General features: G+C 60.8%; 48 protein-coding genes and 3 pseudogenes. 19 read left to right on the plus strand and 32 right to left on the minus strand.

Annotation, left to right across the window (positions count from 1 at the left end):
- From ACTZWY_RS15205 to ACTZWY_RS15240, 8 genes are all read right to left on the minus strand, one after another.
- Positions 1–211: Mu-like prophage major head subunit gpT family protein (locus ACTZWY_RS15205; RefSeq protein ID WP_444791557.1), on the minus strand; the 211-nt coding region annotated here is incomplete at its 3' end.
- Between the two features lie 3 nt (positions 212–214).
- The gene (locus tag ACTZWY_RS15210; RefSeq protein WP_444791558.1) at positions 215–661 is read right to left on the minus strand and encodes a helix-turn-helix domain-containing protein; all 447 of its coding nucleotides are present in this window, start codon (positions 659–661) and stop codon (positions 215–217) included.
- Between the two features lie 316 nt (positions 662–977).
- Positions 978–1,388, minus strand: coding sequence for a regulatory protein GemA (locus ACTZWY_RS15215; protein ID WP_444791559.1), 411 nt, complete (start codon positions 1,386–1,388; stop codon positions 978–980).
- Position 1,389: 1 nt separating this feature from the next.
- Positions 1,390–1,776, minus strand: coding sequence for a hypothetical protein (locus ACTZWY_RS15220; protein WP_444791560.1), 387 nt, complete (start codon positions 1,774–1,776; stop codon positions 1,390–1,392).
- A complete protein-coding gene (locus ACTZWY_RS15225) occupies positions 1,773–2,081 on the minus strand; it encodes a hypothetical protein (RefSeq protein WP_444791561.1) in 309 nt (102 codons plus the stop codon). The genes ACTZWY_RS15220 and ACTZWY_RS15225 overlap by 4 nt, the downstream gene beginning before the upstream one ends.
- Positions 2,081–2,971, minus strand: coding sequence for an AAA family ATPase (locus tag ACTZWY_RS15230; RefSeq protein ID WP_444791562.1), 891 nt, complete (start codon positions 2,969–2,971; stop codon positions 2,081–2,083). Before ACTZWY_RS15230 ends, ACTZWY_RS15225 begins: the two co-directional genes overlap by 1 nt.
- Positions 2,919–4,736 carry a hypothetical protein gene (locus tag ACTZWY_RS15235; protein ID WP_444791563.1) on the minus strand — a complete coding sequence of 606 codons (1,818 nt, stop codon included), beginning with the start codon at positions 4,734–4,736 and terminating at the stop codon, positions 2,919–2,921. The genes ACTZWY_RS15230 and ACTZWY_RS15235 overlap by 53 nt, the downstream gene beginning before the upstream one ends.
- 212 nt (positions 4,737–4,948) lie before the next feature.
- Positions 4,949–5,137, minus strand: coding sequence for a hypothetical protein (locus tag ACTZWY_RS15240; RefSeq protein ID WP_444791564.1), 189 nt, complete (start codon positions 5,135–5,137; stop codon positions 4,949–4,951).
- Positions 5,138–5,202: 65 nt separating this feature from the next.
- Here ACTZWY_RS15240 and ACTZWY_RS15245 point away from each other — a divergent pair, with 65 nt between their 5' ends.
- The 3 genes from ACTZWY_RS15245 (at position 5,203) to ACTZWY_RS15255 (ending at position 6,592) form a co-directional block, all read left to right on the plus strand.
- Positions 5,203–5,748 carry a helix-turn-helix domain-containing protein gene (locus ACTZWY_RS15245; RefSeq protein WP_444791565.1) on the plus strand — a complete coding sequence of 182 codons (546 nt, stop codon included), beginning with the start codon at positions 5,203–5,205 and terminating at the stop codon, positions 5,746–5,748.
- A gap of 266 nt (positions 5,749–6,014) precedes the next feature.
- Entirely contained in the window at positions 6,015–6,119 is a 105-nt protein-coding gene (locus ACTZWY_RS15250; RefSeq protein WP_444791566.1) for a DUF2474 domain-containing protein, read from the plus strand.
- 38 nt (positions 6,120–6,157) lie between these two features.
- Complete coding sequence (locus ACTZWY_RS15255) at positions 6,158–6,592, plus strand: hypothetical protein (protein WP_444791567.1); 435 nt, start codon at positions 6,158–6,160, stop codon at positions 6,590–6,592.
- Positions 6,593–6,861: 269 nt separating this feature from the next.
- Here the strand turns inward: ACTZWY_RS15255 and ACTZWY_RS15260 are convergent, their stop codons facing one another.
- Complete coding sequence (locus tag ACTZWY_RS15260) at positions 6,862–7,365, minus strand: hypothetical protein (protein ID WP_444791568.1); 504 nt, start codon at positions 7,363–7,365, stop codon at positions 6,862–6,864.
- Between the two features lie 20 nt (positions 7,366–7,385).
- Positions 7,386–8,000 carry a DUF6404 family protein gene (locus ACTZWY_RS15265; RefSeq protein ID WP_444791569.1) on the minus strand — a complete coding sequence of 205 codons (615 nt, stop codon included), beginning with the start codon at positions 7,998–8,000 and terminating at the stop codon, positions 7,386–7,388.
- Between the two features lie 103 nt (positions 8,001–8,103).
- Here ACTZWY_RS15265 and ACTZWY_RS15270 point away from each other — a divergent pair, with 103 nt between their 5' ends.
- From ACTZWY_RS15270 to ACTZWY_RS15290, 5 genes are read left to right on the plus strand one after another with little or no spacing between them, the layout of a single operon-like run.
- Positions 8,104–8,631 (plus strand): DUF2975 domain-containing protein, encoded by a 528-nt coding sequence (locus ACTZWY_RS15270; protein WP_444791570.1) that lies wholly within the window; start codon positions 8,104–8,106, stop codon positions 8,629–8,631.
- Entirely contained in the window at positions 8,631–8,840 is a 210-nt protein-coding gene (locus tag ACTZWY_RS15275; RefSeq protein WP_444791571.1) for a helix-turn-helix domain-containing protein, read from the plus strand. The genes ACTZWY_RS15270 and ACTZWY_RS15275 overlap by 1 nt, the downstream gene beginning before the upstream one ends.
- Positions 8,841–8,891: 51 nt before the next feature.
- Complete coding sequence (locus tag ACTZWY_RS15280; RefSeq protein ID WP_444791572.1) at positions 8,892–10,163, plus strand: insulinase family protein; 1,272 nt, start codon at positions 8,892–8,894, stop codon at positions 10,161–10,163.
- Complete coding sequence (locus ACTZWY_RS15285; protein ID WP_444791573.1) at positions 10,160–11,518, plus strand: M16 family metallopeptidase; 1,359 nt, start codon at positions 10,160–10,162, stop codon at positions 11,516–11,518. Before ACTZWY_RS15280 ends, ACTZWY_RS15285 begins: the two co-directional genes overlap by 4 nt.
- Before the next feature lies 1 nt (position 11,519).
- On the plus strand, positions 11,520–12,359 hold the full coding sequence (locus ACTZWY_RS15290; RefSeq protein WP_444791574.1) for a hypothetical protein: 840 nt from the start codon (positions 11,520–11,522) through the stop codon (positions 12,357–12,359).
- Between the two features lie 225 nt (positions 12,360–12,584).
- Here ACTZWY_RS15290 and ACTZWY_RS15295 read toward each other — a convergent pair whose 3' ends face one another.
- Positions 12,585–12,983 (minus strand): hypothetical protein, encoded by a 399-nt coding sequence (locus ACTZWY_RS15295; RefSeq protein ID WP_444791575.1) that lies wholly within the window; start codon positions 12,981–12,983, stop codon positions 12,585–12,587.
- Positions 12,984–13,132: 149 nt separating this feature from the next.
- Positions 13,133–13,353 (minus strand): annotated as a pseudogene (locus ACTZWY_RS15300) (transposase zinc-binding domain-containing protein); the annotation flags it as partial.
- Positions 13,354–13,610: 257 nt separating this feature from the next.
- Here ACTZWY_RS15300 and ACTZWY_RS15305 point away from each other — a divergent pair.
- Positions 13,611–14,037: pseudogene (locus ACTZWY_RS15305) on the plus strand (DDE-type integrase/transposase/recombinase); the annotation flags it as partial.
- Between the two features lie 56 nt (positions 14,038–14,093).
- On the opposite strand, the gene ACTZWY_RS15310 reads toward ACTZWY_RS15305, so the two are convergent.
- The 3 genes from ACTZWY_RS15310 to ACTZWY_RS15320 all read right to left on the minus strand — a co-directional run bounded on the left by ACTZWY_RS15310 (position 14,094) and on the right by ACTZWY_RS15320 (position 19,759).
- Positions 14,094–16,397: a DUF3604 domain-containing protein gene (locus ACTZWY_RS15310; protein ID WP_444791576.1), complete on the minus strand. Its 2,304-nt coding sequence runs from the start codon at positions 16,395–16,397 to the stop codon at positions 14,094–14,096.
- A gap of 42 nt (positions 16,398–16,439) precedes the next feature.
- Positions 16,440–18,134: a CocE/NonD family hydrolase gene (locus tag ACTZWY_RS15315; protein WP_444791577.1), complete on the minus strand. Its 1,695-nt coding sequence runs from the start codon at positions 18,132–18,134 to the stop codon at positions 16,440–16,442.
- Positions 18,135–18,235: 101 nt separating this feature from the next.
- Positions 18,236–19,759 (minus strand): ABC transporter substrate-binding protein, encoded by a 1,524-nt coding sequence (locus tag ACTZWY_RS15320; protein WP_444791578.1) that lies wholly within the window; start codon positions 19,757–19,759, stop codon positions 18,236–18,238.
- A gap of 167 nt (positions 19,760–19,926) precedes the next feature.
- Here ACTZWY_RS15320 and ACTZWY_RS15325 point away from each other — a divergent pair, with 167 nt between their 5' ends.
- Positions 19,927–20,811, plus strand: a complete 885-nt coding sequence (locus ACTZWY_RS15325) for a LysR family transcriptional regulator (protein ID WP_444791579.1) — start codon at positions 19,927–19,929, stop codon at positions 20,809–20,811.
- 16 nt (positions 20,812–20,827) lie between these two features.
- On the opposite strand, the gene ACTZWY_RS15330 is transcribed toward ACTZWY_RS15325, so the two are convergent.
- From ACTZWY_RS15330 to ACTZWY_RS15375, 10 genes are all read right to left on the minus strand, one after another.
- Positions 20,828–21,826, minus strand: coding sequence for an ABC transporter ATP-binding protein (locus ACTZWY_RS15330; RefSeq protein ID WP_444791580.1), 999 nt, complete (start codon positions 21,824–21,826; stop codon positions 20,828–20,830).
- Positions 21,823–22,818, minus strand: coding sequence for an ABC transporter ATP-binding protein (locus tag ACTZWY_RS15335; RefSeq protein WP_444791581.1), 996 nt, complete (start codon positions 22,816–22,818; stop codon positions 21,823–21,825). The genes ACTZWY_RS15330 and ACTZWY_RS15335 overlap by 4 nt, the downstream gene beginning before the upstream one ends.
- Before the next feature lie 3 nt (positions 22,819–22,821).
- Positions 22,822–23,721, minus strand: a complete 900-nt coding sequence (locus ACTZWY_RS15340) for an ABC transporter permease (RefSeq protein ID WP_444791582.1) — start codon at positions 23,719–23,721, stop codon at positions 22,822–22,824.
- A gap of 1 nt (position 23,722) precedes the next feature.
- On the minus strand, positions 23,723–24,640 hold the full coding sequence (locus tag ACTZWY_RS15345) for an ABC transporter permease (protein WP_444791583.1): 918 nt from the start codon (positions 24,638–24,640) through the stop codon (positions 23,723–23,725).
- Positions 24,641–24,898: 258 nt separating this feature from the next.
- Positions 24,899–26,389: an aldehyde dehydrogenase family protein gene (locus ACTZWY_RS15350; RefSeq protein WP_444791584.1), complete on the minus strand. Its 1,491-nt coding sequence runs from the start codon at positions 26,387–26,389 to the stop codon at positions 24,899–24,901.
- Between the two features lie 18 nt (positions 26,390–26,407).
- Complete coding sequence (locus tag ACTZWY_RS15355) at positions 26,408–28,021, minus strand: GMC family oxidoreductase (RefSeq protein ID WP_444791585.1); 1,614 nt, start codon at positions 28,019–28,021, stop codon at positions 26,408–26,410.
- An 8-nt stretch (positions 28,022–28,029) separates the two neighbouring features.
- Entirely contained in the window at positions 28,030–29,349 is a 1,320-nt protein-coding gene (locus ACTZWY_RS15360) for a TRAP transporter large permease (RefSeq protein ID WP_444791586.1), read from the minus strand.
- On the minus strand, positions 29,346–29,852 hold the full coding sequence (locus tag ACTZWY_RS15365) for a TRAP transporter small permease (protein WP_444791587.1): 507 nt from the start codon (positions 29,850–29,852) through the stop codon (positions 29,346–29,348). The genes ACTZWY_RS15360 and ACTZWY_RS15365 overlap by 4 nt, the downstream gene beginning before the upstream one ends.
- A 21-nt stretch (positions 29,853–29,873) precedes the next feature.
- Positions 29,874–30,995: a C4-dicarboxylate ABC transporter substrate-binding protein gene (locus ACTZWY_RS15370; protein WP_444791588.1), complete on the minus strand. Its 1,122-nt coding sequence runs from the start codon at positions 30,993–30,995 to the stop codon at positions 29,874–29,876.
- Positions 30,996–31,049: 54 nt separating this feature from the next.
- The gene (locus tag ACTZWY_RS15375; protein WP_444791589.1) at positions 31,050–32,243 is read right to left on the minus strand and encodes a cytochrome P450; all 1,194 of its coding nucleotides are present in this window, start codon (positions 32,241–32,243) and stop codon (positions 31,050–31,052) included.
- A gap of 154 nt (positions 32,244–32,397) precedes the next feature.
- On the opposite strand from ACTZWY_RS15375, the gene ACTZWY_RS15380 reads away from it, so the two are divergent.
- The 6 genes from ACTZWY_RS15380 to ACTZWY_RS15405 all read left to right on the plus strand — a co-directional run bounded on the left by ACTZWY_RS15380 (position 32,398) and on the right by ACTZWY_RS15405 (position 39,193).
- Positions 32,398–33,306: a LysR family transcriptional regulator gene (locus tag ACTZWY_RS15380; protein WP_444791590.1), complete on the plus strand. Its 909-nt coding sequence runs from the start codon at positions 32,398–32,400 to the stop codon at positions 33,304–33,306.
- A 121-nt stretch (positions 33,307–33,427) separates the two neighbouring features.
- Complete coding sequence (locus ACTZWY_RS15385; RefSeq protein WP_444791591.1) at positions 33,428–34,474, plus strand: ABC transporter substrate-binding protein; 1,047 nt, start codon at positions 33,428–33,430, stop codon at positions 34,472–34,474.
- Between the two features lie 18 nt (positions 34,475–34,492).
- Complete coding sequence (locus ACTZWY_RS15390; protein WP_444791592.1) at positions 34,493–35,266, plus strand: ABC transporter ATP-binding protein; 774 nt, start codon at positions 34,493–34,495, stop codon at positions 35,264–35,266.
- Positions 35,259–36,107: an ABC transporter permease gene (locus ACTZWY_RS15395; protein WP_444791593.1), complete on the plus strand. Its 849-nt coding sequence runs from the start codon at positions 35,259–35,261 to the stop codon at positions 36,105–36,107. Before ACTZWY_RS15390 ends, ACTZWY_RS15395 begins: the two co-directional genes overlap by 8 nt.
- Before the next feature lie 21 nt (positions 36,108–36,128).
- The gene (locus ACTZWY_RS15400) at positions 36,129–37,502 is read left to right on the plus strand and encodes an FAD-dependent oxidoreductase (RefSeq protein WP_444791594.1); all 1,374 of its coding nucleotides are present in this window, start codon (positions 36,129–36,131) and stop codon (positions 37,500–37,502) included.
- Positions 37,499–39,193 carry a dihydroxy-acid dehydratase domain-containing protein gene (locus tag ACTZWY_RS15405; RefSeq protein WP_444791595.1) on the plus strand — a complete coding sequence of 565 codons (1,695 nt, stop codon included), beginning with the start codon at positions 37,499–37,501 and terminating at the stop codon, positions 39,191–39,193. The genes ACTZWY_RS15400 and ACTZWY_RS15405 overlap by 4 nt, the downstream gene beginning before the upstream one ends.
- Before the next feature lie 49 nt (positions 39,194–39,242).
- Here ACTZWY_RS15405 and ACTZWY_RS15410 read toward each other — a convergent pair whose 3' ends face one another.
- Complete coding sequence (locus tag ACTZWY_RS15410) at positions 39,243–39,719, minus strand: GFA family protein (protein WP_444791596.1); 477 nt, start codon at positions 39,717–39,719, stop codon at positions 39,243–39,245.
- A 131-nt stretch (positions 39,720–39,850) separates the two neighbouring features.
- Between ACTZWY_RS15410 and ACTZWY_RS15415 the strand changes: the two genes are divergently transcribed.
- The 3 genes from ACTZWY_RS15415 to ACTZWY_RS15425 are packed head-to-tail and all read left to right on the plus strand — an operon-like array spanning position 39,851 to position 42,461.
- Entirely contained in the window at positions 39,851–40,921 is a 1,071-nt protein-coding gene (locus ACTZWY_RS15415) for an amidohydrolase family protein (protein WP_444791597.1), read from the plus strand.
- On the plus strand, positions 40,921–42,051 hold the full coding sequence (locus tag ACTZWY_RS15420; protein ID WP_444791598.1) for an amidohydrolase family protein: 1,131 nt from the start codon (positions 40,921–40,923) through the stop codon (positions 42,049–42,051). The genes ACTZWY_RS15415 and ACTZWY_RS15420 overlap by 1 nt, the downstream gene beginning before the upstream one ends.
- Positions 42,048–42,461, plus strand: a complete 414-nt coding sequence (locus tag ACTZWY_RS15425) for a Rieske (2Fe-2S) protein (RefSeq protein ID WP_444791599.1) — start codon at positions 42,048–42,050, stop codon at positions 42,459–42,461. The genes ACTZWY_RS15420 and ACTZWY_RS15425 overlap by 4 nt, the downstream gene beginning before the upstream one ends.
- Positions 42,462–42,833: 372 nt before the next feature.
- Here ACTZWY_RS15425 and ACTZWY_RS15430 read toward each other — a convergent pair whose 3' ends face one another.
- The 6 genes and pseudogenes from ACTZWY_RS15430 to ACTZWY_RS15455 form a co-directional block, all read right to left on the minus strand.
- Positions 42,834–45,086: a molybdopterin cofactor-binding domain-containing protein gene (locus ACTZWY_RS15430; protein ID WP_444791600.1), complete on the minus strand. Its 2,253-nt coding sequence runs from the start codon at positions 45,084–45,086 to the stop codon at positions 42,834–42,836.
- Position 45,087: 1 nt separating this feature from the next.
- A complete protein-coding gene (locus ACTZWY_RS15435; protein WP_444791601.1) occupies positions 45,088–45,546 on the minus strand; it encodes a (2Fe-2S)-binding protein in 459 nt (152 codons plus the stop codon).
- Between the two features lie 137 nt (positions 45,547–45,683).
- Positions 45,684–46,406 carry a PA1136 family autoinducer-binding transcriptional regulator gene (locus tag ACTZWY_RS15440; RefSeq protein WP_444791602.1) on the minus strand — a complete coding sequence of 241 codons (723 nt, stop codon included), beginning with the start codon at positions 46,404–46,406 and terminating at the stop codon, positions 45,684–45,686.
- Positions 46,403–47,269, minus strand: coding sequence for a glyoxalase III HchA (gene hchA, locus ACTZWY_RS15445; protein WP_444791603.1), 867 nt, complete (start codon positions 47,267–47,269; stop codon positions 46,403–46,405). The genes ACTZWY_RS15440 and hchA overlap by 4 nt, the downstream gene beginning before the upstream one ends.
- 214 nt (positions 47,270–47,483) lie before the next feature.
- A pseudogene (locus ACTZWY_RS15450) lies at positions 47,484–48,199 on the minus strand (DUF938 domain-containing protein).
- On the minus strand, positions 48,132–49,562 hold the full coding sequence (locus tag ACTZWY_RS15455) for a DUF6880 family protein (RefSeq protein WP_444791604.1): 1,431 nt from the start codon (positions 49,560–49,562) through the stop codon (positions 48,132–48,134). Before ACTZWY_RS15455 ends, ACTZWY_RS15450 begins: the two are co-directional and overlap by 68 nt.
- Positions 49,563–50,537: the final 975 nt, after the last annotated feature.

The following is a 50,537-nucleotide window of genomic DNA, read 5'->3' on the forward strand; positions in this document are numbered from 1 at the left end:
ACGCTTGAAGCTGCCGGACCACACGTTCATCGCCAATCCATTCGCGCATCTGGGGAAACTGGCCAAGCCAGTTATAGGTTTCGTCGCGCGCGGCGCTGGTCACGGTCATGGACACTTCAGCGGCCTGCGACGGGGCTTGCAGAACCGCCGTTGTGCAGAGGGTCTTGAAGCCTTTGAACATGGCGTCAAGGGTGGCTGCGTTGATAATCATCGGTCAGGTTCTCCGGGTGTTGGAAGGGGCAGGCGCGGGAAGCGCGCCCATATCTTGCAGGCGTTTTCTGTGGCGGCTGATTGTGCGGGTGTGGGTGTTGGTCGCGGCTGCGATTTCGGCCAGTGACGCGCCGTCACGCAGCATGATGTAAATCAGCCATGCAACACGGTTCTTGCGGGCCAGCGGGCCAAGGTGGATCATCATTTTCCCAGGACCGAACCGGGCCAGAAGCCAAGCCTGCGCGCGATCAAGCGGGGCGGTTGCGGTTTCGGGTTGGCGGTGCAAGACGTGCATTTCCCGCCCGCCATGCGCCATGATCAGGGCTTTCAGCACGAGAAAGCCAAGATCGTCATCAAGATCATATTGCCATTCCGGACCGGCATAAATGCCGATGCCCGCGCATTGAGCGCAGGTCGGATAGGGCAGGTCTGAAGGGTGCGCACTGGTCATGGACTGACCATAGTCAACCTTGACGCTTGTCCAACCTAGACACCTGTCAGGGGCGGGGAACCTGCCCCGAAACCCTGCACTCTGACACGCTATCAGAAAGCCATTTCGCGGCGCAAGCTGTGAATGCGGGTTGCCCCTTGGCTGCAATCGCGCCGTTAAACACCCATTAAAGGGGGCAGGACGCGCCACAGGCGGTTTGCGCGGGGGGCAGTGGCGGAAATGCCCGCCTCTGGCGTTCCTGCGTCGTTTTTGCGGCTCACCAAAAGTAAGGGGCGCGGCCAGCGCCGCGCCCCGGTTTCATGCCATGCGCCCCGGATCAGGCCGCGCGGGTTTTCATGGCCTTCAGTGCCGTGATGACCTTGGGGGCCGTGGCCTTGCCCAGAAACCGCAGGCTGGTCAGTTTGAAACAGCGTTCAAGCCATTTGTTCAACTCACTCTCGCCTGCGCGGCCCTGACTGTATTCAGTCCAAAGCGCCCGGATCAGTTCAAGCTGCGCATAGCTGGCCATGCCGGGGCGCGGGCCATAGTTCGCGCCGTTGCGGGTCATAGGCCGAAAGCCCTGGTATTCGAAGAACCCCATCAGCAGTTCGAACCCCGCCTGATCAAGTTCGGTCGAACTGGTCACGCCGCACAGGTTGGCCAGAATGGACCGATAAAGGCCGTCTTCGATCCCGAGCTTGGTCTTTGCCACATGGATCAGGCGGATTTGCTTCTTGCTCAAAGGCATGTCAGGCTCCTTCCCCTTGGACTGCATCGCGCAGCTTGGTTTCCAGCTTGAACAGGCTTTCCAGTTCCTGCGCTTCTGCCGCTTGGCAGGCACGCGCGAACAGCCGCAGGACCGGGGCGAGGTCAGATGCAACGTCGTCCGCAAGCCCGGAACCGCCCAGATATTCGCAGGCGCGCGCCAAGTCGCTGACCAGATCGAAGGTTTGCGGCAAAGCCTGCATGATGCCCGTCAGGTCGCTTTCCGACAGGTGCAGCGTGACCGGCTTGGGCGCGGCCTTGCGCTCTTGCTCTGCCGCGATCTGTTCATCGGTCTTGCCCGGAACATAGATTGCACGCCCTTCAGCCGCCATGCGCGTCTTGAACTCGTGATCTGTCTCGATCTGGCTCATGCGTCAAACTCCCCGTTCGGCTTGGGACCGAATGCGCGCAGCAAGCCCGCGTTCGCCCGTTCGGTGTTCTTGCGCCGTTGCTCTTCAGGGCTATCGGGGTTGGGCGGCTCGTAGCTGACCGGGCGACCACGGGCGATCATTTCACCGATAGCCTGAAACGCGGCCAAGGCGCGCGCATCCCCCTGCGTTTCAAGGATAGCTTCCAGATCGGCCATGGCCCTCGTAAGTTCCGAGAATTCAACCGTGGTTCCCTCGATCACCAGAACCGCTTCGCCTTCCGAAATGTTCACATAAACCGTCTTCATTATTTGCCCCCTCCCATCATGCGGATTACGAATGCCAAGTGATCCGCGTTCACGTCCTGCCCCTTCTGGCCGGCGCGAATGTATGCTTGCCGTGCGGCCTTGTGCGCCGCGCGCAAGCTCCCCTGGTCTTCGCCGAAAGCTTGAACCATGGCGCGCATCTTGTCCGCGTCAACGGCTGGAAAGAGCGCGCGAGCGAACGCCGCGTGTTCTTCCTTACTAGGGCGCGGCAACCGGATGTTGTGCGTCATGCGGTCCCACAAGGGCTTCAAGTTCACCCGGTCCTGCCGGGTGCCGTTGCCAAGGAACTGGTCGTTCCCGACCATGACAAGTCCGAAGGCAGGGCACCATGGGTCGCCAAGCCGGGCCAGTTCGCCGCGACCCCAAAGCCCGCGAAGCTGGGCGATGATCGGCGCGGCAAGGTCTTGAGCTTCGTCCACAATCAACGCCGCACGCGGGCCATAGGACCGGAACGGATAGCCCGCCAGCATGTCGAACGCCAGTTCGAGACCTTCGGCGCTGGACAAACCTTCGCGCCCGTGCAACGCGCGCAAGAACTCGGCAATCTTGCCCTGCACCGCACCCGTTGCGGCAAGGTATATGACCTTCGCGCCGTCCTCTTCAAATTCGCCGATGACCTTGCGCAGGGCATAGCTCTTGCCGATGCCAACCGGCCCGCGCATGACGGCAAGCCCCGCGCCGTCGAGCACGTCACCGATGACGCCGCGCATAGTTGCGCACACGGCAGTTTCGATGGTAGGGATATGTGGTAGCTCTGCCATTTCTAATCCTCTGACAGGGTTGCAATTTGAAGGGCCGGTGGACGTTGATTGCATGTCCTCACCCATCGGCCCTTCGCTCAACTTCGGTGCCATAGCCCCGAAGTATTTCATTGATTTCTGCACGCCGCGCCGCGTCTTCGTCCGCCTCGATTTCGGCGACGGTCGCGCGGTCGCGGGTCTTGTCGATGCCGGTTGTCCAGGACTGCGGCGGGTTCGCGTCCGGCACGGTGCGGCGCACTGCCGCCTTCTGGTTTTCGAAGGTGGACACGTTCGGATCGATGGTCGCGGCAATCCGGTCCACCGCGTCGTTTCGCCCCTTCTCAAGCTGCGCCTGGTAGCGTGCGCCGTCGCGGTCCCCGTGCTGGAAAACCCGCATGGGTTCGGCCCAGCCAAGATCCGTCTTGCCCCGCCGCACGAAGATACGATCGGCACCCTTGCGCAAGGGAACGCGGATTTCGACTTCCTCGCTGATCGGCAGATCATCAAGCGCGGGCGTGTGCCACTGCCGCTTGTCATAGGTTATGGCGTTCTGGCGGATGGTGCGCCGCTCAGACCGGCTGAAAATCAGGTCGAAGGCTTCTTCGCTGGGCACGCGGGCTTCGAACCCGGTTTCCGCGATCTTGCGGCTCATCATTTCGAGCGGCGACAGACCGTTGAGCCGCCCGCTCTGCGCGCGGTCATTGTAGATCATGACCGCCGATGCGATATCGGCTTCGAGCGCCGCAATGCCCTTGGAGTAGGGCTGCACCACCTTTCCCTTGTTCTCGGACTTCTTGTTCGTCCGGTCCCCGCCGATCCAGCCAGGAAGCCCCTTGAATATGCCTTCAAGGATGTTGAAAAAGCCTTCGATGTCCCCTTTCGAGGTGGGCGAATAGGGCTTCGCCAGAACCATGCCGAATTCCATGTCCGCAAGGTTGGCAAGCTGCGTCATGCTATCCGGCAGGGCAGAATATTCCGACCCATTGTCCAGGTAGAATTCGTTCGGGATACCCCCGTGCGGGCAAAGCGCGACCTGTGCAAGGGACTCGGCCACATTCGCTTGCGTGATGCCCTGACCCTTCGCCAAGAACACCGGCGTTACCCATGCAAACAGGCTTGCCGCGTCCATCCATGCGATCAACCGCACTCGAATTGTTTCGCGGCCTGCACTCATTGCCGCCGCGCCCGCGCACATCAGGTCGGACCGGCCCGAGTGCATGGCTTCCGTCACCAGCATGTCCACATAGTGAACATCACCGATCAGAAGGCCCATGGGTTGATGGTGCAGCGCGCGCCGGACGCGGTTGACGCATTTGTCCTGCCACGCCTTGTGATCGTTCTTGCGCAGATATTCCAGCCGCGCTTGGTCGGTATCGATCCCGGCGCACCACTTGGCATTCAGCTTGCAGACCGACGCTAGGTCACGGGGGCGCAGCTTCGATCCCCGCGCAAGGCATTCTTTTTGCAACCGGACTTCGCTAAGGCGGATGATCTCGCGATCTGACGATCCATCGTTCGCCGCCATGCTTCGCCCGAGCGTGGCGATCAAGTCGGCAATGTCGCGCTTCTGGTCATCGTCCAGATCGATCCCGCGATCCCATGCCCGCGTGACCAGCACGCGGCGCTTGCCGGGGTTGCCGTTGGGCTTGGGTAGCAAACCCGCAAGCCCCTTGTTGTCAAAGTCCAGAAGCCAGCGTTGCAGCGTCTTGAACGCCACCCCGCGCGCCGCCGCGATGTCCCGCAGAACTTTCCCCCGCTCCCTTGTTTTCGGCGCGGTGCCCATGGCGGGGCGCAAGATGTTGCGCCGCCGGTGCTGTTCCTTGACCCGCCACGGTTCCAGAACGCCAACCGGCACACGCGGCGCGGGCGCGACGGCATCGTCCCGCAGTGCCCTCAATTTCGGATACTTGGCCAAAAAATCAGGCGAACACTGCGATAAATCAAGTGCATAGGCGCAACCCGCAGCCCCGCCGCGCTGGCCTTCAAGAGGCACAACGGGCAGTGCTTCGCCATGCCACAGCTTACCCTGTGCGGCATTCGAATATGCACGTCTCACCGTTCTTTCAGGAACGGATGTAGCATGTGTAAATTCGGATGCCGAAAGAAGCTTCATTGCGCAGCTTCCTTGAGACCAAGGTCTACGGCAATTTTGTGCACCTGCCCGTAATACCCCTTGTTGTGACCCGAGAGGACCGCGCGAACAGACCGCTCCGGATATCCGTTCCGTTTAGCCCACTCCTTGATGGTAAGACCTTTGCGGCGCAGCTCATCGCGAGCATTGTCAAACTTCGTTGGCACAACCGACCCCCCTGTGTTACGCTACACAAGCGACACGTTATGCACATAATACACGCGATACACAAATGACACAAGAAGAAGATGCAAAGGCAGTCGGCAGGCGCATACGTGCGCTTCGTGGGGATCGAACACAGGCCGATTTTGCTGAACTCGTGGGGGTCACTCGTTCGGCGCTTGCGAACTATGAAACAGGGCGCACTGTCCCCAACCGCTTCGTGGTCATGAAGATGGCCAGTGCTCTTGGCGTAGCGCCGTCTGCAATTTCGACGGGACAGACCGACTCATTCGAAGAGCTTGCGCTAATGCTTGGAGCAAAAAGCGCGATAAGTGGCATGAATGACTTAACCGGAGACGAAAAGGCAATCGTTAGAGGTCTGCGCGCATGTGAAAGTGAGATTGCCGCAAGAGTTGCGACAGAAATTCTAAAGGCTTTCGAAGAGAAGAAATTTGAGAATTCGCTTGTTGATGCTTTGACGTTTCCGGATGACTATATCGCGATAAACGCGGTCGCGAATGGATCAAGGAATTTTGAAAGGGGCATCACTGCAAAGTCGCTTCAATCCATGATGGAGCGCCTTGGACAGGCGGCAGGCATCACCGACGACGATTAAGCTTGTGAGCTTCGCCAATGGCCGCAAAAGTGGCCGCAATCCCCGATCACCACACCCGCACCGGCGAGAAGTGGTGAAAAATCAACGACTTGCGCGCACCAACGCGAAACCCCCGATTGCGGACCCTCCCGCTCCCGCCACTTTCCCCGACATTACAACACCTTAGCCGCAATCTGCGGCGCGTCCGGTATCAAACCATAGGTAAAATCGGGCCGCGTCCGGTATCAAACGATAAGTCGCGCGTCACCGGCCGGAGGGTATCACTGATGTCCGGCGGTCTGCGCAAGGCGTTCTGGTTCGCGGCACTCTGGCTGGGCGGAGTGACCACGCTGTTCATCGTCGCGATGATCATTCGCGCGATGATCTTTTGAAACCCCAGCTTCACAATCAATCAACCCACGGAGATACCATGAAAAAATTCCTTACGGCCTCGCTTCTGTCCTTGGCGGCTGCACTGCCTGCCGCAGCCGATGACCAGCGCAATCTGGTCACCATCCTGACCGCCCCGGAACCGCAGACTCAGCTTATGGCCATGGTGCTGACGCTGAATGCGGTTCAGCAAGGTGCGACGGCCCAGATTCTGCTGTGCGGACCGGCAGGTGACATCGCGCTTAAGGATGCCCCTGCAACCGCCACCACCGGCCAGCCGCCCCGCGACGCCAGCCCGCAGGGCCTGATGCGCATGATGCTGGATCAGCATAACGTGAAGGTCGAAGTCTGCGCGATCTATCTGCCCGGTCGCGGTGCCGACGCGTCTGTCTTGCTCGACGGGGTAACCCCTGCCGCACCGGATGCCGCCGCGCGTGCCATCGTCGCGCATAACAGCGTCGTCATGAGCTTCTGAGGCCAAAGGATGCCCCTCATGCAACCGCTTGGGGGGCATTCTTCAAGTGCTTGACTGCTATGAGCCGGACTGCAGACCATGCTTTCGCCGATCACGGTTCCGGATCGATGGCAAGAATCGCACACGGCATGATCGGACACGGCGTGAAATTTTCCAGTTTGGGACCAATTGCGTAGTTCGACCAACGTCGGGCTACTAAATTCTCGTCAGTCTTTCCACCGACGCAAACACAGATCATGCTTAAGCAAAAAAGGTCCGGGATGTCCACATCACTGATATTGAACCGCCGCGGGTTTACCGGAGGGTAACACTCTTGGAGAATTGCCCGTTATGGAACAGAATCGAAAGAAGTCCTCAAAGCCGTGGAGTGCGTTGCGCACGCGCCTTTGCGCGACGATCACCGGTAGGTGGTGCCAAAGCCACGCTGCGGTGAGCAGTGCAAGAATACTGAAGCCTGGCCACCACAGATGCAGATACTCCAACAGCGGCAGCCCATTTGGCGGGATCATCGCAAGGTTGTTTGCCAGCAAGGCCAGAATGAGCATCGCATGGCGGCGTATGATGCGCGGGCCTTTGCTTGCGGCGGGGTTCGTGTGCTGCTGCAAGACAAGCGGCATGAACACGACATAGGCCAGCGCCATCGCAAACGCCTGATGCCGCCATTCGGGGACAATACCCCAATGCCAATAGGCCAGCGCTGCAGCCAGCGCCATGAGCACAGGAAAGCCCAAGATGATGGCCAAAGCGATTGTAGCGCCGCGATCTGTGGTCATGGGGTGCTTTCTGGCAGGGGTCAAAAGCGGCGCATACAGGTGGGCGGCTTGTCGTTGTTTTTGCGCGCATGGACGAAGATCATCGCCCCGATCCCCGCTCCGATCAGCAAGGTCAGGTTTGCCAGTGCGCTCGTACCGTGTCTTCGCGCAAGCGCCATGGGGAAAGTCACATTTCCCAACAGGCCGATCATGAACATCCAGACCCAGATCATTTCAGCCACAGACCAGCCGTTCATGGCCCCGAAACATGCAGCAAGGGCAAGCGGTGCCGCGATCAGCATGCTGATCTCTTTGAATAACACACGGCGCATGCGCGGGTTTTTCCGAATACTGGGAAGGTAACGCCACAGCCACACAGCCCCGCCAACCAGCGCACCAATGCTGACGCCCAGAATACTGCGCGCGCCTTCGTGGGGCATCAGCAGCATCAGAATACCCCACCCTATGGCAAAACACCGACCCATCCCAAACATATACGGCAGAAACGACCGATAATGCGGTGGCCGCAACCGCAGGCCCAGTCTGCGCAAGGCACGATCCATGTGGGGGTCAAAATTGGCGCGCCACATGCCGGTTGCCCGTAGCTCTGCCAGTGCGGCGGCCAGTTTGCGGTCGAATTCCGCGCTTTCTGTCATCGAAATACCCGAACGATCCTCGACACGCGCAATATGACTTGCATATCAAACATCATGCAATCATAAATTCATGCATAACATGAATTTATTCTTGGGATGGCAGATGAATCGCATTCAACTGATGGCGACAGCGCTTTTGCCCGTGATGGGCGTGTTTTGTCTGTTTTACGTTATCTTCACCGGGCATGATGCGCTTGATCTGGCCATCCTGACGCCCGAGCGCTGGCTTGAAAGCCGATATGCCCATCCGCAAGCGCAAATCCCGCAAAGCACGCGGATCATCGCGGCCTTTGCCATGCTTAGCCCGGTCATCGCGGGCCTCGTGGCTGTGTTCATGGCGATCTATGTGCTTAACCTTGTGCGCCAAGGCGTGCTGTTTGATGAACGCATCGCGCGCGGCTTTCGCGTGGCGGGGGTGGCGACGGCCGTTTCGGGCATTCTGGGCATGGCGATATCATGGCTCCGGCCCACCATTCTGTCTTGGCACAACCAAGGCGGCGCGCGCGCGCCCGATCTGTTCTTCCACTCTGACACGGCGGGGCTGATCGTCTGCGGGGCCATGTTCTGGCTGGTGGGCTGGATCATGCGCGAGGCAAAACGCATTGCAGATGACAATGAGGGCTTTGTCTGATGCAAATCATCGTCCGGCTGGATGTGATGCTGGCCAAACGCAAGATGAAATCCAAGGATCTGGCCGAGGTCATCGGCATCAGCACCCAAAACCTCAGCCTGCTGAAAACCGGTCAGGTGCGGGGCATAAGGTTTGAAACATTGGCGAAGATTTGCGCCGCGCTCGACTGCCAACCGGGCGATCTGTTGGAAGCCGTGCCAGACGATTAACCAAAAACTTTCATCGGTTTTATAATGACTTTTTCCAGCAAACTGATTTTCATGGCTTTGCTCCTGTGCCTTGTGGCGGCGGGGGCGTGGCACGTCACGCAGCCCATCAGGTCTATAGATTACCACATCACCCCCACCGACACGGCCAGCCGCGCCGAAGTGATCTTGCGTATTGCGCGCCCCCATGACCCCGATGAACAGGTGGGGCTGGCCCATTATGCCGAGCATCTCGCGTGGTATAGTGCTATTGGCGAGGAGGCGCGCGGCCCGGATCGGCATTCGGGCGCATGGACCAGCCCCCGTGCGGTTTTCTACAGCCTGAGCGGCAAGCCCGAAGACCTGCCTCAACTCACCGCAACACTGGCGCGGGTGTTTGACCCGATCACGCTTGCCCCACGTTTTGCACAAGAAGAGCGCGAGATCATCCAGCGCGAATATCAGATGTTTTGGGGGCAAAATGTTGGGGCGCGCGCGGATGAAGCGCTGTCGGAAATCCTGCACGCGGGCACGCTGCTTGGCCCCTCGATCATCGGCACGCCTGAGCAGATCAGCGCGCTGGATTATGACGCTGCGCGCGCGTGGCACAGCGCCACACACCTGCCGGAAAACGCCGCGTTCATCTTTCGCGGCGATGTCGGACGGTTGCAGGTCTGGCGCGCCTTGATGGGGTTGCAGCTTGATCTGACGGGCGATGCGCGCACACCGCCCGCCTATGACATGGGGCAGAACCTGGTGCATCTGGCCGAATTCCCCGACCCGAGCGCTGCCCCACGCATGATCTGGCGGCGGGTGGTGGCGCTGGACACGCCTGTGCCCTTCGACCTGCTGGAGGCGCAGCTTGCTCACCTGCGTGCGATGCTGGACACCAATCTGCCCGGCGGTTTGGCGGGGCCATTGCGGTTTGATGCACGGTTTGCGCGCGAGTTCCGGCTTGATTTGAGCGCGATTGATGAGCGCCATATTGAACTGCGCTTTCAGGCCAGCCCCGATGCAGATATTTCCCTACCAGAGCTGCGCGCCGCGTTTGAGGCCGCACTGGCCGATATTGCCGCCAGCGGCATTCCCGCGCCGACCTATACGCGCGTCATGGGGCGGATGGACCGCTATTGGCCCGATTGGGGCGACCGCGACAAAACCCGCCGCTGGATGGCCGATTACACCACCGACCGGGTGCTGGCGCTGCGCGCGCCGACCTCCAAGCGCGTGCTGCAAGAGATCCCGCCACACATCACCCGCGAAAGCGTGAACACCCTTCTTGCCGCGCTGTCGCAAACCGGCCGCACGGCCATTGCCTTCATTGCCCCAAAGGAGTTTTTTGAATGATCCGTTTTGCCCTTGCCCTGCCGCTTGTCCTTGGCCTTTCCTTTTGCGAGGGCGACAAGACACCGACTGCGTCCGACCAGACCAGCCCGAATGGCACGCCCTATCGGCTGATCCAGATGCCCGGCAATGAGTATGCCGCGATTCTGGCCGCCTGGCCCAATGACTGGGTCTGGGCTGAAGGGCGCAACCCGACCGCATCCTATATCGGGGCGCAGCTCATCCTTGCAGGGGGTGCTCAGGGCTATCTGGCGGGCGAGGTGGTCGAGCGATTTGCCGATATGGATGCCAATGGCGATTTGCCCGTCAGTGCCGACCACCTTTACGGGATGCTTGCCGCCAAGAAAGGCGATTGGTTAGAAGCGATTGCAATCGCCAATGCCCATCTGACACAGCCAAGTTTTGACCCAGACTGGTTTGACCGTATTCGCACAGGTTTCGCCCAGAACATCGCAGAGGCGCGCTCTCAGGCGATGAATCAGGGCTTTGATGCGTTGCGTTGGGCGATCCTGGGGGATCACCCGCTGCGCGCCATGTTGTCACTTGATGACGCGGACGCATTCGCAAGCCTGTCGCTGGAGGATCTGCGCGCATGGCACAGTGCCACCGTTACGGCGCAGCCAGAGGCTGTTGTCATCACCGGCGACATCACGCCCGAGCAGGCGGGCGCAGGGCTTGATGCGCTTCTGGCGGGGCTGCCGGAAGGGGGGGCACAGGCGCGCGAGGTTGTGTTGGACTATCGCCCGCGCCAGATCCTGTTGCACCTGCCGGATGTGACCGAGGCACATCTGACCTTCGTCGCCCTCCTGCCTGCCACGCGCCTCGGGGGGGATATGGAAGACCTGATCCTTGCCACGGCGCTTGGGGGCGCTGAAGATAGCGTCCTATTTGCCTCCGTGCGCGATGGGCTGCGCGCCAGCTACAGCTTCAACGCGGGGCTTGCCAATTACACGCGCGAAAACCGCTTTCTGGTCATGACCGGTGCGCTTGAATCCGCGAAACTGGCTGACGCCGTTGACGTGGTGCGCGATGCTTATGCGGGCTTTCGCACCGCAGGCCCTGCCGGGGACATCAATGACCACATTGCGCCCCTGCGGGCGTCATTCGAGCAAACGCGCAACTACGTCATGAATCAGGGCCGTATGGAGCTGGAAACGACTTTGGACGGTTTCGCCACTGGCCATTCTCTGACCATGCTGGAGATGCTCAATAGCCTGACCATGAGTGACCTGCGCAATCGCCTGCAAGGCCACTGGCCGCGGGCGCAGGATTTCGTGATCATGGCCGTTTCGCCTGATGCAGATGCCTTGCCGGGTGCTTGTGTGATTACACGGGCGCAAGACGCGAAGGATTGCTGACATGGGGCAGGCAAAAACCGGCGCTTTCATATTCATCTGTGCCCTGGGGCTGGTCTGGCAGTATCGCGGCTTCGCGCTGCGGGTCTGCCTGCCGATCTATCTGCTGGCCTTCGCCATCGACACATGGTTACGCCTGCAGGTCATGGGGGAAATCACGCGCGGCCCTCTGCAATGGCATGTGAATGATCCCTATGTCGGCGCGCCTGAAAAAGGCGCGTCGCTGTCACAGATCCTGACCATCTGGGCCGTCTGGCTGTCAAGCCTGATCGCAATCGCGATTGTGTGGCACCGTCATGTGCTGGGCGCGCATGGCGTGGGGCCAATCGCACCGCTGCGCCCGAGTCTGCCCCTGCTTTATCTTGCAAAACTGCTGGGCGCGTGGAGCCTTGCCATCATCCCGTTCAGCCTGTTTTTCGGCATCTTTTTTGCGATGATCAGCCCGTCCGCCTTCCTCGATCCGGAGAGCGCTCATAACCCGCCGCTTATGGGGCTTATCATGTTCAGCCTGCCTGGGGTTGTCATGGGTTGGGGGATCATGCGCCTGAGCCTTGCGCTACCAGAAGCGGCAATCGGACAAAACGGATCCATCTTCAACAGCTGGCGCATAACCCGCGCGGTGGCGGGCGCCTTATGGGTGACAGCGGTGCTCGAGACGGCTCTGTTTGCCGCCATTTCTTATCTGGGCGACGGTGTGGCGGCATTTGATATCCGTATGGCCTATCTGGTCGAAAACCTGACTTGGTTCGTTCCTGCGATGGCAGGCGTGGCCATATTGACCCTGCTTTATGAGGATCTTTATCACAGATGTCCTGTGAGCGATGATGGAGCATCATCTGACTAGGTCGTCACCCGCCAGACCCAGAACCGCCTTTGCAACTGTCATGTGGCGCATGTCGGGCCTTTTCATCTATGTCCCGCGATACGGAAATCATGGATGACCCCGTCAGGCATGCGCGCCAGCGTTGCAGTGGCCTCCGCGACCGGCCCCGCGTCACAGTGCGCGACCGCATCGGGGGCAGGCCCGGCGTCCCTGTTGCGAAAGTGATGCATCAGGCCGTGGTCGAGGCTACGCATTGTGGTTGGCCTTGGTCCAGCGGCGCAGCAGTTGCAGTGCGTCCCAATGGGCCAGCCCCTCGTCACTATCGGCGGGAATCCACGCGTTCTGCTTCAGCGTCGCGCGCAAAAGCGCCTTGCGGAAGCGCTCGGCCAGCTGCATGCCCGCCTTGTGCGGCAAAGCGCGAAACGTCTCACATGAAAGCGATGTGGCAATGAGTGCGCAACCATAAAACAAACAAAAAAGAAGTCGACCAAAGCATGAAATCCCATTTGCGAAGGTCTGGGCAAGCAAGCCGTTTTTTTCATAATCGCCGTGGCATTGCTTCCAACGATACCTGGTGTCCTGAATGTCGCTGAATACATGCCCATTCTGAGTGACGGGTTCGGGGAAGCTGCACCGCAGTATCATGGTAGTCGCGAACGTCCGCTTTGGAAAACCTCCCAAGGAGGAAGCCGCAGGGGTCTTGCATCGTCCTATGTGTTCGGGACGCTGGACACAGAGCAAGGCGCGGATCGTTCTGATGTTGGCCTTGCGGGTTGAACTGGCCAGCAGACCGTAATGCCGGATTTGTTCCAGAACGCGATCTGCGCAATCGCGGCTGGCATCGTGAAGACGACGTGGAAATAACCCGCCGGCAACAGATCCTTGGGCCACGCGCTGCCATCCAGTTGCGCGCTGCTGGTCCCTGGCACTTCGGCCAGCGCCGGTTCTTGCAGGAATTGTCGGCGATGTGGTGGTGGCCGCATTTGGCGCAACCCGCCACATGCCCACCGAGCGCGTTCTTTGCTACAAACGATCCCCCGGGGGCCTGTTTTCCCGACGAAGCACGCGCGTGCGGTCCGGATGGTGTTCGAGCATCAGGGCTCTTATGAGGCGCAGGCGGGCGCGATCGTGGCCATTGCACCCAAGACTGGCTGTATCCCCCAGACGCTGCGCGAATGGGTCAAGCAGGCCAAGAAAGACAGCGCCCAATATGGCACATTGCGATGCCGGAAGCGGGCGCCATCCACTTCATCAATGGCGAACAAGGTCTCGCTCATCGACACATTCGCTGATCGCATTGTCGGTTGGCGGGTGTCGCGGTCAGCCAAAACTGACTGTGTTCTCGATGTTCTTGAACAGGCCCTGCATGATCGACGACCCGACCAAAAGAGCGGATTGGTCCACCACTCGGATCGTGGCGGGCAATATTTGTCCATTCGATACTCCGAGCGTTTGACTGCCGCGTGACAAATATAGGAGCATCAACGCCCTCGCGGAAACCATAAACGGCCTCTACAAAACCGAGCGGGTTCACCGCCAGGGACCGTGGCGCAATATGCAGGATCTGGAAATGGCCACCCTCGGCTGGGTGGATTGGTTCAACAACTGGCGCCTGCTTGGGCCCATCGGAAACATCCCGCCACCAGAGGCCGAAGAGAACGTCTATGGACAGCGCGACATGCTCGATACGGTCGCGTGAAATGACGCTATAGGTCTCCGACGAAACCGGGGTGATTCACTTCTGCTTCGGCGGGATCAGTCCTTTTGCGCAAAATGACTTGACGGGGACAGACCCGTTCCCGAAGGCCCGTTGCCGAAGTCTGGGGCCTGGCCATTCTGAATGTAGACCGGGCTTGTCCACGCCATATGACCATCCTCAAAAATAATCCTGGCATAAATGCGCGCCTCGTCCGATGCCGGCAGGGGGATCTGCCGGGACAGATCGATGTTGGTGGGCAAGGACGCATTCGGCAGGCGCTGGATACGCACACGCTTTCCCAGACCGCCGCAGTCGACGACATACTCGTCGCCCTCGATCAATGACAGGTCCAGATCAAAGCGCGCGTGCGTGCTGTCGAAACCCAGCCGAGCCTGATTCAGATCATCCAGCCACAGATCGACGGCATGGGTGCCGCCTGTGGTCACATTCGACCATGTTACCAGCTCCCCATCGCAGACCGGGCGGCGATCTGGGTTCCAGAAATTGATGGCCGCAATATCCCTGACCTTTGTGCCGGTGATGCGAGCCGTAACATCCCATGTGACGAGGCGGCCGCGCCCCTTGTATTCGGCGCCTTCGCACTGGATGCGTAGCCGGTTGCCGGTCAGCCGAGCTTCGGGTTGCGGCGTGTGCAGGCTCTCGCGGGTTAGCCCGTCCCACAATTCGATCCGTTCGATTCCGCAATGGCCAGCGACATGCAATGCCAGTTCGGCGGTCTGGCCGTTTGCCAAAATGATGTCGCCAATCTCGGCCGTTTCGGTCGTTTCCTCGCCATAGGGCATACGGCGGATGCCGCCGCCGAAGCCGGACAGTTTCAGGTCCACATAGGCCCGGCACCCGGTCGTTGCATAATGACGGCGCTGCCGGAAGGCGGCGAACAGCGCGTCGCGGGTCAGTTCCGGCAACAGGTGGCAGGTCAACCCACCATAAGAGCCGAATTTCGACGCGCCGGGATAGCTGGCGCCGGGGCGCCCCTTGTGGCCGTCGGACCCGGCGACGATGCCGATGCGATATCCCTCGGACAAAGCGTCGGTGACGATCCATTCGAATGTGCCCCAAGCTGAATGCACCTCGACTGAAGGTTCCAGCCGCGCGTCATGGGCATAGCGCACATCGGCATAGCGCCCGCCGACATGGGCGACCACCAGCGCGTCCTCGTCTTGCAGGCGCGCGAACAGCGCATGTGCATCCAGACAATCGTCATCGGGGTTGCTGTCGGTTGGCACCAGCGCGCGATGGGACCGGTAGACTGGCCGCCCCTCGGTGCGGTACCAGACATTGTGATCCCCGCCCACCGAGGTGTTGCCCGACCATTCATACCCCGGAATCGCCAGAAACCGCCCCGGTTCGTCGAATTCGCGGGTCAGGTCGTTGAGGTCGCGCCAGAAAGTATCGGTGATCTGGAAGTCGTTGCCCTGATGGCCGCAGATATCGACCATCCCCTTGTCGCGGGCGAATGCGAAGTAGTCGCGCGCCGAGTTGGTGCCGACGGTTTCCTCGCTTTGACCGTGCATGTCCGACCAATAGTGCCTATATGCCCCCCCGGCCTGCAGGATCAACGGATTGGAGCGCGCAATCTCCGCGCCAGTGTCGTCGTGGAGCGCGATAACGAGGTGCCCGGGTTCCTTGACGCATAGACCGTCGATGCGCACAGCGCCGCCCGACTTTCCCAGATCTACCATTTCGGGCAGGCCCGCAACCGGGCGCGAGGGGCGCAGATACACGACCCCGGCATCGCGCGCGGTCGGATTGCCCCAGCGATCCTCGGCCTTCAGGCCCAGGCTGAAGGGTTCGCCCGCATCGCGCAGGGTCGGCAGCAGCGCGACATGGCGCGTTGCCGCCCCGGCGACCAGTGACAGGACCGGCTGGCGGTCCTGCGGCAGGGGCACATAATCATAGGTCGCAAAGGCATCGACATAGACACGATACTCGAACGTATGTTCGACAAAGGTCTGCGCCCGAAACCCCGGACCGCCCGCGCTGCGGTCGCCGATCCGCACGGTGATCGTGTCGCCTTCGGCCAGGAAGCGGTTGCACTGGATATACAGCGTGTGGTGCCAGGGCCGGATGTTGCGATTGCTGTCGAACCAGGTCTTTACCGCCGCACCATTCGATGTGGCGACCGAGACATAGCCCGCCGCCGTCGGATCGCTCAGTTGCAGCCGGGTCTGGTCGGTGGCCGAGCGGAAACAGATCTTGATGCTGCCGCTGTCGTCGATCCCGAAATGCCCGGCGGTATAGACCAGTTCGACACTGGCCCAGTCACCACAGGTGATCGGGCTTGCGATATCGATTTGGGCATACCCCATCAGGTCGGGCCGAAAGGTGCTGTGCGGCATGTGGCCTCCGTATTCTCGCTAAAAAATGGTGATTGCGCTGGGTCATCCGGCGGTGTTGTCGATAACCGGCAGAACCAGCCGCGATGCGCGCTTATGATCGTGAAACACGCTCTGCCGGGCCGGGCGCAGTTCGGCGTCCGACCAGAAATCGCGCCCGGTGTTGTGATTGCGGTCAAAATTTGGGAAATCGCTGCTGGACACATCCAACCGGATCCGGTGGCCTGCGCCGAAGACGATCGCCGTGGGGTTCAGTTCGATCCTGATCCGGTAGCTCCGGTCAGGACGCAACGGCGCGGCGTCGGCGGCGTATCCGTCGCGGTAGCGGCAGCGCAGGATGCCATAGCTGACATTGACCGCTGAGCCGTCGGGGCGGACATCGACCAGCTTGACGGTGAAATCGGTATCCGGCGCATCGCTGCCGATCCACAGTTCCACCGAAACACGGCCGATCACGCGCAGGGGCCGGTCCAACGGCGCGGTCTGATAGACCAGAATATCCTGCCGGTCGTCGTTCGGCGCCTGCAGACGCGGCTCCATCTGAATGTCGCGGCCCATCAGGCTCATGACCGGGTCGCGCGGGTCATAGGTGAACTGGTCTGCGGGGTCGTCCTGCGGCGGGGCCAGTTCCAGCCGCCCGTCGCCCGCGACGCTGTTGGCTTGGCCCTGCGAGCGCAGGAAGAAATCCGTGTGCCTTGTGCCCGCCAGCGGCCACTGCTGCGCGCTGTGCCAGCGGTTTTCGCCCATGACGAACAGGCGCACGGGGGCGGGATCGACAGGTGTGCGCCCCTTCAGCTTTTCGTCGCACCACTCCAGCAGCAGGTCCTCATAAAGCGCGGCCGCATCGGGCCCGAAATCCATCGGGCCGACATGCTGGTTCAGCGCGGCCATGCCATGCCCCCAGGGGCCGACGATCAACCGGTGCTGACCGCGCAGGTCGGCGGGGCCGTTGGCCTCCATCCCCTCGTAGTGTTCGATGGCGCCTATGATGCGGTCATACCAGCCGGTCAGGGCGCAGGTGGGCACCGTGACATCGGGGTGAACGTCGTCAAAGCCCCATGTTTCGACCGTTTGCTTGCGCATGTAGTCCTTCAACTGGTCCGTCAGGCCGGGAAAGGCGCTGTCGGGGATATCGCCCAGCGGCAGGAACCAGACCCATTTGAAGCGTTCGACATCATACCAGCGCGCGTCGATCTCGGCCTTTGTCAGGGCGGGGCCGCCCGCGCGGCGCCGCATGTCGGCGGCCTGCTGATACATCCAGTGCAGCCGGCGCCCGGTCTCGAAGATGCCGCGGGTGTTGTCGAGGATCCGCGCCGCCATGCCGCTGCCGAACAGCGCCTTCAGGCTGGGCGGGCGGGCCCCGGCGGCGACCCATGCCGACCACGACGAATAGGAATGTCCCCAGACGCAGACCTGCCCGTCCGAACAGGGCAACGCGGCGGCCCATTCGACGGTGTCATAGCCGTCCTCGGCATCGCGCGTATCCTGCCGGCCGTTTCGGGCCAGGTAATAGGTGCCGTCGGATGCATGGGTGCCGCGAATGTCCTGCAGGATGCAGACATACCCGTTGTTCGCCATATGGGCCGCAATCCGGCGATAGGCGGTGCGGGTCTTATCATAGGGCGTGCGCGAGACCAGGACTGGGTACTGCCCCGGCGCGTCAGGCCGAAAGATGTCACAGCGCAGTATCGTGCCATCGCGCATGGCAGTGCTTATGTTTTCTTCAAAAATATGGGTCACGGCCATATATGTCCTTGGCGTATTTGGTGTGGTGCGCCAAATGCGTTCCATCGGAACCCGAAGCCAGTTCTCTGGCTTCGGGAGTTTCTGAGGCGTGCGGATTAGTCCCAGCGTGCCCGATAGAAATGCGGCATGCCGGTACTATCGATCGGAACACTCAGCCCGCGAGTGACCGCAAAGTTGGTATTGTCCGAAAATAGAGGCAGCGCATAGGCTTGCTCGGCGATGCGCGCAATCGCCATCTGGCTGAAGTTGCGTCGCACCTCCTCGTCAGTGGAGGCATTGCCTAGCTTTAGCCACTCCGCCACCTGTTCGTCGCGTGCCAGATCACGGGCGGTCAGGCCAAAGAATGTCGGGACAAAATTGCCAACATCACTAAGCTGCGAGCCGATGGAGCCGTAAACAATTGGCAGCGTGCCCGCTTCCCATTGTTCGCGTAGGGGCGCCAGGTTCGAGTAGTTCAATTCGGTCTGTATGCCGACTTCACCCAGAAAACCCATCAAGGCTTCGACAATCGGGCGGTCGCGCCAGGCCGAAATTGTGGTGTTGAAGCCGTTGGGATAGCCTGCCTCGGCCAACAGGGTGCGCGCTTTGTCTGGGTCATAGTCATAGGTTACGACATCGGACGGACAGCCGAAGTTGTCAGGATAGCAAAACGCGTCCAGCGCCTGCGCCCCTCCCTGCACCAGCACCGAAACGAGGGTTTCACGGTCAATCGCGTGCGAAACAGCCTGACGAACCAGAGTATTGGCGAAGGGGGAATCCGGCCCTGTACGCCCAGCCGCATCCATCACCATGTACATCATCCGAGAGGTTGCGACCCCACCCACCTCTATATCGGGAAAGCGGCCCAGATCCTCGACCTGATCGGCGCCGAAGGCATAGATCCAGTCGATCCCGCCGCTGATCAGTTCGGCCAGCTGGGTGCTGGGTTCGGGAATGATGCGGACGATCAGGTTTTCGATCTGCGCCGCGCCTTTCGGGCTGTCGGCATAATGATCCTCGAACCGCTGCAACATATATTCACGCCCAGGCTGAACGGATGTGACTTGAAACGGGCCGGTGCCGACAGGGTTGGTGTTCATCGCCGCATCGCCCAAGGTGTCATAGGTTCCGGCGGGATAGATCGGGAATACGCTCAGAAACCGCAGCGCCAGGGCTGTGGTCGAGGCCATGGTGATCCGAACGCGATAGTCGTCGATCCGCTCGACCTCGGAAATAAACCGGGGCGAGGTGATGGTGCGCACCCCGTTGTCAGAGTTGCGAATCCAATTCAATGTATAGACCACATCGTCGGCCGTCAGTTCGGTGCCGTCGTGAAAGCGCACGCCGCGGCGAAGTTCGATTTCCAGCGTAGTGTCGTCGATATATGTATGGCTGGCAGCCAGCGCGTGTTTCAATTCGCTGGTGTCGGGTTCGATGTAGAACAGCGCGTCCCAGATCTGGCGGCTCATCAGCGTGGCGGAGCCTGCGGTGTCATAATAGTTGTCCAAGTTCGCGATTTCGATGGTGAGCGCGGCGCGAACGGTATTGTCTACGCCGCTTGCTAGCGCGACAGGGGCCGTCATCATACCGGTTAGGGCCATAGTGAGCCCGAAGTGCCAGTGTCTGGTGAACATGGTCATCGCAGTCTCCAATATACAGATACCTGACCACTCTAGGGGCCAAAGATAATTGACAAAACAAGAATTATTAGATTACTTCTTCGAAATATTAGAAGTTTTTTGTGCCCCTGCAGATCGTATTTGATAGCAGGTGACCCGGTGATAACCCTAATCGCAACGGTATATGCATGAACATCAGATCCCTGCAGATCTTCGTAAAGGTCATCGAGGAAGGCACCTTGGCGCAGGCGTCTGAAAAGATGAACCTGTCGCAATCGGCCGCCAGCAGGCTGATCCAGATTCTGGAAGACGAATATCAGACCAAGCTGTTTCTGCGCGAAAGAAAGCGCCTGATCCCGACCCGCGCGGGGGAACTTTTCTACCCGATGGCAGTGCGTATCCTGTCGTCGATCAAGGCCATTCCCGGCCTGTTGTCCGAGGCCCGTGTCGACAACGGGGCGCCGCTTCGCATTATCTGTCATCCACGCCTTATCAGCGGGCTGATCGTTCCGGCGATGATCCGTTTCGCCGAACACGAACCCCATGTTTGCCTGAGGCTGGAGGTTTATCCCCGTCGCTATCTGGCGCAGCATATCCTGGAGGACAGTTTCGACATCGGCGTGTGTAACCTGCCCCTGCCAGTGCGCGATGTGAACGTTGAGGTGATCTCGAACGCGCAGGTCCATGTGCTTTTGCCAAAAGAGCATCCGCTGGCCACCCGCGATACGCTGGGCCCCGAGGATATGACAGGCAGTCGCTATATTGCGCTGGATGAATCGACCCTGCTGCGCCAGCTGACCGATCTTGAAATCGTCCGGCAGGGGCAAAAGCTGCCCGTCGCGCATGAGGTGTCAAGCACGACCGCAGCCATCGGGCTGGTCAAGGCCGGTCTGGGTTTTACCCTGACCGACCGTGGCATGGTCGACCGTGATCTGGGCGGCGGATTGGTCCAGATCCCTTGGCGCCCCCGCACCACCATGCGTATCGGCTGCTTTCGATCAAGAAAGACCGAACCGCACCCCCTGACAGGGTTTTTCCGGGACTGTCTTGTCGAAGCGGGGCGCAGCGAATAAGCCGCTATCTCCTTGCTCAGACAGGGTGCGCAGCGGGGCTGTGCAGATGGCATTCGATCAGTCCCTGATCGTCGCGGACCGGTGCGGGGGCGACCCCACTGCACTGCGGCAGTGCGCGGCTGCATCTGGGGTGAAATGCACAGCCCGACGGCGGCGCCAGCGCGTTCGGAAACGACACGCCCAGATCGATTTCAGGAATACCCAACCCCGGATCGGGGGTCATGACCGACGCCAGCAGCGCCTGGGTATAGGGGTGTCTGGGCTGCGCGAAAACGCGTGAACTGTCGCCGGATTCAACAATCCGCCCCAGATACATCACCGCGACCTGGGTCGCCATGTGTTCGATCACCGCCAGGTTGTGGCTGATCAGGACATAGGTCAGGTTCAGCTCGCGCCGCAGGTCCATCAGCAGGTTCAGGATCTGCGACTGCACCGACACATCCAGCGCTGAGGTTGGCTCGTCACAGATCATGATTTCCGGCTTCAGGATCAGCGCGCGTGCAATTGCCACCCGTTGTCGCTGCCCGCCGGACAACTGGTTGGGATAGCTGTCGAAAAACCGCGCGGGCAGGCCCACCATATCCATGATCCGCAAGGTTTCGGCGCGGATTGTGGCGGCGTCGCCCTGTCGGTGCACCCGCAGCGGCAAGGAGACGATGCTGCCGATCGTCTTGCGCGGATTGAGCGAGGAATAGGGGTCCTGGAACACCGCCTGCAGATGGCGCGAGCGTTCGGCAATCGGCCGCCCGCTGATCGGCTTGCCGTCGTGCAGGATCTGGCCCTGGGTCGGTTCCAGAACACCCATCAGCATCCGCGCCAGCGTGGTCTTGCCGCAGCCCGATTCCCCCACCAGCGCCAGCACATCGCCGCGATTGATGTTCAGTGTGACCCCGCGCACCGCCTGCAGCATCCGCGTCGGGCCAAAGTAGCCGGTCTTGACGGGAAAGCTGCGTGAGACATCGCGCAATTCCAGCACGGGTTTTGGTAGGTTTGACTGATGGTCCAGCGCGGTCATGCGGCCCCCCACAGCGTTTCAGGTGTGAACAGGCACCGGACCTGACGTTCGTTGCCCCGGTCCGTCAGCGCCGGGATGCCGGTCCGGCAGGCGGGCGCCGCATGGCTGCAACGCCCTGCGAAACCGCAACCGTCCAGGCCCCCGATCAGCGACGGGACAGTGCCCGGTATCGTTCCCAGATGCGCGCCGGGGCGGGTCTTGCCCGGTGCAGGCACACAATCCAGAAGGCCCCGCGTATAGGGGTGCTGGCTGTCGGTCAGCACATCGCGCGTGCCGCCGATTTCGACGATCTGCCCCGCATACATCACCGCAATCCGGTCCGCGATCCGCGAGACAACGCCCAGATCATGGGTGATGAAGATCATCGTGATCCCAAGTTCGCGCTGAAGACCGGCCAGCAGATGCAGGATCTGCGCCTGAATGGTCACGTCCAGCGCGGTTGTGGGTTCATCAGCGATGATCAGCTTTGGCTCGCACATCAGCATCATGGCAATCATCACGCGCTGGCGCAGACCGCCCGACAACTGGTGCGGGTATTGATCCAGCCGCCCCGCCGTGGGCGGAATGCCGACCCGTTCCAACCAGTCGCGCGCAGTTGCCAGCGCGCTGCGCCAGGTGACATCGCGGTGCCGGACCAGCGTTTCGGCCATCTGGTTGCCGACCGTGTAGCACGGGTTCAACGAGGTCATCGGCTCCTGAAAGATCATCGCCATCTCGCTGCCCATCAGGTCCGACATCTGGCGCCGGTTCAGTCCCAGCAGATCGTGTTCCCCGACCTTCAGCCGCCGCGCGGCCCGGTGTGCATTCGATGGCAACAACCCCATCAGCCCCAGCGCGGTCATCGACTTGCCGGACCCGGACTCGCCGACGATGCACAGGGTCTCGCCCCGCGCGATGTCGAAACTGATATTGCGCACCGCATGCAGCGCGCCGCCGGGCACATCGAAATCGATGCTCAGCCCCTCGACAGTGACAAATGGTTTCCCGGTCATGCGTTAGTTCCGTCCCTGGGGCGACGTAACATCGCGCAGCCCGTCACCGAGCAGGTTGATCGACAGAACCAGCGCGAACAGCGCAACACCCGGGATCATCACCAGCCAGGGCCTGAAGAAGATATGCGAACGCCCCTCGGCAATCATGATCCCCCAGGACGGCAGCGGCGGCTTGACCCCCACCCCCAGAAAGGACAGCGCCGCCTCGACCACGATGGCGGATGCAATGGTCAGGGTCAGCACGACGATGATCTGGTTCATCAGGTTCGGCATCACCTCGGTCAACAGGATGCGTGTCGGCGAACAGCCAATGGTTTTTGCGGCTGTGATGTAATCCATGTCACGGATCTGCATTGTCACCGAACGGGCCACCAGCGCGAACTGGTGCCACAGCAAGAACCCCAGCACCAGAATGACCACCGTCAGCGACCCGCCGATCAATTGGACAACGGCCAGCGCCAGAAGGATGGTCGGGATGCTTAGCTTGACCGTGACCAGAAAGGTGATCAGGGAATCGATCCGCCCCCCGAAATACCCGGCCAGAACGCCCAGCGTGGTGCCCAGAACGCCCGATATCAACGCGGTGCACACCCCGATCACCAGCGAGATCTGCGCACCATACATCAGGCGGCTCAGATAATCCCGGCCCAGATGGTCGGTGCCCAGCGGATGCGTCCAGCTTCCGCCCTCCATCCAGACCGGGGGCTGCAAGCGCCGGATCAGCGATTGGGCATAGGGGTCGTGCGGGGCCAGCACCGGGGCCAGAAGCGCGACCAGCGCGATAAACACCACAACCGCGCCGCCCACCATGACACCTTTGTGCCGCAGGATTCGGCCACGCAAAACCTGCCGTGGTGTGGGGGTTTTCGGTTCGGCAGCGGGAATTGATATCGTATCAGTCATGTCACGACACCTTGATGCGCGGATCGAGATAGGCGTTGATGATGTCCGACAGCGCCGAGAACCCGATGAAGAACAGCGAAAATATCAGGATGACCGCCTGCATCGTCGGAATGTCCGACCGCATGATCGACTCATACGCCAGCATCCCGATCCCATGCAGCGCAAAGACCGCCTCGACCACGATGGAGCCGCCGAACATGTTCGCCGCCTGGATCGCGGCGACCGCGACCACCGGCACGATCGCGTTCCGCAGCGCATGCTTGAAGAACACCTGCCGCGGCCGGATGCCCTTGGCCCATGCGGTGCGGATGTAATCGGACGACAGCACATCCAGCATGCCCGTCCGTGTCAGTCGCATGATCGGCGGGATCGCGTTGGTCCCCAGAACGATCGTCGGCAGCACATAGGACGCCAGCGAGGCCGTCCCCGACACCGGAAAGATCGGAAACTGGACCGCCAGCAGGATGATCAGCACCAGACTGAACCAGAAATTCGGAATGGCTTGGCCAAATACCGCCACCGACAGCGACAGCCGGTCAATCAGCGTGTTCGGATAGATCGCCGCCAACACCCCCAGCGGCACCCCCAACGCCACCGCGAAGAAGGTGGACAGCGCGCCCAGCGTCAGCGTGACAGGCAACCGGTCCAGGATCAACTCGCTGACCGGCAAGCCAAAATAGGGGCTGACCCCGAAATCACCCATCAAGACATTGCCGAGCCAGCTTAGATACCGGACATGGGCCGGGCGGTCGAACCCGAAGGCTTCGCGCAGGGCCTGCACATCGGCGTCGGTGGCGTCCTCTCCGGCCATCGCGAGTGCCGGGTCAATAGTGAGGTTTAGCAAAACGAATGTGATAATCGAGACACAAAGCGCTACCAGCACTGCCAGCGCAGTTCGTCGAACAAGAAATTGGAGCATTTCGTGACTTCCTAAATATCTTCCGAAAGGCTTGCCGGTTAGCTGCAAATCATATTGATGATCCCGAGCTTTGGCTCGCATACAGATCTCTAATGTTACGCTATGCTAGGCTTTTGAGAATCAGAATTAACGATTTCATCGTTCGAAATATTAGAACAAGTTTTGCGAATTACCCAGGTCTTTACTGGCACTTTGGGGCTAAACACCTGGCCCGGATGTTCAGATTTCTCCAGCCGCCTCTCGCGCTACATGCCGGGCTTATCCGGCATCTATCCACACAGATTTTGTTTCAAGAAACGCATCCAGATGTTCGACGCCACATTCGCGGCCATGACCGGATTGTTTCATTCCGCCCATTGGCACTGCAGGGTCCATAAGCTGATAAGCATTTACCCACACGGTGCCGGCCCGGATACGCCTGCTCATGCGGTGCGCGCAGCCCAGATCGCGGGTCCATACCCCGGCCCCAAGGCCGTATTCGGTATCATTCGCCATTGTCACGGCATCCGCTTCGGTGTCGAAAGGGATGACAACCGCCACAGGGCCGAAAATTTCTTCCCGAACTATCGTCATATCCGCAGTCACGTTCGAAAAGATGGTGGGTTCAACGAAACACCCGCTTGCCAGTGCGCCCGCCAGCCGCTGGCCACCGACCACCGCTGTGGCCCCTGCGGCCTTTCCGGCATCCAGATAGGACATGACGCGCGTCAACTGGCGTTCGGATGCGATAGGTCCGATTTGCGTTGCAGGATCAGTTGCTGGCCCTACACGCAAGGCGCGCGCGAAATCGGCCATACGGGAAACGACTTCGTCAAAGACCGGGCGCTGTACGAAGATACGGCTTCCTGAAGAACAGATCTGTCCGGTATTGCCAAACACCCCCATTGCGGCGCCTGCCGCTGCGCGGTCCAGATCAGCATCGGCAAATACGATGTCGGGGGATTTGCCGCCCAGTTCCAGTGACAGCCGCTTCAGGTTGCCCATCGATGCGGCGATGATCTGGCGCCCTGTTGCTGTCGATCCGGTGAAGGCGATCTTGTCCACGCCCGGATGCGCCGCAAGGGCCGCGCCGGCCTCTGATCCATAGCCGGTAACCATATTTACCACGCCGGGGGGCAGCCCTGCGTCCTGTAGTAGTTCCATCAACCGGATGGATGACAGCGATGCATCCTCGGACGGTTTGAGCACCAGCGTGCACCCCGCCGCCAGAACCGGGCATAGTTTGATCAGGGATGCGGGGAACGGTGCGTTCCACGGAATGATGGCCCCCACCACGCCAACAGGTTCGCGCAAGGTATAGCTGACCACATCGCCGGGAATGGAATTCGAGATTGTTCGCCCTTCTATTGCGGTCACAAGCCCGGCATAGAACCGGATGACAGAAGGTGACCTGCGCCGCATCACGGGCAGGCGGGCAATCGGCGCGCCCATTTCCAGCGTGTCAATCATGGCCAGATCGTCGATATTGGCCTCGACCAGATCTGCAAGCCGCAACAGGATGCGCTGGCGGTCGGCGGGGGTCATGCGTGCCCACTCCCCTTCCAGTGCCGCGCGTGCAGCGCTGACCGCGCGATCAATATCTTCGCTGCCGCCGCGTGCGATGCGCGCCAAGGGGGCGCCGCTGGACGGGTCGACTGTGGGGAAATCGCGCCCGTCGGTAGCGTCACACCAGCTGCCGTTTATGAATATCTGCTGGGCGGGCCTGTCTAACAGGGCCGGGCGGGGCGGGATCTGGAAATGCTGGGTCATCTGTTCCTCTGGTCAGGGTCAGGCCGCATCGACAAGGCGGGCGGCGCGAATAAGGTCTGCGGCACGTTCGGCAATCATCACGACAGGGGCGGCCGTATTGCCAGAAGGGATTGTCGGCATGACCGAGGCATCGACGATGCGCAAACCGGACAGGCCCATCAGGCGTAGGTCTGGGGTCACAACGGCGTCTGGTCCGTGCCCCATGCAGCAGGTGCCAACCGGATGAAACACAGTGGCGACAACCTGCCGCGCATATGCAATCAGCGCGTCGCGATCCCGGACATCCCCCCCGGGCGAGGTTTCTTGCGGGGTGTAGGCCGCCATCGCAGGCTGTGCCATGATGCGCCGCACCAGACCAACCGCGCGCACGGCAAGGTCCACATCCTGCGGGTGGCCAAGAAAATTGTTCAGGATTTCCGGCTGCACCGCCGGGTCGGGGGTGGTGATATGGACATGGCCCCGCGCCGCTGGCCGCAGGTTGCATGCCGAGGATGTAATGCCCGGCCACGGGTGCAGCGGCCCGCCAACACTATCATAGCTGGCCGCCGAAACATGGATTTGCACATCCGGCACCGTCTCGCCGTCGGTGACGGATGCGAAGGCCGCCAGCAATGGCGGCTGCGCAGACATAGGTCCGCTGCGCAACAGCGCCCATTGGGCCGCCATCATCGCGCGCCCCAACAAACTGCGCCCTGAATCGTTCAGTGTGGGGGTGCCGTGCAGCCGGTGCTGTACGCGGATTTGCCAATGATCCTGCAGGTTTTCCCCTACGCCCGGCAGGTCCAGAACTGGTGTGATCCCAAGCGCCGAAAGCCGCGACGCCTGCCCGATGCCAGAACGTTCCAGCACCGCAGGCGAGGCATAGGCCCCTGCTGACAGGATAATTTCCCGCCCCGCGCGCACAATGTGGTGTTGCCCACGGTGAAGAAGGTCCACGCCGGTTACGCGCTTTCCCTCCACAACAAGCCTTTGAACCATCGCGCCGGTCACAACAGTCAGATTGCTGCGTCGCTTCGCCGGTGTCAGAAATGCCTTGGCGGTTGTCTGGCGCCTGCCGTGATGGATGGTTGCACGAAAATAGGCGACGCCTTCATTCTCGCCGCTGTTATAGTCCGACGTGCGGGGAATTCCGGCCTGTTCGGCGGCGTCGATATAGGCATCCAGTGCGGGCCAGCGCATGCCGGGGTCGGAATTTATCCATGGGCCGTGTTGGCCATGCCCTTGCTGGGGCGGGCCTTCTGCGCATTCTGACCGCATGAAATATGGCACGACATCAGACCAGCCCCAGCCTGTGCACCCCATATCGGCCCATCCGTCATAATCAGTCCGATGCCCGCGCACATAGACCATGCCGTTCATGCCCGAACACCCGCCCAGCATGCGCGCGCGCGGCAAGGGCATGGTGCGGCCGTTCAGATGCGGTTCCGGCGCGCTGCGCCACATCCAGTCAAAACGCGGATTGCCGATGACATGACCCAGCAGAAGCGGGATTTCTACCCGCAGGTCGCGCCCTGTACCGCCGGCTTCCAGCAGCAGCACAGACATGCGTGGGTCCTCGCTCAGCCTGTTGGCCAGAACGCAGCCAGCCGTTCCCCCGCCAATGATGACGTAATCCCAGGTTTGGTCAAACATCCCCATGCTCACCCCCGCATCAGATCAGGCAGGAACAGCACGATCACCGGAAACAGGATCAGCAGCAGCACGACAATCAGATCGCAGACCAGAAACCACCCGACGCCTTTGAATATCTTTTGCAGTGGTATGGTGTCGCCCACCACACTTTTGACCACATAGACATTGAACCCAAGGGGCGGGGTCAACATGCCGATCTCAATGAACTTGACGGCCAGCACCCCGAACCAGATCAGACTCATGTCCATCGCGTTCACCAACGGAACAAAGACAGGCATGGTGATCAGCAAAATACCAAGCGGGTCCAGAAACATACCCAGAATCAGGAAGATAACTGTGATGGCCAGCATCACCAGCAGCGGATCAAGGCCCAAGGGCGCAATGGTATCTGCCAGAATGCGGCTCATTCCGGTAAGCGCCAGAAAGCGCGTATACAAAAGCGCCCCGATCCCCACAAAGAATATCTGGGCGGTCACAGCCATCGAATCCTTCAGCGCCTCGATGAATTTTCCGACATTCATTTTGCCTTGCAGAACTGCGATGACCAGCGCAAGAAACGCCCCCGCCGCGCCCACTTCTGTGGGGGTGACCGTGCCGGAATACAGCGCGCCGACAATTCCCACCATCAAAAGCGCGATGGGCCAGATTTCCGCAAGTGCCCGCCAGCGGGCGCGGCGCAGGTCGGGTTCGTCATCCAGCGAAATACGCGGCGCAAGTGACGGGTTGTGCATGCAGCGCAACAGGATCATCACAGAATACAACGCCGCCGTCAGCAGGCCGGGCAGCACACCCGCCAACAGAAGCGCGGTAATCGACACTTCTGCAAAGACGCCGAAAATTACCAGCAGGATCGAGGGCGGGATAAGCGCTGCGATTGTGCCCGCACTGGCCACCGTGCCTGCCGCCAGCCCTTTTTCATAGCCCGCCTTCAGCATTTCGGGAATGGCGATGCGCCCCATCGTCGCCGAGGCCGCCACTGATGACCCGCAGCCTGCAGCGAACCCGGCACAGGCCATGTTTGTGGCGACCGCCAGCCCGCCGGGCAGGGCCGCCAGCCACAGGCGCGCCGCCTTGAACAACGCAGTTGCCGTGCCGGACACTGCCACAATCGCCCCCATCAGCAGAAACATGGGGATGGCCGACAAGTCCCAGTTGGCGACAAAATTATAAGGCACCTCTCGCAGCTGGCCCAGTGCTGTGTTCCAGCCCCGGACATACCAGAACCCGCAAAACGCAACAGACCCCAGCGCGACACCAATCGGCACCCGCAGCGAAATCAGAAGCAAAACCACCGCAAGGCTGGTTCCGCCAAGAACAAGACCTGTCATTGCAGGGACTCCCTATCCGGTGCTGACAGGCTGCGAAGCAGGCGGATCAGCACATGCAGAAACAATAATCCGCAGGCCAAGGGAACAATCCATCGTCCTTGCCAGACCGGGATGACCGCGATTTGCAGGTCAATGAATTCTCCCGATGCCGTGCGCCGCTGCGCACTTTCAAACGCCATCCAGGTCAGCATGCCAACATAGACCAGCATCAGACTGGTGCTGAACAGATCGACCAGCCGCCGCACTCCCCCGCGCAAGTTGGAGGTGAACACATCGACCGACATGTGACCAAGGTTGCGCGACACGAATGCAAGCGGCAGGAATGCCAAGGCAACCATATAATAGCGTGCCGCCACAACATTGGTGCCATGCAAGGGGGCGTTCAGCACTGTCCGGCTGAACACGTCCACCGCGACATGTGTCATCATCGCCGCCCCAGCAAGGGCGGCGATATAAAGGCACCAGCGTTCCAGCACTTCCAGAATATCATCAAGTTTCTGCACGTCAGGTCCGCCAGTCAGGGGTTACAGATCGTCAGGATCGACCTTGGAATAGACTTCGTTCCAAAGGACTTCGGCGAATTTTTCGACATCATCGCCAATTTCTTCAGACAGGACGCGCCACTTCACCAGAAGTTCGGCATATGCGTCGTATATCTGCGCGGCATCAGCCACGCCAAAGCCTTCGGCACGGCTGATATGGCTTTCGCGTTCCTGCGCCTGATAGGCGGCCATCATCGTGTCGAAATCCTCGCCCACGGGCACGAATTCAACGCCGAATTCACTGACGGCTTGCGCCACGTTATCGGCGTTTTGCTTGATGAACAGATCGATTGTCTGGGTCGCGCCAACATAGGCTGCCCCGCGCAGATGCGCGATCTGCTGGTCGCGCGTCATTGCCTTGAACACTTCGCGGTTCAACCATAGCGCCAGAACCGGTGATGAGACACCCAACGAAAAATCGGTCACATGTTTGGCAAATTCGCCATAGCCAAAAGTTTTCAGCCAGCCCGAAACGCCCGCCACGCAATCCAGCCCGCCGCGTTGCAGCAGCGTGACCGCTTCGGTCAGCGATGCTGAAATCACCTGCGCGCCCGCTTCGTTCAATATGCCCAGCGATGCGCCGGACGCGCGTATCCGCTTGCCGCGAATATCCTCGACTGTGGTGATCGGCTGGCGGCACATCAGATAGAACGGTGCGCCCGCATAGCCCCCCAGCGGCAGCGCGTCCTGCGCGCGGGCCTCTGCCAGACAGGACGGACAGTTCAGCATGATCGTTTCCACCGATGCGCCCGCCGCTGCAACCGGGTCCGACCCGGGCACGACAGTTGAATACAGCATGGACATTGCCGGGGTCAGGTCGGGCACATAGGTGGGCACCGCGACGCCTGCATCCATAAGCAGATCGCGCACGGCGGCAAAGGTTTCCACCCCGCCTGCAAGTTGTCCACCGGGCATCAGTTCCCATGTGACAGCGCCATCGGTTTCTTCGGCAATGCGGTTGAACATTTCGGGCAGTGCGCCGGCGTTCAGCCAATCCGTTGCCGGGACCCATGACCCGTAGACATAATCCTGCGCTGCCGCAGGGGCTGCGACCCCTGCGGCAAGGGCTGCGGCAAGTGCTGCCGTCCTTGCATATCTTTTCATTTCAGTCCTCCCGGTGAATGCTGGGGTGCCCCCAGCGGCTGGTAGTTCCCGGCATCATGCCGGGATCACGCTGACAGGCAGGCGGGCATGGCCGCGCAGCCAGTTTGTATGTGTCAATTCCGGTGTCCCGTTCAGGTTGATGGCGCGGAAATGGCGCGCCATGGCGGACAGGACGGCAACAGCCTCCAGCCGCGCGATGACCTGGCCCACACAGCCATGCACGCCAACCCCGAAGGACAGATGCCCGCGCGTGGGGCGCGTGATGTCGAAGTCATCCGGGCGGTCAAAAGCGCGGGGATCGCGGTTGCCCGCAGCAATGAACAGCAGAACCTTATGCCCCTGCGGCAGCGGTATTCCCCGAAAACTTGTATCCTTCGCCACTGTCCGGCCAACCAGATGACTGGGCGGATGCAGGCGCAGGGTTTCCTCGAATGCGGCGGCGGCGCGTGTGGGGTCAGCGCGCAGAAGATCCCATTGATCGGGGTTTTCCGCCAGCGCGCGGATGGCGTTGCCGATACCATAGATTGTTGTATCCAGTCCCGCAGACAGGAATGTGCGCACCAGAAGCCCCGCCTCGACGGGGGTAATCGTGCCCGCGTCAGCATGCGCATAAATGGCAGCACCGAACCCGCCCGGCGCCAGGCTTTCGCGCGCACATTGTTGTGTGACCCACGCGATTGAATCGCGCGCCTGTTCCTCGGCCTTTTGCCAGATCGCATTTCGCGGTCCAAGTGAATTGAAATTCAGACTGGCATATCGCAGCAAATGTTCGCGCCCGTCTTGCTGAAGGCCCACGGCGTCCGGCAGAACCGCCATTGGCAAGGCTTTCGCCAGGTCGGCTGCGGCGTCAAACTGACCGCGCTGTGCCAGATCACGCACCATACCGTCTGCCTGCGCTTCGGTCCGAGCCTTGAATTCCTCAAGCGAGCGTAGCGACAGGATGTCGTTCAGCACGCCACGCGCGCGGTTGTGGTCGGGCGGGTCCGTATCAAGAATGATTGATGGCACACGCCAGCCATCCTTGCGGATGTCATGGATACCTGTGCCGCCTGTGGATGTGAATGTTTTCCAGTTCCGCAGGATTTCGCGGCATATTTCATGGCGTCCCGTGGCTGAAACGTCATAGCGGGGCAGATAGACAAGTTCACCCGCCTCGCGAATTTGCGCGTCAATGTGTCCTGGTCGGCATATTTCCGCATCTGAAAACGGATCGCCCGCGATAACGGGCAAATCGGTCATCACCTTCATTCCGAACACCCCCCTGGGGTTGCGACCCTCCTCCTGCGCCGCATATCCCCGATACAAGTCTTGCTACATGAAATTTGCTTTGCAAAGGGGGCAAGACTATAAATTATTAGGCTGATCTATTAGTTTTATTCATGACTGCGCTTCAGGAGGGGCTATGCATATCGATCTGAAAGGGCTGGAAGCCTTTATTGCAATTGCGGATGCGGGCAGTTTTCTGGGCGCTGCAGAGCGTCTGAACCTGTCGCAAACAGCGCTAAGTCACAGAATTGCAAAGATAGAAGCCGATCTTGGCGTCACCCTTATTGCGCGAACGTCCCGCAGGCTGTCACTGACGGCGGAAGGGCGTGAATTGCTGCCGCGCGCGCGTGCATCATTGGGGGAGTTGTCCGTTCTTGTGGCCGATTTCCGGCATCGCGGGCAGGCGCGCAAACGGCAGATCACGGTTGGGTGCATCCCGACACTTGTTGCCGGGGTCATGGCACCGGCGCTTCAGATCTTCATGCGGACCTATCCATCGGTGCGTGTGCGCGTGCAGGATGGGTATGCCTCGCTTCTTGCCGAAATGGTGCGCACGGCACAAGTGGACCTGTCGCTTATGGTCACGCGCGGCACACATTTCGAAACGGTGTTCGAGCCGCTGCGCAGCGAAGGCTTTGTTTTGTGCTGTCCGCCGGACCATGCGCTTGCGCGGCACAGCTCGCTGCGCTTCGCTGAGCTTGAAGGCTATGATCTTATTGGAAACAGTGTCATAGCGGACGCAATGCGCGATATTGACCAACTTGTGCAATGGCGTTTTCGGGTTGAGAATGTGGCAACCGCCGTCGCAATGGTCGAGGCTGGGCTGGGCGTTACCCTGGTGCCCGCGCTGGCCGTGGGGCAGCATAACCGCGCCAGACTTTCGGCAGTGCCACTTGCAGAACCAGGCGTGGTCCGGCGCTTGGGTTTGTTGACCAGGCCAGATATGCCCCTGTCCAACCCGGCGGCGCATCTGGCCGAAATTCTGCGCGAGGCCTTGTGGGACGGAAGCGCCGCTTCCCCAACTGCCAAAGATGAAATATACTAATAGATACGGGAAATCAAAGAATTTGACGATGTGCAGCTGCCCGGTATGCTGGCGTCCTGTGCCGTGATTGCGGGCTTGATGGCCCCCTGAGTGGACGCGCACAAGCATTTGGGAGGATGCCATGTCTAAAATCGCTAGCGTCAAACGTGCCCTTGCAACCACAACGATTGTTGCTTCGCTGGCTTATGCCCCTGCGGGCCTTGCGCAGGACAATGAAACGGTCCGCCTTGGGCTGTTGCGTGTTTCGTCGCAGGCACCGTTTTTTGTGGGGGCCGCGAAAGGGTATTTTGAAGAAGTCGGGATCGATGTTGAAATCGTGTTCTTCGATGCTGCTGTGCCCGCAACGCTGGCCATTGCATCAGGGGATGTGGACATGTCCATCGTGGGGTTTATTCCGGCGTTTTTTAATCTTGCCGCAGATGGCAGCCTGAAAGTTGTGTCCGGCCATGCGCGTGAAACAGCCGGGTTCCAGAACACTGGTTTTTTCGTTTCCCCGCAGGCATGGGAAGCGGGTGTGCGCGAATTTTCCGACCTGGGGGGGCGGTCCCTGGGGCTGACAACCATGGGGTCGACGGCGCATTTCATGTCGGCAATGATTGCCGAAAGCGCGGGCGTTGACCCCGCCAGCATTCGCTATGTTCCTGCACAGGGGCTGGGCAATCTTGCGGCAATGGTGCAGGGCGGTCAGGCCGATGTTGTCGCGGGCGCAAGCACCGGGTTCCTGCCCCTGTATCAGGAAGGACAGATCGAACTGATGGGCTGGGCGGGGGATGCGTTGACCATGCAATTGTCTGCGCTGGCTACAAGCGCCGACATGATCGAGAACCGGCGCGACGCTGTTGAAGCGGTGATCAGCGTCTATGAACGCGTGAAGGAAGAATATTACGCCGCCCTTGTCGACAACCGAAACCAGGACGGAACTTTCATTGATCCGGCGCTTGCGGATGACTTCCTTGGTATTGTCGAGGACTATACCGGCATTTCCGCCGAAGCGATGTCACGGTCAATCAGCGCCATCGACGCGCGGCTGGATGTGGGCAACATCATCGCGGCGGCGGACTGGTATCATGCACAGGGCTTCATGGACCAGCGTGCAGATCCGGCCATGTTTCTGGACCTGTCTTTCGTCGAGGGGCATGAAAACGTTCCCGACGGGTTCGGCAACTGAAGCACGAAGGTTTTTGGCATGGAACTCGCGCTTACTGGCATAACGCACAGCTTTGGTGCGCTGAAAGTGCTGGACAATGTGTCCATCACCGCGCGTGACGGAGAGATCCTTGCGCTGATCGGGCCTTCGGGGTGCGGGAAATCAACATTGCTGGGCATTGCGGGGGGGCTTCTGGCCCCTTCGGCGGGGAAGGTGGAACTGCGCGGCACACGCGGGCCGGACACCTTGAATGAAATCACCTATGTGTTTCAGGATTTTGCGCTTTTGCCCTGGGCCAGTGTGCGCGACAACATCGCGTTTGCGCTGAAGCATCATGGCCTGTCGCGCCAGGCCATGGACGCGCGCATTTCGAACGCGCTGGAACGCACGGGACTGTCAGAGTTCCTTGATGCCTTTCCCAAACAGCTTTCGGGCGGCATGAAGCAGCGTGTGGGAATTGCGCGCGCGCTTGCCGTGCGCCCGGCGGTGTTTTTGATGGATGAACCCTTGTCAGCGCTGGATGCACAAACGCGCGAATTGCTGCAGGAAGATATTCTTGACCTATGGGAACGCGACCGCGCCACCATCGTATATGTGACGCATAATTTTCAAGAAGCGATCCGTCTGGCCAACCGTGTGGTGGTCCTGTCGCGCAGGCCGGGCCGCGTCCGAGAGGTGATAGACGTTCCCATTCCGCAAAAGGACCGCCAACGCCCCGAGCATCAGGCGCAAATTCAGGGGCTTGCAGAACGCTTGTGGTCGCTGATCCGCGATGAAGCCCGTGACGCAGACAGGGAATTGATCAATGGCTGATATATCGTCTTCAGCCGGCGACCAACGGCATGCCACCGCGCCGGACGCGAAAACGCAGATTACCAGACCGATGGTCTTTCGGGGCGGGGGCTTCGCGCCAAAGTCACACCCCCTTGTGACAGCGGTTGCCATCCTTGCGCTTCTGGCGTTCTGGCAGGCCGCGACCATAATCTGGTCCATCAGCCCGACCTTCCTGCCTTCACCCGAACGCGTTGGCCGGTCACTTTGGCGCATGATCGAAACGGGCGAATTGTGGCGGCACCTTTCGGCCTCACTTTACCGGATTGGTTGGGGCTGGTTTTTGGGCACGCTGTTTGGTGTTGCCATCGGGGTCATGATCGGGCTGTTTACGGTGGCGCGCGCGGTCGGTGCACCGCTGGTTGCGGCGCTGTATCCGGTTCCGAAAATCGCGTTGCTGCCGCTGTTCATCTTGTGGTTGGGCATTGGCGAGGGGTCCAAGGTCGCCACAATCGGTCTTTCGGTCTTCTTTCCGACGGTCATTGCCACCTATGCCGGTGTCGATGCTGTGCCGCGCAACCTGATCCGCATGGCACAAAGCTTCAATGTGCCACTGTGGCGGATTGTGTGGTCCTTGCTGTTGCCGGGTGCCCTTGCGGGCATGCTGGCGGGGTTTCGTATTTCCATTGCGGCCGCCCTGCTGGTGCTTGTCGCCGCCGAAATGATCGGGGCGCAATTCGGGCTTGGGGCCTTTCTTATTCTTACAGGCAATATGCTTCAGACTGACAAGCTGATGGCAGGGGTCGTCGTGTTGTCGGCCATGGGTCTGACCGCAAGCTGGCTTGTCACCTTAATTGAACGCCGCGTCCTTCATTGGCGCTGAAGCCCTACTCAAGGAGTGCTCATGTCTTTATCTTCCCCGAACATCATTCACGAACCCGCGCGCGAAGTGCCGGTTTTCGGTGACTACGAGGTGGTCGTTGCCGGTGGTGGCCCTGCCGGAATTGCCGCAGCACTGGCGGCTGGTCGCGCAGGGCGCAAGGTCATTTTGATCGAACGATACGGGTTTCTGGGCGGCGCGGGCACTGCCGCTGGCCTGTCCACGTTTTGCGGCCTTCATTCCAATGTGCGCGGGGAACATGTGCGCACGACGCGCGGGGTGGCCGACGATATACTGGGCGAACTGAACGCAATGGAGGGCCTGAATGCCCCGCATCTGTCGGTCCAGCAACGCATTCAGGCGCAGGCCTATGACATCTCCGCCTACAAGATTGCCGTCGACAAGCTTCTGCTCGCAGCCGGGGTGACCATTTTGTATCACGCCTATGTTGCGGCGCTGGTCATGGAAGAGCAGCATATCACCGCTGTCTTTGTCGAAACGAAAGAAGGCCGCAGGGCCATTCGCGGATCAATTTTCGTGGATGGAACCGGCGACGGTGATCTGGCGGCCTGGGCGGGCGCACCCTATGACGTGGGCGACGGGCAGGGCGATATGCTGTATCCGACGACCATGTATCGTATCAACGGGGTGGACCCGGCGGCGGCTGGCAGGGCATGGGAAGACATTCCCCGCCTGATGGCAGAGGAAGAGGCCCGCACTGGCATTGATTTTCCCCGCAAAAAGCCCATTGTGCGCCCGCAGCGCAACCCCATCGAATGGCGCGCAAACCTGACACAGATACGCAATACCGAAGGCGGGCCGGTCAACGGGCTGGATGCACGACAGCTTAGCCATGGTGAGATTGAGGGCCGCAAGCAGTGCTGGGACACCTTCCGCTTCATAAAGAAGGTCACGCCCGGCTTCTCGAATGCGTATATTGTGGAAATCGCGCCGCAGATCGGTATCCGCGAAACGCGGCGCGTTATCGGGCCTTATCTGCTTTCAGAACAGGATATTCTGGGTTGTGCGGATTTCAGTGATTCCATTGGTGTGAATGGCTGGCCCGTTGAGGCGCATGTCTCCGGCGACGTGGTGTTCAAGTTCACCGCCGAAGGCAGTCGCGGCTTCAACCAGATTCCGTATCGTATTTTGCTGCCGCAGGGGGTGGGGAACCTGCTGGTTGCAGGTCGCTGCGCGTCGATGACGCATGAAGGACAATCTTCCGCGCGGGTGACCGGCCCTTGCTTTATCATGGGCGAGGCCGCAGGCGTGGCCGCAGACCTTGCGCTGGGCGGCAGCATTGCGCCCGCCGATATTGATATTGCGGCCTTGCAGAAACGCCTTTCTGAAGGTGGTGCATTTCTGGGGGATGAAGCCCGCTTGGAGTTGGTCGCGTGACAGACAGCAAAAAGACCACCTGGCGTTCAAACCTGCCGGAAGGCACACCGCTTTGGGCCGGACGGCGTGCGCATTGGACCGCTTTGGGCCTAAGCGCCGAGGATATGGCCAAGCCCAAGATCGCCATTGTCAATTCATCGTCCAAACTGGCGATTTGCTTTTCGCATCTGGATGAGGTGGCCGCCGAAGTGGCCAGCGCCATCCGCGATGCGGGCGCGGTCCCGTTCGAAGTGCGCACAACCGCGCCGTCGGATTTCATGACATCGGCGGCAAAAGGCGGGGCATATATTCTGCCAGCGCGCGACCTGATTGCACATGATATCGAAGCGCAGGTGGAAGGGGCGTTGCTGGACGGGATGATCTGTCTGGCAAGCTGTGACAAAACCGCGCCGGGGCAGTTGATGGCCGCCGCGCGCCTGAACATCCCCACGATCCTTGCATCTGGCGGGTATCAGGCCAGCGGCGAATGGCAAGGCCGCCATGTCGATATCGAAGATGTCTTTTTGCATTCGACCGATGTTGCCGCAGGCCGCATGAGTGTGGAAGATTTGGGCCAGATGGCGGATCGCGCCATCCGCAGCCCCGGTGTGTGTGCGGGCATGGGAACGGCGAATTCCATGCATATTGTGGCCGAAGCCCTTGGTATGATGCTGCCCGGACATACCCCTGTACGCGCCAATAGCGAAAAGATGTTTGCCAATGTCCGCGCCGCCGCTGCCCGGATTGTGGAAATGGTGCACGAAGACCTGAAGCCGCGTGATATCCTGACCGAAGCCGCTTTTGAAAATGCGGTGAAAGCAACGCTGGCAATTTCAGGGTCGATCAACTGCGTCAAGCATTTGCAGGCCATCGCCAATGAAGCGGGCGTGCCCATCGAAATTGGACCAATGTTCCGCCGTTTCGGGGCGGACGCGCCAATGCTGACAGATGTGCGCCCGAATGGCGAAACCCTGACCGAAACCTTCGAGGATGCGGGCGGCGGCGCGGGTATCCTGCGCAGGCTGGCCCCTGTTCTGCGCCGCGAAGCGCGGTCTGTGGCAGGGTGCAGCATGGGTGAAATTGTGGCAGACACACCAGACCCTGATGGTGCTGTCATTCGCCCGCTGGATACCCCGCTGTCGCAGCGCCCGGCGCTGACCTATGTGGCGGGGTCGCTTTTGCCCGGCGGCGGGATTATCCGCATGGGGGCGGTAAAAATGCGCACGACGCGCCATCGCGGCCCCGCGCGCATCTTCCATAGCCGTGATGACGCTGTTGCCGGAATAAATGCCGACACGGTGCAAAAAGGCGAAGTCGTTGTGCTGCGCGGTATTGGCGTGGTGGGCGGCCCCGGCATGGCGCTGACATCTGCGGTGGTGTTCGCGCTGAAAAGCAAGGGGCTGATTGATGATGTGGCGGTGATTACCGAAGGGCAGGTGTCGGGGCTTGTCAATCAGGGGCTGGTGGTGGGCGAAGCCTCGCCCGAGGCGGCATCGGGCGGGCCGATCGCGCTGCTGAAGGATGGCGACACCATCTTGATTGACGCGCTGGAAGGTGTCGTCGATCTGGAGGTTTCAACCGAAGAACTGGCGCGCCGTGCGGCCGCTGGTGAAGGGTTCCAACTGACGGGCAAGGCCACCGGCTTTCTTGGGGTCTACCGCGCCACAGTGCGGCCTGTGCATGAAGGGGCGACCATGGACCGGGAGGAGTAAGCCAATCATGGCGCGTTCGGCGGGTGTTTTTCCAAAACAACACAGGCGGTCAGGGGGTGAAGCGGCTGCCCATACGTTCCGCCCAACGCGCCACGATGGCGTCAAGCCCGCTTGGTTGTTTTTCAAACACCAATGCGTCCGGCCCGAATTCCACGCCGGGTTGGCGCGACCGTGCCCAGATATGCGCCACGGGTTCCAGCCAGCTTGTGTCGTCCAGCGTTCCACCCCGGATATGGCAGAATTCGGCATCCGGCCGCGTGTGCCAGATGCGGGTCGCGCAGACCGGGCAGAAGGCAACTTCAGTTGTCGTTCCCGCATCGGTTACGCGCGCCCAGTGCCCCAGCGTTCCGCGAACCTGCACATCCGCACGTCGCACCCGAAGCGATTCCCCGAATGCACTGCCCGATGCGCGCTGACACTGTGTGCAATGGCACCAGTAATAGGCGACAGGCGCGCTTGTGATGCTGTAGCGCAGGGCGCCGCACTGGCAGCCACCGTTCAGGGGCAGGGCAATCTGTGGGGGCATCTGGGCAATTCCTTGGTTGTTCGGTGTGCTCCATGCTACCAGCCCAGACCGGACCTGAGAATTTCAAACCCTGTTGCGCGCATAACAAAACAGGCCCGTAGCGCGGGACTATCCCATGAGCAGGAGTTGACATGAAAGATGCGCCACCCGTTCAGTCCACGGTGATTTCAGGATTGATAGACGCCGATATTCACCCGCGCAATCCGCTGCGCCGTGATCTGGCACCGCATGCGTCCGCCTATTGGGCCGAAATGTTCGAATACCGTAGTATTGACCGGCTTGAAATGATGTCGCAGCCGCAGTCCATAGGGTTGAACCAGCATGCAAAGGGGCCACAGGCAAACGCGACGCCCCATGATATTGCGCGCCTGCATCTGGACCCACAAGGTATTGCAGCCGGAATTCTGAATGTCATGTCTGGGGCGCATGCCGCGTATGACCCTTATCTGGCAGCGGCGCTGTGCGAAGCGACCAACCGCTGGCTGGCCGCTGACTGGTTGGGCCAGGACTCGCGCTTGCGCGCAGCAGCACTTGTGCCGTTTCTGAACCCTGACGCGGCGGTGCAGGAAATAAACCGCCTTGCACCGGACGGGCGGTTTGTTTCTGTGCTGACGCCCCTGATGGGGGAAAGGCCACTTGGCCGGCGGGAACATTGGCCGATCTATCGCGCCATGTCCGAGCATGGCTTTGCACTGGCCGTCCATCCGGGGTCCATCTATCGGCATGCGCCCACGCAATCGGGGTTTCTGTCCTACCGGGTTGAAGAAGCAGCGCTTGCGCCGCAAGCCTTCGCCAGTCAGGTGGCCAGTCTGGTGGCCGAAGGGGTTTTTACGGAATTCCCCGATTTGCGGGTGGTGTTGCTGGAGAGCGGCATAAGCTGGCTGCCCGCGCTGATGTGGCGGATGACGAAAGACTGGAAAGGCATACGTCTGGAAGTGCCGTGGATCAAGGAAGCGCCGTCAGACATTATTACCCGCCATGTGCGCATGAGCACACAGGCCGCCGACCTGCCGCAAGACGCAGACCAGATTGCCCGTGTTCTGGGACAGTTTGATGCCGCCAATATGCTGATCCATGCCTCGGATTTTCCCAGACCGCATGCCACTGGCCCCGGATTGCCCGACTGGCTGCCAGCGCCGCTGCATGCGGCTGTGGCGCGGGACACGGCCCGCGCCACCTTTGCCCGACTGGAGGGAGTGTGATGACCCGCGAATTGCTTGCAAAAGCCAAAGGGGCAACCGATGACCGCGCCCGCACCATGATTGTTGATTGCGATATTCACCCCGCCTATACATCGCAGGCGGAAATGCTGTCCTATCTGCCGTTGCGCTGGCGCCAGCATGTTCAGGAATTCGGGTTGTTTTCCGCCAACCCGTTGATGGGGGCGCTGCCTTACCCGCGCATGAATCACGGGATGCGCCGCGATTCCTATCCTGCGGCAGGCGGCCCGCCTGCGTCTGATCTGGCCTTTTTGCAAGAACAGCTGCTGGACGCGCATGATATCGAATACGGTATTCTGCAACCGCTTAGCCCCGGCCATTTGATGTCCAACACGGCGCTGGGCGTGGCACTTTGTGCTGGCACCAATGACTGGCAGATTGACAAATGGGCCAGCCCCGAGCCGCGCTTGAAAGCGTCGCTTTCGGTCATGCAGGAAGATGCGCAAGCGTCCGTGTCGGAAATACAGACGCGCGCCAATGACCGCCGTTTTGTGCAGGTTGCCATCAGCCCGCGCACGCTGGAACCGGCGGGGCGCCAGCGATACTGGCCAATCTACGAAGCGGCGGCCCATTATGACCTGCCCGTTGCCATGCATTCGGCGGCCTTTGGCAGCCGCGCAAATACCGGGTCGGGCTGGGCGTCATTCTATATTGAAGAACATTTTGCTTTTTCGCATGCTGCGCAAACAGCGTTGGTCAGCATGATTTTCGAAGGCGTGTTCGATGTGTTTCCTGATTTGAAAGTGGTGTTGGTCGAAGGTGGGTTCGCATGGTTTCCCGCCATGGTCTGGCGGCTTGACCGGGAATGGGAACGCCACAGGCGCGAAGTCCCGCATCTGAAACGCCGCCCTTCGGACTACATCCGCGACCATGTCTGGTTGACGACACAGCCAGTAGAGGAACCGCCGCTATCATCGCAACTTGATGATATCCTGCGCTGGGTGGGTATGGACAGGCTGCTGTTTTCAACGGATTATCCGCATTGGGACTTCGATCATCCTGATTATGCGTTTCGCCTGCCACTCTCGCCCGCCGACCGCGCCTTGTTGCTGCGCGAAAATGCCGTCAGCTTGTTCCGGCTGGATACGGCACCCAAGGGGAGGGGCGCATGACAGATCATGTGGTATGTGCGCTGTCGGAACTGCCCCCCGGCACAGCGAAACGTGTCATGATCGGCACCCGCGCGATTGCGGTTTTCAATGTGGATGGCAAGCTTTCTGCCATAGCGGACCGCTGCCCGCATGAAGGCGCAAGCCTGTCGCTGGGGCAGGTGGGGGGTGTCATCGTCGCGGACAGACCAGGGGAATACCGGGTCCGAACCGACATGAAGATGGTTCGGTGCCCTTGGCATGGATGGGAGTTTGACATGGAAACCGGAAAATCATGGTGCGACCCTGCCCGCATGAAAACCCGCAGTTTCGGTGTGAAGATATGCCCCGGTGCCACGCTGGAAGAAGGGACCTACCGCCTGGAGGTATTTGCCGTATCCTTGCAAGATGACTATGTTGTGGTTACCTGTTGATTGTCATTGAGAATTGATGGGGTGCATACCCCCACGCGACAGCAGCGCAATGTGCCAAGGTGATGTGGGTCTTGGCCAATCACCGCGACGGCAAGCGAAGCTTTCACCCCCACCCCGTCAATGTTCGGGCGCTATCGGGATTTCGCGGTCTGGCTGGCCTGGCGCCCCGAAAACGCGCAGCCGGGGCAATCAGGCCTTGGGGTGAATGTCCAGGATGGGACAGCGCGACATCCGGCGGCTACTAATCATCGGTGCAATGTCCGTCATCCGCCGGGCAACCCGCATAGGAACAATTCCGGGAAGTTGGCTACATGCCATGGTGATGCGCAAGCAATGCTGCTGCGGCGGGGGGGGGCAGATGAAGATGGCGGCTTATGCGAAGGTCACCGATTTGCCAAGCGGCAACTCCCGCACCCGCGTGCTGGTCAAGGCGAAGATGGCATTGGCCAGCGCGGGGGCCGTCGGGGGCGTGCCGGGTTCGCCGATGCCGCGAATATGGTGCTGGTTTTCAAGAATACGGGTATGGATACGCGGCGCCTGATACATGCGTAAAACCGGGTAGTCGTGGTAATTCGACTGATTCACCGCGCCATCTGCAAGGGTGATTTCCTCGGCTATTGCGGCGCTTAGCCCGTAATTGACCCCAGAAATCAGCTGCGCGTCCAGATTTCTGGGGTCAAGGGCCACGCCCACATCTGCTGCGATCCAGACATCACGGATCAGGATACCGCTGCGTGTCTGTTCAATCTCGATGATTTGCGCGGTTGGCACCCCGAAGGTCAGCGCAAAGGCCACGCCCCGCGCCCGGCCTGCAGGTGGCGCAGTGCCCCACGCGGCCATTTCCGCCACCGCCGTCAGCACGGCGCGGCTGGGGGTGTCGGTCATCAGCGACAGCCGCATTTCGACCGGGTCGCGGCCAGCGGCTGTGGCCAGTTCGTCCATCATGCATTCATGGAAAAAACTATTCTGCGACGCGCCAACAGACCGCCAGAACCCGACCGGTAACAAGGGTTCTGACCTGTAGGCGGTCACACGGTAGTTTGCGATCGCATAGGGCTGGTCCCATAGGGCTTGGGGCAGTGTGAAATCCGGCACGAAACCGGGGATGGGCGCGGGCGCACCACCGCGCGCGTCGATGCCTGCCATGATCGAAGGCGCGGCGGTGGCGATATCGACAGCCACCGGCACCCCATCCGTGATGGCCGCGCGGAAACGGCCAATGGCGGCGGGGCGGTAAGGCCCGCGCGACATATCCTCTGCGCGGGGATAGGTCAGCAGAACCGGCGTGCCCTGCATTTGAACGGCAAGTTTTGCAGCGATCTGGATAAAGTCCATCTCGCCCCGCCGCCCGAATGCACCCCCCATAAGGGTTGTGGTGAGTGTCACGGCGCTTTCGTCTATGCCCGCCGCACGCGCGGCTTCGCGCTGGGCGACAGTGGGGCCTTGGGTGCCCGCCCATATTTGAAGCGCGCCATCTTGCATCAGGGCGGCCGCACTCATGGGTTCCATTGTGGCATGCGCCAGATAGGGGGCGCGGTATTCCCCTTCGATGACATTGGCCCCTTTCAGCGCCGCCTCGACATCGCCATCATCGCGCTGGCGGCTGTCTTGGTGTTCTGGCCGAAAGGCGGCTGCGATGGTGTTGAAATGGCCTGCGGTGTTGGCCGGATAGATTGGCGGTGCCCAATCATACACCACCGCGTCCAGCGCCCGCATTGCCGTCCATGTGTCGGTGGCCACGGCGACCACGCCCGTATCGACACTTATCACCGCCACCACCCCCCGCATGGAAAGTGCGGCACTGGCGTCGAAGCTACGCAGCGCACCGCCCAGATAAGGGCTGCGCCGAAGTGCCCCGAAGCGCATGCCGGGCAGGCGGATGTCACTGGCATAGAGCGCGCGACCCGTCGTCTTGTCCACCACATCAAGCCGGTCCTGCGATTGCCCAAGGATGCGCCATGCGCTGCGCGGGCGCAGCGCGGGCGCGTCTGCCAGTTTGGTTGTTGCCGCTTCGGTAGCCAGATCGCCATAGGCAAGCTGCGTCCCGTCTGGAAGGATGACCGCGCCCGCCTTCGTGGCCAGTTGCGCGACGGGGATGCCGGTTCGCGCGGCGGCAGCGGCCTTCAGGGTTTCGCGGGCCACCGCCCCGGCGCGCCGCATCTTTACATAGGCGTCATGGGTCGAGGTGGACCCGCCGGTGATCTGGTAGCCCAGAAACACCGCTGGAATGTCGCGCTGTGCGCGGGCAAATTCCGCGATGGCGCTGTTGTCCGTGGTCGGGAAGGGATACCCTTCTTTGACCACCCCACCGTTGAAATAGGCGGATGACGGGGGGCCGTGCTCGATTTGTATCTGGCCCAGTTCCACATCCAGTTCTTCGGCCACCAGCGAGGCAAGCAGGGTGTGGATGCCTTGGCCCATTTCGGCACGGGGCGTAATCAGGGTGATGCCTGCTGCCGTGATTTTGACGTAAGGGGTCAGCGCGGCCTCGTCCGGGGCCAGCCCCCCGGTCAACGGGTTTTCCAGCCGGTCGTTATAGGTGCGCACACCAAAGACCACGCCCCCCGCCACCGTGACCGACGCAATGATGAAGCCGCGCCGCGTGTATGTTCCCAAACGGCCCATCTCATGCCCCCCGCATCGCGGCGGCGGCACTGTGGATCGCCGCACGAATACGCGGATAAGTGCCGCAGCGGCACAGGTTGCCGGACATGGCCGCGTCTATGTCGTCATCCGTGGGGGCGGGGTTTTGGGCCAGCAGGTCGGCGGCTTGCATGATCTGGCCAGACTGGCAGTAGCCGCATTGTGCCACCTGATGGTCGATCCATGCGGCCTGAATGGCGTGCAGCGCGCCTGCGCTGCCCAACCCCTCAATCGTGGTCACATCGCCCCAGACATCGGCCAGCGCCACTTGACACGACCGCACTGCCTGCCCATCGATATGCACCGTGCAGGCCCCGCACTGGGCGATCCCGCAACCGTATTTGACGCCAGTGATATTCAGCGCGTCGCGCAGCACCCACAAAAGGGGCATGTCATCGGGCAGGTCCACGCTATGGGGTATTCCATTGATTGTCAGGTTCATCGGCTTCTCCTGAATTCTTGCGGTAACATTCGCACTATTCAGTCCAACGGGCAACTTGCAGATCACGTCAAGCCGATTGCCGGAAATGCCCAAAGCCAAAGCCGGTCACCAGAACAATCTTTTCCATCATCAATCCCTCAGGCATCCTCAGACAGGGTCAGTTCGCCCAGCCGGATTGCGGCCTGCACTGCCTGGGCTGTTGTCTTGACCCCGATCCGGTGGCGGATATTGCGCAGGTGGTTTTCAACCGTTCGTCCCGAGATCCCCAGTGCCGCCGCGATTTCAGCCTGCCTGCGCCCTGCGGCAATCAGGCCAAGGACCTCGCGCTCGCGGTCCGACAGCCGTCTGGCTGTGCCGCTGTCATGCCCTTCCACCAGTTGGCGGCTACGGCGGAACGCTGCAACGCCAAGCAGCGACAGGAAAAGCTGCGCCCGCCCCGAAGCGTCCAGACGCGGGCCGCCGAAGCTGGCCACCCCTTCAAGCCCGATGGGGCCATAGACCGGCACCTGAAACCCATTGATACCGCTGCCGGTCGGTTTGCGCACGACCTGATAGCCCTGTGTTTCTGTCTTGGTCCAGAAAAATGGTTCCCGGACGTTCAGCACATGGCGCGTGACCGGGCACCGCGCCAGATAGGTGTCGGCGTCGACAGGGGTGCCGTCGCCGAACCAATCGCCTTCGATCCAGAAGATACGGTCAACTGTCACATCCTCTTGCGTCGTCACCGCAAATAACAGGATCCTGTCATATCCAAGCGGCGCACAGGCGCGACAGATGGTTTCCTGCATCTGTTGCAGGCTTTCGGCCTGCGACACGCGCAGCAGGGCATCAAAGGCCGTATCCCCGGAGGACCAGATCACTTTGCCATCACTTCGGCCAGCGCCTGGGCCGCGGCAAGCTGGCCAAGCGCATTGCCCGCCAGCGGGCTGTCACCGGTCAGGATTTTGCCATCCTTGTGGACCGCCCCGGAAATTCCGTCATTGAGCAACTCGAAACCCAGTGCCTGCAATTCTTCGCCGAATTTCCATGTCAGATGACCGGGCATATAGCCGATGTCGGGCGTCTGCGCGTCAAGGGCATCAGGGAAGGCCATGATCTTGCGCCCGCGATAGATAGGGCTGTCCTTTCCAACAGCCAGAAAAGCCGCAGGGCCGTGGCAGAGCGAAATCAGGAACTTGTCCTTGGCGGCAACCCATTCCAGAACGGTCTTGACCTCGGGGCTTTTGGGCAGGCCCATCAGCGCACCATGGCCGCCCGGAATGAACACGCCCAGGTAATCAGAGTCGTCACCCAAGGCCTTGGTGATCACATCGGCCAGCTTCAGTGGCGCCTTGATCTGCTCGGCGTAGCGGTCAAAAAAGCCAAGAACTTCCTTGTCTTCGCGTGGCATGGCCCAGAATTCGAACTTCATCGGGTTGCCCGATACAGTCGCAATATCAAAGCCGAAACCGGCCTTTTCCAAATGATACATTGGCAGCAAAGTCTCTACCGGGTGGTTCCCGGTGGAAAACATCGTGCCATTGTCCATCCGCAGATACCGCTCATCCGCACCGATCACGAGGAATTTCCAGCGCCCGCCCTTATAGGCATCGGGGTATTCCGCGCCCGACAGGTCAGACACCGGCGCTGTGAACTGGCTGAGCGAATAGGGCGAGGGGAAGAACGCGTCATGCTCGGCGGGATCGGGGGTCGGTCGGCGGTCGTTCGGGTCTGAATTTACCATTCTACATTTCTTTCCATAAGCAATAACAGAACATCAATCATAGCCTCGCGCGCGCAGACAGGAATAAGGGGTATCCCCTAGCATTGTCGCAAATGCCAGACCAGCGGCCCTATGACCGACCAGCGTGGCCCCTTTTCGCACATGATTTTGTCAAATATCGGCCACCCCAATTCTGACCCTGAAAAAGCGCGCGCGCGGATACGCCATGGCATCCCTAGTTCCGCCGATAGACCAACAGCCGGTTGTCGGTGGGCATGGTATGCACGGGGGCGGCGGTGAAACCATGGGTTTGGGCAAGGGTATCGACATCTTCCCGCGCGCGCAGGCCCCACTCCGGGTTGCGCAGGCGCAGATCGGCGTCAAAGGCCGCGTTGCCTGGGCCGGTGAAGCGGCCAGCTTCGTTGAAAGGGCCGTAGATCAGCAGCAACCCGCCACGGACCAGCCGCCCGGCAGCCCCTGCCACCAGCCCGCGGCCCAAGGCGCGATATGGGTCAGGTTTGCGGTGAAAACCGCATCCACCTGCGGCCCCGGCCATGGCGGGGTGGCCGCGTTGACCTGCACAGGCGGCAGCACGCGGCCAGATAACTTGGGGCACAGCGCGCGCCAATCGTTGATGGCGGCGCAGCCGTCGGCTGTGGCCTCGGTCGGGTGCCATGTGACATGGGGCAGGGCGCGGGCCATCCACAGCGCATGTTCCCCGGTCCCAGAGGCGATTTCCAGCACCGTGCACGGCGTGGCGGGCAGAAGCTGTGCCAGCGCCTGACAGATGGGGGTGCGGTTGCGGGCAGATGCGTGGGCATGGCGCAAATGCGGGTGGCGCGCGACGGTTGCAGCGGGGTCTGCAAGCGGGTCAAAGGGCGTGTCAGACATGGGACCAGAACCCCTGTTTGCGGCCATGCGTCTGGCGCAACGCGGCCTCATAGGCTGCATGGCTTTGCACGGCACCGTAATCGATAATGGACAGATCAGCCAGATGGCATTCCACGAGATGGCGCGCGGCATGGCGGTAGCGGGTGGATTTCGCGCCCTTCAGCGTGTCGTCGATCATGGCGCGGCGTATCACAGTGGCAGCCAGCGGGTGACGGTCCGACAGCGCCTCGGCCGCTTTGGTCAGCAGCATGTAATCATTGCCGTCCAGTTCTGCCGCCCGCGCCAGCACCAGCCGCGCGGCCCGGTCAGGCGCGGGCCAGTCAAGGAACAGATGCAGGGCGCCGCGCAGGTCGGTATGGTGGGTGGCGATGTCAAAGGCGCGTTCTTCGGCTTCCAGATCATCGAAATCAGGCAGCAGGCGCAGGTATTTGCGCAAGGCGCGCGCGTTCAGGTGTTTTTCAAACCGCGCCCACAGATGCGCCTTCAACGCGTCGCGCTTGCCCAAGGCGGCCAAGCACTCCTCATAAACCTCGTCCAGATCAACGCTTGTCCGGTGGAACTTTGCCCCCGCCTCACGCGCCAAGGCGCGCTGCGCGATCTCATGGGCCTGTGTCACGCGGCCTGCGGATAACAATCTGCGCGCGACATCGGGGGCGATGGTGGCATAGGTCAGTTGCTCGGGCGAATAGCGGGCCATATAGGCGTCCACATCGCCCTGTGCATCGGCCACATCGGCCAGAATACTTGACGCGGTAGATTGCTTGGCGCGCGCGATTGCATTGGCAGGCGACAGGGGCAGGCCATAGCGCTGACAGGCCGCGATTTCAGCGGGCGTGGGCGCGGCATTGGCCCAGTCGGTGGTGATCCGTTTCAGGTGCTCCAGCCCCGCAGGTCCAAGCGCGTCCACCGTCGCAGGAATGATTCCGTCAAATTCGCCGTAACCTGCATCCGCCACAGCATCAAGGATACGTTCTGCCAGCATTTCCGGTGTCAGCGTGACCTTGGCTGACAGATCCGCGATGACGCGCACCGCGCGGCGAAACACATCGCCCACTGCGCCATTGCTGTCGTCCGTCCGTTCATGGACCCTTGGGGCCAGTTGCACGAAGGACCATGTCAGCTCAAACGCCTCTGCCGGATCATGGGGCGCGATGGTCGTCGTGATCATGCCCAATAAGCTGTCCATATCCTTGACCAATGCGCGCTGTTTGCGGGCATCCAGATAACTGGACGCGCGCCGCAGCGATGCAAAGCGCTTGCGCAGGTCGGCGGCCACGTCCTTGGGCCCTTGTGCTGCGCTTAGTTCCAGCCGTGCGCGGCGCTGAAGCGCGGCGCTGCCCTGCACCAGTTCCATGACAAGCCGTGCAAGTTTATCTGCACCCAGCTTTTCAAGATTGGCTTTGTTCAGGGTTTTGTTGGACATCGGGGCACCTTGTCTGAAGCGGCCAGATTGCCAGATCGCGCGCGGACAGGGAAGGGGGCGCCATTCTTCCGCGTGGCCCGCGCTGCAACAGGTCGCGCCCGCCCATCCGGCGCTGCCCATGCTTCCCAACTCTGGTCTGGGGGGCGGCGCGCTTTACGTTATTGCGCGCGCCGCGAAGCTGGCAACCCCGTGCCCCCGTGGCTATAGCCGCGCCCCGTCTGCCAACGCCACGAAGCTGCACCTTTGCCCGCAATTTTATTGATCGTTTTCCTTGCAGAGTGTGAAGCACGCCGCAAGACTGAAATCAATGGGGCCTGAGTCTATGGGGCATTTGGCCGTTTCAGGAACGGGATGGATGATCGGTCCGTATGTATTTGCGCATGTTTCCGAAGGGCTGTTCACGACAGGGCGCGTGGCGTGGCGCCGCGCCAGCAATACAGTCTCTATTGATGTGTTCTTGAACAACACGCGCCGGCGCGGAACTTTTGGGACTGAACGCGTCCTTGCAAGGGGGGGGGGAAGTGCGCGACGGTTGAACAGGCCAATAGCGCGGGTTGCTTCTGATGATGGCCCACTGCACCAAGAAGCTGCAATTCACGGAAGTGGTGACCCAGAATGGCGAATGGCAGCCCCCCCAGATACCCAGAATATCGACGCACCCCAGCGGTGGTTTTATGGTGCTGCGGCCCGCGCCCGACATGGTGCGGTTGCAATGACGCAAGGCATATATGCCCTTGTTCGGTTGCTGTCACGGGCCTGCGTCGGGCGCAACGTCATGATGCCCGCCGCAATTCAATGGCACGCTATATATTTGCGCGCCGATCAATCTCTGGCTGTTTGAGATGGGAGCAGGGTTCAGCAGTATGCGCTTTGGGGCGTATCGCGCAAAAGTCGTAACCGGTTTTGTGCTTCTCGAATCTGCGAAATCAATAAGTTAGAGTGTGTTGCTTGAATGCAAATGAACGCGACACACTC

This window comes from Roseinatronobacter sp. NSM, from assembly GCF_052379845.1.
Taxonomy (GTDB): domain Bacteria; phylum Pseudomonadota; class Alphaproteobacteria; order Rhodobacterales; family Rhodobacteraceae; genus Roseinatronobacter.

Bases quoted from the DNA above. Each gene is read 5' to 3' on its own strand.
- ACTZWY_RS15320 (WP_444791578.1), bottom strand. From the start codon at position 19,759: ATGACCATGTTCACCAGACACTGGCACTTCGGGCTCACTATGGCCCTA.
- ACTZWY_RS15265 (WP_444791569.1), bottom strand. From the start codon at position 8,000: ATGACAGAAAGCGCGGAATTCGACCGCAAACTGGCCGCCGCACTGGCA.
- ACTZWY_RS15425 (WP_444791599.1), top strand. From the start codon at position 42,048: ATGACAGATCATGTGGTATGTGCGCTGTCGGAACTGCCCCCCGGCACA.
- ACTZWY_RS15390 (WP_444791592.1), top strand. From the start codon at position 34,493: ATGGAACTCGCGCTTACTGGCATAACGCACAGCTTTGGTGCGCTGAAA.
- ACTZWY_RS15280 (WP_444791572.1), top strand. From the start codon at position 8,892: ATGGCTTTGCTCCTGTGCCTTGTGGCGGCGGGGGCGTGGCACGTCACG.
- ACTZWY_RS15255 (WP_444791567.1), top strand. From the start codon at position 6,158: ATGAAAAAATTCCTTACGGCCTCGCTTCTGTCCTTGGCGGCTGCACTG.
- ACTZWY_RS15310 (WP_444791576.1), bottom strand. From the start codon at position 16,397: ATGCCGCACAGCACCTTTCGGCCCGACCTGATGGGGTATGCCCAAATC.
- ACTZWY_RS15245 (WP_444791565.1), top strand. From the start codon at position 5,203: ATGACACAAGAAGAAGATGCAAAGGCAGTCGGCAGGCGCATACGTGCG.
- ACTZWY_RS15385 (WP_444791591.1), top strand. From the start codon at position 33,428: ATGTCTAAAATCGCTAGCGTCAAACGTGCCCTTGCAACCACAACGATT.
- ACTZWY_RS15355 (WP_444791585.1), bottom strand. From the start codon at position 28,021: ATGTTTGACCAAACCTGGGATTACGTCATCATTGGCGGGGGAACGGCT.
- ACTZWY_RS15430 (WP_444791600.1), bottom strand. From the start codon at position 45,086: ATGGGCCGTTTGGGAACATACACGCGGCGCGGCTTCATCATTGCGTCG.
- ACTZWY_RS15270 (WP_444791570.1), top strand. From the start codon at position 8,104: ATGAATCGCATTCAACTGATGGCGACAGCGCTTTTGCCCGTGATGGGC.
- ACTZWY_RS15215 (WP_444791559.1), bottom strand. From the start codon at position 1,388: ATGCCTTTGAGCAAGAAGCAAATCCGCCTGATCCATGTGGCAAAGACC.
- ACTZWY_RS15345 (WP_444791583.1), bottom strand. From the start codon at position 24,640: ATGCTCCAATTTCTTGTTCGACGAACTGCGCTGGCAGTGCTGGTAGCG.
- ACTZWY_RS15250 (WP_444791566.1), top strand. From the start codon at position 6,015: ATGTCCGGCGGTCTGCGCAAGGCGTTCTGGTTCGCGGCACTCTGGCTG.
- ACTZWY_RS15370 (WP_444791588.1), bottom strand. From the start codon at position 30,995: ATGAAAAGATATGCAAGGACGGCAGCACTTGCCGCAGCCCTTGCCGCA.
- ACTZWY_RS15410 (WP_444791596.1), bottom strand. From the start codon at position 39,719: ATGCCCCCACAGATTGCCCTGCCCCTGAACGGTGGCTGCCAGTGCGGC.
- ACTZWY_RS15290 (WP_444791574.1), top strand. From the start codon at position 11,520: ATGGGGCAGGCAAAAACCGGCGCTTTCATATTCATCTGTGCCCTGGGG.
- ACTZWY_RS15455 (WP_444791604.1), bottom strand. From the start codon at position 49,562: ATGTCCAACAAAACCCTGAACAAAGCCAATCTTGAAAAGCTGGGTGCA.
- ACTZWY_RS15285 (WP_444791573.1), top strand. From the start codon at position 10,160: ATGATCCGTTTTGCCCTTGCCCTGCCGCTTGTCCTTGGCCTTTCCTTT.
- ACTZWY_RS15335 (WP_444791581.1), bottom strand. From the start codon at position 22,818: ATGACCGGGAAACCATTTGTCACTGTCGAGGGGCTGAGCATCGATTTC.
- ACTZWY_RS15225 (WP_444791561.1), bottom strand. From the start codon at position 2,081: ATGAAGACGGTTTATGTGAACATTTCGGAAGGCGAAGCGGTTCTGGTG.
- ACTZWY_RS15375 (WP_444791589.1), bottom strand. From the start codon at position 32,243: ATGAAGGTGATGACCGATTTGCCCGTTATCGCGGGCGATCCGTTTTCA.
- ACTZWY_RS15295 (WP_444791575.1), bottom strand. From the start codon at position 12,983: ATGATACTGCGGTGCAGCTTCCCCGAACCCGTCACTCAGAATGGGCAT.
- ACTZWY_RS15260 (WP_444791568.1), bottom strand. From the start codon at position 7,365: ATGACCACAGATCGCGGCGCTACAATCGCTTTGGCCATCATCTTGGGC.
- ACTZWY_RS15395 (WP_444791593.1), top strand. From the start codon at position 35,259: ATGGCTGATATATCGTCTTCAGCCGGCGACCAACGGCATGCCACCGCG.
- ACTZWY_RS15435 (WP_444791601.1), bottom strand. From the start codon at position 45,546: ATGAACCTGACAATCAATGGAATACCCCATAGCGTGGACCTGCCCGAT.
- ACTZWY_RS15350 (WP_444791584.1), bottom strand. From the start codon at position 26,389: ATGACCCAGCATTTCCAGATCCCGCCCCGCCCGGCCCTGTTAGACAGG.
- ACTZWY_RS15275 (WP_444791571.1), top strand. From the start codon at position 8,631: ATGCAAATCATCGTCCGGCTGGATGTGATGCTGGCCAAACGCAAGATG.
- ACTZWY_RS15415 (WP_444791597.1), top strand. From the start codon at position 39,851: ATGAAAGATGCGCCACCCGTTCAGTCCACGGTGATTTCAGGATTGATA.
- ACTZWY_RS15220 (WP_444791560.1), bottom strand. From the start codon at position 1,776: ATGAGCCAGATCGAGACAGATCACGAGTTCAAGACGCGCATGGCGGCT.
- ACTZWY_RS15340 (WP_444791582.1), bottom strand. From the start codon at position 23,721: ATGACTGATACGATATCAATTCCCGCTGCCGAACCGAAAACCCCCACA.
- ACTZWY_RS15420 (WP_444791598.1), top strand. From the start codon at position 40,921: ATGACCCGCGAATTGCTTGCAAAAGCCAAAGGGGCAACCGATGACCGC.
- ACTZWY_RS15230 (WP_444791562.1), bottom strand. From the start codon at position 2,971: ATGAAATACTTCGGGGCTATGGCACCGAAGTTGAGCGAAGGGCCGATG.
- hchA (WP_444791603.1), bottom strand. From the start codon at position 47,269: ATGGTAAATTCAGACCCGAACGACCGCCGACCGACCCCCGATCCCGCC.
- ACTZWY_RS15325 (WP_444791579.1), top strand. From the start codon at position 19,927: ATGAACATCAGATCCCTGCAGATCTTCGTAAAGGTCATCGAGGAAGGC.
- ACTZWY_RS15330 (WP_444791580.1), bottom strand. From the start codon at position 21,826: ATGACCGCGCTGGACCATCAGTCAAACCTACCAAAACCCGTGCTGGAA.
- ACTZWY_RS15400 (WP_444791594.1), top strand. From the start codon at position 36,129: ATGTCTTTATCTTCCCCGAACATCATTCACGAACCCGCGCGCGAAGTG.
- ACTZWY_RS15210 (WP_444791558.1), bottom strand. From the start codon at position 661: ATGACCAGTGCGCACCCTTCAGACCTGCCCTATCCGACCTGCGCTCAA.
- ACTZWY_RS15380 (WP_444791590.1), top strand. From the start codon at position 32,398: ATGCATATCGATCTGAAAGGGCTGGAAGCCTTTATTGCAATTGCGGAT.
- ACTZWY_RS15360 (WP_444791586.1), bottom strand. From the start codon at position 29,349: ATGACAGGTCTTGTTCTTGGCGGAACCAGCCTTGCGGTGGTTTTGCTT.